Below are 54,544 nucleotides of genomic sequence, written 5' to 3' on the forward strand. Positions count from 1 at the left end.
CAGGAGACCGCGCGCCTGCCGCCACGACGGGAGAGGGCGCGCCTGCCGCCACGACGGGAGAGGGCGCGCCTGCCGCCACGACGGGAGACTACGCGCCTGCCGCCACGACGGGAGACTACGCGCCTGCCGCCACGACGGGAGACCGCGCGCCTGCCGCCACGACAGGAGACTACGCGCCTGCCGCCACGACGGGAGACCGCGCGCCTGCCGCCACGACGGGAGAGGGCGCGATAGCAGCGGCTCTTGGCGCTGCGGGCACGGCCTCTGCATCTGCCGGCGGCGCAATCATGCTAGCGGCGTTCGACACGACGGTTTGGCCTTACAAGCTCATAGCCGTGCGGGCGTCCATGGTCGGCGAGAATGGTATCGAACCAGGCAAGACCTATCGCCTGACTGTCGCAGGGGAATTTGAGGAGGTGCGCTAAGGGAATGGAACACCTCATTCTCCCCGAAGACGACGAACCGCCACACCAGTCGCACTCGCTGCGCAATGCGGCTATCGCCGCGGTGCTTATCGCGGTAGCCGTAGTCTTTTTCTATTACTTCCCGTGGGGCGCCTTGGGCTTCACCGCAGGCATCTTCACGGCCATGTGGTTTGCGGAATGACCGCACCAGATCCGCGGCCGTTGATGTTTTGGTGGTCAGCATTGGTGCTGGCCGCACTTATCGCAACATGGGTACTGCAATAGATGGCAATCCCTCTTAGCTCACTTAGGACGACTACCAAGCGTAAGCATCCACCGGTTATCGCCGTGTACGGCACTGGTGGTATTGGCAAGACGACGCTTGCAAGCGAGTTCCCTGACCCGCTGTACCTGTTCACGGAAGGCGAAGAGCCGCCGACCGACATTGAAATGCCGACACTGCAGAACGACGATGGTGAGCCGAAGGCCATTGGTTCATTCTCCGAACTGCTGGACGTTTTTGAGCAGTTGCTGACGGAGGAACACGGCTTCCGCACTGTGATCGTCGACAGCCTGGACGCCCTCGAAAAGCTCGTTTGGGCGCACACCTGCGGCCGCATGGGATGGGACACCATCGACAGCAACGACAAAGGGTCGCCGACAGCGTTCGGCAAAGGCTACCTCGAGGCCGACAACGATTGGAACGACTTCGTGTTGGCTGTCCGCGCGCTGGCCAAGAGAGGCCTGCATGTTGTGCTTATCCTGCATAGCGAGGTGAAGGCGCACAATGATCCGATTGTGGACTCTTACGATCGCTACCGCCCGAAGCTTCAGCGGCGGGCAGCGGACATCATCATGGAGAAAAGCGACGCGCTGCTGTTCATGAACAAGCGGGCATCAATCAAGCAGGTGTCAAAGGCGTTCAGCAAGGAGAAGGAGTCCAAGCCGGAAGGCATGTCTGGCGCCGAGCGTGTCATCTACACGGATGAGCGGGCGGGCTTTTTGGCCAAGAACCGCATGAACATGCCCGCATCCATTCCGTACAAGAAGGGCAAGGGATTCGAGGAACTGTCGAAGTATTTTTATGCCGATGGTCCGAAGGAGGCTGCGTGATGGAAGTGGTCTATGAACTACGTGCTCGCTTCGGCGATGAATGCGAAGACATCGTTGCATCGGAGCACGATGACGATCGGCTGCAGTTAGAGCAAGGCGGCGAGGTGCTCGTCATACCCAAGGCGCACGCTGCCGTATTCATGGAGCGGCTCGCAACATGGGTATCCACTGGTGGGAGGGTCGCGTGATGTGCGTCGTGAGCATGGTTAGTGACCACTACGCCGAGAAGTGGCGCAGGCTGCCTTGGTCCGAGCCTTTCCCTGTAATTGACTGGCCGCACAGCCCGCAGGCACCGCTCGCCGTCACCCGTGAGGAATTCGACGCCCTCAAGCGGGACGTCGAGGGAATGAAGGCACTGCTTAAGCGCGCCAAGGAATACGACGAGCGCAACGGCGAGCCGGATTGTGAGGTCGACGAGAAGATGGACCTGATCCGGCGTGTTGCCGCAGCGGTTGGTGTCGACCTGGACGACGTGATTGGCGCAGCCAAGAAGTAATCAACGAGAGGAACACGATCTATGGCTAAACTTGGAACTACCATTCGCCCGCACGATCACGACACAGAGCAGCAGGACTTCGAACTGCTGCCGGACGGCATCTATCGCCTGGAGGTATCTGCCAGCGACGTCAAGAAGGACGATGATGGCAATACGGTCGCGAACTTCACGATCGAAGTGGTTGAGCCGGAGGATTTTGCGAAGCGAAGGTTCTTCACTTGGGTCGACATCGAGCATCGGGAGGCGGAAAAGCAGGCACGCGGACAGCGGGAAATCTCCAAAATGTCCCGCGCCATGTTTGGTGCTGATGCGCCGGAAAACATCGACGACTCCGAGGAGCTGCACTTCCGAACGTTCACTGCGCGGGTGAAGAGAAACGAGGCGGGCGTTAGCAAGGCTGGCCGCCCGTACAAGGCCAAGAACAGCATCTCGAAATATTTCTACTCGGACGAGGGAGAACTTCCGGAGCCTGAAATCTTCGCCACTCAGCCGGCAACCACCCGCACCGCACCCGCGAACGACAACCGTCAGGCGCCCGCCAATGACAATCGGGCTGCTGCGCGGCCGGCGGCAGCTGCGGCTGGCTCGAAGCCGTGGAGGAAGTGATGGGAAAGCTCAAAATAGCAGCGGCAGCCCTGGCTCTGGCGGCTCTGGCGGGTTGCGCGGCTGACGCCGATGTCGCCTCCAGCAACCTGTCCAAGGCTGCCGACATGTTCCAGATCAACCGCAGGGTTGTCTTCTACAACGGCATTACGGACAGCTACATGCTAACTATCGAGGGTCGTTGCTCCCTCGGCAACAACGACGACCCGAAGGAACTTACGGTCACCTGCAAGACGGGCGCCAACGAGTTCAAAAAGCACTTTCTCGGGCTGTCCGACAACGTGACCTATTTCGTTGAACAGATCGACGGAGCGAACGTCAGCACCTACCACTACAAGGTTATTTTCAAGCCGCAGACGATCATTCCCGACGTAGACCTTAGCGTCGGCTAACCCGCAAGGTGGTGAGCTGCGGCGGCGCGAATGCCGCCGGTTTTTCCAACTGAATGGAGTGTGCAATGGCTTATAAAGCCGAACGCAAGCAGATTTTCGTAGCGGGCGGAGCGGTGACCAGCGTCTTTACGGGCGCAAAAATCAACGACGTTGACGTGTACTTCAAGAGCCGCCGCGCGTTTGAGACTGGCGTTTATCAGTCATACGAAGACGGGCTGTGGTGCGTGGCTGCTAGCAAGCGCGCGGTCACCTTCGCAGACCAAGGCGGCAACATTGCTCAGTTGATGCACTTTGACTATTTCCCAACCGCGCACGACATCTTCAAGGCGTTCGATTACACCATATGCATGGGTGCGCTGGATCTGGATGCCGGGCCGAAAACCGTGTACAATCCGGGCAATCTCCAGTTCGTGACGATTGGCGACGAGCACCCGGAGTCTGGCTTTGTCTTTCACCCGGATTTTCTGAAGCACAACAGCCAGCGATTCCTGAAGTTCAATGCAGGCACCCGCTATCCATTGGCGTCGGCGGGCCGCGTTCTGAAATACCAGCAGCGCGGGTACACCATTGGCAAGGGCGATATCATGAAGATCGCGCTCGCCGTGCGTGGTATCGACATCAATTCATGGGACGACCTCAAGGACCAAATTGGCGGAGCCTACGGCGACAAGGTTGTATTCGAAAAGGAAGACACGCCGTTCACACTTGAGGCGGCGATCGAGGCACTGACTGTGGAGGACGCAGAAAGTGAACCTTGGGCACAGCCGGCAAACGACAACATGCCCGGCGATGCGGAGGCGCTGCTTCGGCACATTGCCGATTTAAATGGAACTGAATTCGTGGCGCCGGAACTCGATGAGGACGGCTGGCCAAAGAAGTTAGCGGCGTAGCCTTTCCGCCGCCTGGCCGTGGGTGCTACCAACAGCCACGGCCACCCCATCCAACCCCACAACCCGGAGCATCCAATGCGCCTTAGCATCGAGCGCAATGACCTTCTGCGTCTGCTCACCAGCACGACCAAGGTCGTCGAGGCACGCAATACCATCCCGATCCTGTCCACGGTGCGCCTGGTTGCGGACGGCAACAAGCTCACCGCCACCGCGACTGACCTTGACATTGAAATCACCGCGTCGACGCCGGTCATGGCTGAGGCGGGCGGCGGTGTGTGTGTTGAGGCGCGGCTGTTGGAGAACATCGTCAAGAAGCTGCCTGCGAGCGCCAACGTGCTGCTTTCCGTCGAGGACAAGAACCTTGTCGTCAAGGCCGGCCGCTCGCGGTTCGTTCTGCAGTTCCTGCCCGTGTCCGACTTCCCCGACATGAGCGCCGGCAAGTTTGCGTCCGAGTTCAAGACAAACTTGGCCGCGCTTCTGGCGCCCGTCAAGTTCGCGATGTCGAACGAAGAGACGCGTTACTATCTGTGCGGCGTGTTTCTGCATGTCAATGGCGGCCAGCTTGTAGCAGTAGCCACGGACGGCCATAGGCTTTCGATCAACAAGACAGAGAGTGTTGGCGACATCCCACCAGTCATCCTGCCGAGCAAGTTCATCGGGCTTGTCCCTGATGGCCAGGTGGATGTGTCTCTGTCCGACACCAAGGTGCGCATCACTACCGCCGATGCGGTAATTACGTCCAAACTGATTGACGGCACATACCCCGACTACCAGCGCGTTGTCCCGACCAGCATCGAGCGTGTCGTGGCCGTCGATGGGCAGGCGCTCGCCGCTGCTGCTGACCGTGCTTCTGTCGTGTCTGACATGCGGACGCCTACTGCAAAGTTGTCCGTGTCGACCAACTCCATCGAAGTGTTTGTGCGCGGCGATAACACCGCAGAAGACACCGTAGAGGCTGAGTACGATGGCGAGCCGTTCTCGGTAGGCTACAACGCCCGATACATGGCCGAAGCCTTGGCTGCGCTACCCGCTGGCTACGTGCGGTTTGCGATGGACCCAACGGGGCCGGCGCTTATCAAGAGCGATGCCGCTCCAGACCAGCTTGTCGTTCTTATGCCGCAGCGTGTTTGAGGACCAACAACGACATGGACAAAGACGTTGAAACGCTTGTGCGGCTTGCAATCGAGCAACTGCGCGACGGCAGGCCGGAAGACGCGCTGCTTACGCTGGAGCGGACGGCGGATCCGAAGTGGCAGGAGCGGGAAGAATGCGAGATAGCGCTGTTGTGGGCCAAATCGTGACACCAGCAACCCAACTCGAGATAGCCGCGCAGTGGCTGCGTGAAGGCGCCATAGCGCTGCGCGGCAAGGCGCCTGCCGCAGATTGAACCGTGTTGCGGACGATTGCGAACGGGCGGCAGGCGTTGAGCCGAAGGGCGATGATTGGTTGAAGGATAGGAGGAAGCGGTGATGAAAATAATTGGCGTTGACAATTTTGCTCGTGAGACTGTCGCCGATCTGCTTGTCTGCGAAAACGTCGCCAACGACTACGTGGGGGGTATAATGGTTGGCGCGCTAAACGACAAACTTGGTGGCGAACATGCAAGCCGCTATTTCAAACTAGTGCCTGCCGGCCACAAGTTATGGCGCGGTATGGAGGAGCTTGTTTAATTGGCCCCCCTCCCACGCCCAACGCCATCAACCGTCCGCGCCATCTACGCTGCTTATGAGGCTGCAAACGAGCATTACGACTCGCTCGGCATCAGCGTTGGCATAGCGAACACGGAATGCGATCGCGCTTTGTGGTACGCCTTCCGGTGGGCTAGCCAGCCGGAACAGATTGACGGCCGCAAGCTGTCAATCTTCCGAACGGGTGACCGATGGGAAGAGGTTCTTGTCTCGGACCTCGAACGCATTGGCGTCGAGGTTTACGGGCAGCAGGATCGCATCCGCCTGGTTGGCGGGCACGTCCGCGGCAAGTGTGACGGCAAGGGGATTGGCCTGCCGGAGGCACCTAAGACGGAGCACCTTTTCGAGTTCAAGTCGTCCAACGACAAGAACTTTAAGGAGATCGCGAAGAAGGGCTGCAGGGAAGCGAAGCCGCTTCACTATGGTCAGTGCCAGCTTGGCATGCACATGTTCGGCTTGACGCGTGCGGGGTATCTCGTCGTGAACAAGAACGATGACGGGCGGTATTTCGAGCGCATCGAGTACGACGCTGTATGGACCTTGCGGCTGCTGGCGCGGCTTGAACGCATAATCAATGCGCCGGAGCCGCCAAGCCGCATGAGCGAAGACCCGGAGTTTTTCAAGTGTCGGTTCTGCGACCACAAGGCGGTATGCCACGAAGGCGCCTGGCCGCGAGTGACTTGCCGGTCCTGTCTGCACTCCACGCCTGAAATGGGTGGTGACGCCCACTGGTCATGCGCTCGATGGGCAAAACCTCTTGGCGTCGAGGAGCAGAAGGTTGCTTGCCCCGCTCACCTCCACATTCCAGCGCTGGTGCCAGGCGAGTTGATTGATAGCGATGAGGCTGCGGAGACGGTCACTTATGCCCTACATAACGGCAAAACATGGACGGATGGTGCAAGTGATCAAGCGCAAAACGCCGGCTGACGTTAACATCGCAGACCGACCCGCAGAGTTTGATAAGCGGGTGGTCGCCCATATCCCGATGCTGCGCAAGTTAGCCGAGCGCTACTGCCATCGGAACGAATGGGATGAAGTCGTGCAAGAGACTGTCGAGTCCGCGCTTATGGCTTGGGAGAAATTCCGGCCTGAGGGGAGTTTCCATAGGTGGCTATATTGGCGCTTTCGCGGTGTTACGCGCCAACGCGGTTCCGATGACGGCAAGCGGCGCGCGCTGATCAGGGAAGACCCGGAAGGACTTGCCGCAGCGCGCGCCTCAACGCCGGCTAGACAGGAGGAAATCGTCTTCACGACCGAAGTGCTGCGTAAGCTGTCGCGCAGCCGTGAGGGGCGTATGCTTGTTCGCGCAGCCTCTGGCGAGACATACGGCGATATCGGCAGAAAGCGCGGCATTGGCGGTGAGCGCGTCAGGCAACTGTGCGAGCGTGCGCGCGAGAAGATTAGCAAAGTGGCGGCTTAACCATGCCCCTCAGATACTACCAGCGAGAGGCGGTAGACGCGATCTTTGACTATTGGCGCGAGACGCCAGGCCACCCGCTTGTCGTGGCCGCCACAGGTACCGGCAAGTCGATCATGCAGGCATCATCGACTTGCGAACTGCTGGACGGCTGGAGCGACATGCGCATCATGAACACCACTCACGTTGTTGAGTTGGTGGAGGGCAACTTTAAGGAGCTTATTGGCCTTCGGCCGTTTGCGCCCGCCGGCATTGGGGCGTCTTCACTTGGACGTCAGGATTACCACGCGCAGGTATTATTCTCGCAACTGCAGACTGTCCACAGCAAGGCGCGCCAGATTGGCCATGTAGACGTGCTTCAGATTGATGAGGCGCATCTTGTGCCCTTCAAGCAAGCTACGATGTATCGCCGACTGATTGATGACCTTATGGCCATCAATCCGGACATGAAAATCAACGGCTTTACAGCCACGGATTACCGGCTTGACGGGGGGCGTCTAACCGAAGGCGACGGCAAGTTGTTCGATGCTGTTGTTTACGACTATGGCATCCGCCGCGGCATCGACGATGGCTATCTGACGCCGATCACCAGCAAGCCAGTTGACACAAACTACGACATAACCGGCGTAGGTCGGTCTATGGGCGAGTATAAGGCGAGCGATTACCGTGCCGCCGTAGACACGGACGAACTCAACCGTCGTGTTGTGCAAGAGGTTTTAGATACGGAGGGCCATCGCAAGAAGGCACTCATTTTCTGCCGAGGAATCGAGCATGCCGCGCGCGTTCGGGACGAATTCAAGCGGCAAGGACGAGCGGTTGAATTGGTCCATGGCGGGACGCCATCAGGCGAGCGCAGGAGGCTAATCGAGGATCTGAAAAGCGGCAAACTGTGGGGGTTGGTCAACGATAACATCCTCTCGACAGGCACCAATATCGTTGGCGTTGATTTGATTGTTGACCTGTATCGAACGATGTCCGCAGGCCGCTACGTCCAGCGCGTCGGGAGAATGACCCGCGTTGTCTATCCGCCTGGCTTTGACCCTGAGTCGGTTGATGCCGCTGCGCGACGGGCGGCCATTGCATCATATCTGAAGCCGAATGGCCGATATATGGATTTTGCCGGCAACATATCCGAACACGGGCCGGTTGACATGGTGCAGCCAAGAAAGCCGGGAAGCGGCAGCGGCGAGGCGCCAATTAAGTTGTGCCCGAACTGCGAGGAGCAGTGCCACGCTTCAGCGCGCATCTGTCATTGCTGCGACCATGAATTCGTCTTTGAGGAAAAGCCAAAGTTTGCAGAGAGGCCGACCGACGCTCCGATCCTGTCGACAGAAACTGCGGCCTGGCGCCCGGTCACCAGCCGATCGTTCCGCTTTCATGAGGGGAAGGGCGAAAACCCGCCAAGCGTGAAGGTCACGTACATGTGCGGGCTGACAACGATCAACGAGTGGCTTTGTCCCCAACACCATGAGCACCCAAACCCGAAGAGCCGCGGCTATCCGACATCCAAGGCTCAAAGATATTGGGCGCAGCACGGCGGGCAGAGGCCGTTCCCGCGCACCGTTTTGGAGTGGCTTGAGCGTCAGAACGAACTGCTTGTTACGGATGAAATCCAAGTCGAGCCGGACGGCAAGTATTGGAAGCCGCGAGACTACAAACCCGGCACCGAACGGCAGTTTGCGGCCGATAACGACAATGGGCGGCCGGCGGATAATGATAACGATTGGAGGCATGAGTTAGATGACGACATCCCCTTCTGAGATTATCGCGAACGAACTGCGGGGTAGCCTTAATGGTTACGCATCCGCTCCGTCGTTGGCTGCACAAGTCGTAGCAGGACTGAACACCGCAGGCTACATCATCGTAGAGAAGGGCAGTATTGGACGCGCGCAACGCGAGGCTGTTGCCGCATATAGGGAGGACCGCCCGCGGCATTATGACCGCCATGGCTACTGTGACAATCCGGCGCGGGGGTACTGAGATATGACCAAACCACAATTCCTAGCCGCGGATGTGGCCAACCTTGAAGCCCACATCCATGCCCTCATGCAGGCATACCCCGACCTTGCCGAGGACGAAGACCTTCGTCGCGACTGCATAGAGGGCGAAACCGATGCGTTCTCCGTTCTCTCCCGCCTCGTCGACATCGAGCGCGAAGCGGACAGCATGTCGCGCGCGATAAAGCAGCGCCAGGACGAGCTTGCCGCCCGCAAAAACATGGCAGACCGTCGCAAGGAAGCCATGCGCACCCTGATGCTGCGCGTCATGAAGGCGGCCGGCATCCAGAAGGCGCCGCTTGTGGAGGCTACCGTTAGCGTAACGAAGGGCCGGCAGTCGGTGGAAATCATCGACGAAACGCTGCTGCCCAAGTGGGCCATCCGCATCAGGACAGAGCCGGACAAGCGGCTGATACTGGAAAGGCTTGCCGCCAACAAGAATGTCAAGGGCGCGCGGCTTAAGGATGGGGACGAGACGATCAGCGTAAGGGTGGCGTGATGAGCACGGTGACCGAAGTAGCCAAAATATGGGGCGTTGCAACGGAACTTCCGGAACATAGCCTCGGCAAGTTCTTGGACGAACTTGATCACGTATATTACAGCATCCCATCCGACTGCCGCGCGTCGGCAGAAATTGATTTTGACCCCTACATTGATTGTGCGGGCGATAGCTATCCGCAAGTGCGCATAACTTATGAGCGCCCGGAGACTCCGGCCGAAAAGGCTAAGAGAACTGGCGACGAGCGTGCACATTGGATGGAGCAACTAGAAAATGCGCGTGAGCGTGTCGACTATTGCACCAAGCAGTTGGACAGCCTGCCGGTTAATCGGAGGACTTGATGAACACCTACGAATACACGGTCGATAAAGACGAAGCCAGATACGAGTTCAAAAGCAAGTTCGTTCCGGAATCCTATTGGGTTTTCGAAGACGCGGCCGAAGACTTCTACCATGAACATGATGGATGGGAGTGCGGGTGGCCCATGCGCTTCGACGTCTATAACGAAGGCAGGTGGCTTGGCGCTAGGGATGTCCATATGGAGATGGAGCCGAACTTTACGGCGTTTGACATTGTGTCCGCCACTTGCACAGCGGTGGCCGCATGATGGAGTACGCGTACGAATACCCCGACAACTTATGGGCCGTCTCCATCGACACAGTCGCCATCACGCGTGTCAATTGCTCGCCGCTGGACCATGGTCCTGACTGCCCACGCTACATCCGCGCCGACATCGTGACCAAACTCCTGTCCGAAGCATGTAGCATAATTCGGAAAGGGCAGGCCGCAGCATCGGCAAGCTATCATCAGGCTTATGCCGAATGGCAGCGGCATGACATCACGGCCAGCAAGCACGGCTCCGTTGTGCAAGACTTCCGCGACGCGGCGTGGCGGTTCTTGTTGGTGTATGAGGAGAAGGCGTGATGGGCAGTTACGCCAACGAAATGCACCGTGCAGAGCGGCTAGCTCAAGAGCGCGGCAGGCGACTTGCCACGGAACGGCGCCCCGTTGTTTTTGCGCAACAACCCGCGCGGCTGCGTGATGACCAAATGCTCTGCCCGGAATGCGGCGACATAGCCGAAAGCGATAGCGTTGACGTCGGGGTTGGCCTCTACATCCGTGGCAACTACGAATGCCGCTGCGGCTGGGAATACGAAGCGGACGGGCGCATGAATGTCGCGTCTTATGACGATTATTTTTACAGCCAGGTGTCGCCATGTATTCCATAGGCCTGGCTATCCGCCCCGCACGAATACGAACCTGACTACGAAGCATATTGGCGCGACCTGGAGTCGCTAGAGGAAGCCATGGCTGACGTGGCGGCTTATGAAGATTGGTTTGTTGAACATGATGAATAGCGAACCGCAGTACACCAAATCTGAACACCTCGACGGGCGCGTGACGCTCTACGGCGGCGATAACCGCGATGTTTTGCGGGACTTGCCCGACTGCTCGATAGACAGCATCGTGACTGACCCGCCCTATGCGCTCGTGTCCATCCAGAAGCGGTTCGGCAAGCCGGGCAGCGCGCCCACCAAAGACGGCGACGTCTACAGCCGCGCTAGTGCCGGATTCATGGGCAAGCAATGGGATACCGGCGAGGTTGCCTTTAGCGAAGTGTTTTGGGCCGAATGCCTCCGCGTGCTGAAGCCTGGCGGGCACGTTGTGGCGTTCTCCGGCACGCGCACTTACCACCGCATGGCTGTGGCGATCGAGGATGCGGGCTTTGAAATCCGCGATCAGTTGGCTTGGTGCTATTTCAGCGGATTCCCCAAAAGCCACAATGTGGGGAAATCGATCGACAAACACCTCGGTGCCGAACGCGAGAAAGTGCGCGTCGATAACCCGCGCATTGCGAACATGCCGACCGCCAATACTGGCGCTGGTCGTCCGTGGCTGGATGCCGCAATTGAGCGAGGATACCATGAGAAGGCCGGCGACGAACCGGCCACGCCGCAGGCTGCGGCGTGGAACTCGTGGGGGACGGCTCTCAAGCCGGCGTGGGAGCCTATCGCATTAGCTAGAAAGCCGCTCATTGGAACGGTTGCGCTTAACGTCCTTGAACACGGTACGGGGGTGCTGAACATCGACGGTTGTCGAGTCGGCGACGAGCTTAAAGTGGTTACGGCCAGCAACGGGATCCGAATTTCAGAAAACGGAAGCATGGCCGGCGGCAACTCTGCCATAGTTGCCGCCGGTATCAAGGTTGGTGCTTGGCCGGCGAACATCCTTACGGACGGCAGCGATGAAGTTTTTGCTGTGTGCGGAGATGCCGCCGAGAACGTCTCGCGCCTATACTTCTCAGCAAAAGCCGACAAACTCGACCGCATCGGCAGCAAGCATCCAACCGTGAAGCCGGTCGACCTGATGCAATGGCTTGTGCGGCTGGTCACGCCGAAAGGCGGACTGGTGCTGGATCCATTCGCCGGCAGCGGCTCAACGGGCGAGGCGGCATGGCGCGAGGGTACGCGCTGCATACTAATTGAGCGCGAGGAAGAATACCAGGCCGATATTGCCGAGCGGCTGCGTTTAGCAGACGCCGGGCCGGCTACCCGTAAGGCACGCGCCGTTAAGCAGGCGGCGAATGACAATGACTTGCCGTTGTTTGGCGGCACTGGCACGGGGGGGGTATCGGGGTGAAGGAAGGCAAATCTACGGCCACTTCGCAGATCAAAACGGACGGCGGAATCATGGCGGGTAAGGGTGGCTTTGGATTCCGTATTCGCGAACATAAGGAACGGGCCGCATGAGCCAGCACGACCCAGCCGACTGCTTTTTCTGCGGCCAACGCGCAATCGGCATAGGCATTGGCTTTACCACGTCCCGCGACAACGACCCAAGGTGGCTTTGCATGTCCTGTGTTCCACTAGCCAACGACATCAGGCGCCTCAAGCGGCCCGACGCCTACAAACTCAAGGCACGCGAGGGGGGCATGGAGGCGGCCGGTCCGCTGGTGGATGAGTTCGGCACAGACCTTGGTGAATGGTCGGAGGAGCAGGTTCTCATGTTTGTCGGAGCCATATGGGATGGCTGCTCGAGGCGGTTGAGGGAATTGGTGAGAAACGACAGTGCTCCATTTTGACGGACCAAGCGTCCTAGACCTGTTTAGCGCGGCGGCGGGCGGGTGGTCGTTGGGCATGCATCGCGCGGGCTATCACACCATAGCCGCATGCGAAGTCGTCCCGTGGCGGCGCGCGCTTTACTTGCAGAATAACCCCGGAGTTCCCGTCTATGACGATGTCACCACACTCACCGCAGACCGACTTGTTCGGGACGGTATTGGACTTCCCGACGTCATCGTCGGCTCGCCGCCGTGCCAGGACATCAGCAGCGCCAACACCAAAGGCAAGGGCGTCGACGGAGAGCGAAGCGGCCTCTACTTCGAGGCTGTCCGACTTATCGACGAATGCCGGCCTCGTTGGTTCGCTCTTGAAAATAGCGCTAATCTCCGAACTAGAGGCGCTGACCGGATCATCGATGCGCTGGCGGCAATCGGCTACACCTGCTGGCCATTCGTGGTTAGTGCTGGAGACATCGGCGCTAACCACGAACGAAAGCGAAGCTGGCTCATCGGCTTCAATGCTCGCGACACCGCGCAAGACGGATGCCGATCGGGGCGGGCGTGGGGACGTGCTTTCACAGTTGCGCGGCTATCCGAGCAAGCATGCGGGGATGCCGACGCCACGAGCATCGGACGCGCATCATGGGGCGGAAGTGGCGAAGGCGCATGCGGAGAAGGCGACTGGCGTGTCACTGGTGACTGCGCTGCACATGGGCGCCAAGGAAATGTTCCACAAGCCGACAGCGAAGGCCAACTTTGCGTCCGCGAGCATGCAGAAGTGGGAATCGTGCCGGCCGTGGAATGTAATGTTCGAGACTTTGCCAACGCCAACGAAGCGAGACAAGCGGCTGGACTCCAAGAGTCCAGCCCACGATTGTCGCCACAGTCCGGCGCTGGATGCGGTGGTGAGCGGTGCGATGACGGGCAAGGCGTCGGACAAGTGGATTGGCGCGAGGCTGCTGGCACAACTCCTGCAGAGCCGTGGGCTGACTGGAACGGCGGCCTTGCCGGTCACCTACGGGTGGATGATGGGCTATCCACCTGGGTGGCTGAGTCGCGCATTGCGGTCGGCGGTCCACGCGGAACAGTTGCGGCTAGTCTCATCGTTGAAGCCTTCGGGGACGCGGTCTGCCCGCAAATCCCGGAAGCCATCGGCCACGCCATCCTCCGAGTAGAGGCTGCCCTGGCCGCCCTTTACGCACCCGCAAACGACAACACGAACAAGGACGCCAGGCCCTTGCAGCCTCAAGCCTTGCAGCAGCCTAGCACGCCACTAGACCTCGCCCTTTCCTACATCGCTCGCGGATGGCCAAAATGATCTACAACATCAAAGCAATACCAACGACATATGCCGGCGTGAACTTCCGCTCACGACTGGAGGCGCGGTGGGCCGCATTCTTCGATCTATGTGGGTGGAAATGGGATTATGAGCCTTTTGATTTGGATGGTTGGACTCCGGATTTTCTGATAAAAACTCGTATTGCTGATGTCCTGGTTGAGGTTAAGCCGCTTCACATTGAGCGTGTTATAGGTCATCCAGATATTCTTGAATTTGAAAAAGCTTGTAAGCATAGAGACGCGCACCAAATACTCCTCATCGGGCTGTCTCCGGTGGAGCGATCATTAGTGCCGGGCTCTCTGCTACTAGCGGGTCACGCTATTTGTGGGACGACATAGCAGTGGAGTTGCAGCCGCCTCAAATCGACTGGGCAACTGGCGAATACATCGAGCCAGATTCGCGGTGGCGCGAAGCTGGCAACCGCGTCCAGTGGGGCACATCATCGGCAGAGCCTCATCAATCAGCGCTTGAGCTTGTCAGCAGAGCAGCAAGGAAAGCAGCGTGACAGAACTTGACCTAGCCCTTTCCTACGCCGAAGCCGGCGTTCCCGTTTTCCCTTGTCGCGCCGCCGATGAGGATACCGGCCAACACGATCCTGACACCGGAGAAGTGATAATCCTCAAAGCAAAGACGCCTCTGGTCAGTAACGGCTTTAAGGGTGCCACGAAGAACATTCCTCTCATCAAGCGCATGTGGCCGCGCTTCCCCGGCGCAATGGTCGGGATTCCCACGGGAGAGCAGTTAGGCGCGTGGGTGCTTGACATCGACGTTCACAGGGATGACGATGGCAAAATCATCAACGGCTTTGAAACACTAGCCGCGCTCGAGGATGTTCACGGCCCGCTTCCACGCACCGCCGTCGCCAGAACAGCTGGTGGCGGCGAGCATCACTATTTCGAATACGCCCCTGGCGTTCGTAACCGAGGGCGCCTCGGCGCCGGTCTGGACGTTCGAGGTTCGGGTGGCTATGTGATCGCCCCTGGCAGCAAGACTGCGGATGGCCGCGATTATCTGTGGGTGGACTTTGATGGCCTCGGCCTTCCTCCGTTGCCGGCCGCGCCCGATTGGTTGCTTGAGCTTGTCCTACCAAAGGCGCCAGTGCAACACGGCGGTGATTATTCGTACGGTGGAGGCGACAATTCAGCGTATGTCGAGCGTGCCGTTTCTGATGAATTGCGGATGCTGGCAACTGCCCCACAAGGCTCGCGTGGTGAGGCGGTCAACCGTAGTGCATTCAACCTTGGAACAATGGTCGGAGCCGGCGCCCTGTCTCGATCAGAGGCCGAAGCCGGGTTGCTTGACGCTGCCTACGCCAACGGCGTGGTGGCGAAAGATGGCGAGAAAGAGATAAGGGCCAAAATCCGCCGCGGTCTGGATGCTGGCATAAAGCAACCGCGCCAGATACGGGAGCCCGATTATTGGAGCGACGGGACACGCCCGGTTAAGCTCGACGGCATGATTGCGAAGGGTCTAGTGAAAAAGGCGCCTGCCCCCACAGCGGCGGCGCCCGCTGTCGTGTCCGAAGTTTGTATACATTCTTCGGACAGCGCGCAGACCGAGCACGAGGACGATGTGCCTGATTACAAGCTCGAGGCCGTGGCCGACCTTGAGTCACTGACCTATCCTGGCGGACTGGTAGAAGACCTTATTGATTGGATAGTGTCGTCGGCGGAGTATCCTTCGCGAACGCTTGCAATGGCTGCCGTCCTGCCCATGGTCGCGGCATTATGTGGCGCCCGCTATTCAACCGGCAGTCGCGATACCAGGACCAACATCTACACGGTGGCGTTGGCAGAATCCGGCTTCGGCAAGGAACATGCCCGCAGCCAGATAAAACGCATCCTGATGAATGACCGCGGTGTATTTAGCGACTATAGCGGCCCGGCCCGTATTATGTCTGCGTCTGCGCTTCGTGAGGTGCTGGAAAAGAACTCGTCCGTCAACTGTCAAATCGATGAGTTCGGTGGCTTTGTTCGGGAAATTACCGATCGCAAGGCGGGCAGCCACCAACGTGCAATCTCAACGGACATGCGCGATTACTACTCGGCATCGTCTACGTTTTTTGAGGGCGCTGCGTACCGCGGTACGCCCCCGAAACGCATCTATAATCCGTGCCTATGCATCCACGGGACGTCAACGCCAGAGCAATTCTGGACGGCCCTTTCGTCCGCCAGCGCCGAAGATGGACTTTTGCCACGACTGATACTGTTTCACGTCAAGGGCGAAAAGCCAGCGGCTGTTAAGCCGAAGCGTGATGTTAGAGACGTTTCGCACATCCTAATGGAGCGGATGGCCGGGGTTGCGGGCATTGACGTCGCCAAGAAGCGCGGAAACTTAGCCGAAAAGGGTATAAAGGTTAAGGCCGATTGGGCGGAGAACAAGCCTTATATCGTGCCGTGGACGCCAGATGCAGAAGGCGTTTTCATGGCCGTAAAGGAGACCATTGATGCGAGGGAGGGGCAAGTTGCGGTGGAGGAGCGGCCTTTCGTTCGGCGCATTGTGGAGAACGCTATCAAGCTGGCGCTTATCGTTGCAGTCGGGAAGGATCCGTCCGAGCCAATTATAACCGAGGCGGACTTTGAATGGGCCGCTGCTGTAGCGTGGACATGCGCCGCAGGCATGCTGGCCGAGGTGGGAGACCGCCTGGCCGACAATCAGCGTGAGGCAAACTACAAGAAGATTGCCGGCCTCATACGAAAGGCTGGCAAGAAGGGTATCACAGAGGGTCGTATGTTCGACCGATGCAAGGCGATCGACGGATGGCAGAAGAAGGAAATTCTCGAAGAACTTTTCAAGACCGGAAGCGTCGTTGTGGCCGCCAACGACAATAAATCCGGGCGCCCCGCGAAGCGGCTTGTGTGGGCCGAATAACGTCCATCCACGCCTGACTTTCGTCCATGGATGAAAGTGGACTTTCGTCCATTTGTCCGACTTTCATCCACTCGCAGAATGGACGAAAGTCAGGCCAAAAAACACAATGAAAACAACGACGTATATACTATATATATAGTTTCATCCATTTATCCATAACGTTATGTATATGTACCATTTTCTATCATTTTCATAGGTCTGTGTAATATATAGAGGAGAAATGGACGAAATGTCAGACGCTGCGGTCGCATCTACCCAAACCATCCATTCTGCTGCGAGTAGCGAGCAGCGACAAATCGTCATCGACACCGAGACCACCGGGATCGACTTCGCGACTGACCGCATCGTCGAGATTGGTGCGGTAGAGTTGGACGGCCTGACGCCCACGGGCCGCACCTACCACGCCTACCATAACCCCGGCATACCGGTGCCTGCGGAAGCCACAGCCATCCACGGTCTGACCAACGAGTTCCTTGCCGGCTTCCCGGCGTTCCAGCCCGAGCCGCTTCTGGCGTTTATAGGTGACGCCCCGCTTGTGGCCCACAACGCCGGCTTCGATATCGGCATGCTTAACGCCGAACTGCGGCGGTGCCGCTGTCCTGCGCTGGCCAACCCTGTGGTCGACACGCTTGCCATGGCGCGTATCAAGCATCCGGGCGCCTCGTGCAACATGGACGCCCTATGCAAGCGCTACGGCGTGTCCACGGCCCGCAGAACGAAGCACGGCGCGCTTCTGGATGCGGAACTGCTTGCAGCGGTCTATTACGCCCTTGCGGCTGAGCAACAGACACTAGATTTAGTGGCATCAGAGCATTCTATCCCCTATATTATGGTTGTGGGGCGGCAGACGCCGTTGGTGGGGCGAGTAACGGAAGCCGAGATGGCCGCGCATGCGGCGTTCGTGGCGGAACTGGAAGCGGCGAGTGGGAGGCGTTTGTGGGCGTGACAAAACACGAGTCAGTGTTGCGGGCTGTCCTGCGTTGGGCTGAGCAGCGCTGTCCTTGCCATAACGAGGAACCAAACCCCTGTCCGCTTTGTGGCGCCTCGGTTGAAAACCTTGAAGCGTGCAAGTCGGCTGAGAACACCATCCCGCTGCGGTTGCTCCGCGATATCAGGGTCGCTTTGGTATGACCAGCACCCGGCAGACCATCCGCCTGAACGGTAAGCGCACCATCCTAACCACCCGCAACGGCAAGGTCACGGCTAAGCCTGCACTGCCCCAAGAGTGGGAGTTGCAGGCCCACCAAGTCAAAGCCCTGCGCGCCATGCCGGAATACGCCAAGACGGCGCGCGATGTCCGCCCCGGCATGTTTACGTTGGCCGGCGATCAGAATGCAGCCCGCCGCGGTCCAAAGGCGCGCATGCAGGCTCTTGCTGCGGGACTGACGGCCGGCGAACATGACGTTCGTATCTACATGTATGGCGGGCGGCTAGGGCTTATCGAAAACAAGGTCGGCCGCGCGAAACTCGAGCCGAGCCAGGAAGCGCGTCATCCGCTTCTGGTGGCACTAGGCTTCACCATGCAGGCGGTCATCCGGGCGACGACGGAAGAAGACGCAGCTGCGCAGGCAGTGCGCCTAGTGCGCCAGTGGTTGGCCGCGAATGATAATCAAGCGCAGAGGGCGGTGGCATGAAGAGGATTGCTCGTATAGTGGCCAGCGACGGCTCGGAACTGCCGGCGCGGATGCCGTACGGCACCGAACGGGACGCAGTGCATGCCGAGAAGCGGCGTCTTGCGGCACGCGCTTCCTACGGCAAGGATTGGGATGGCAAGGCTGATAATGACAACGCGGTGAATTGGCCGCTTGCCCGGGCACTTGTTCGGGAGGGCAATATCGAACTGCTCAAGGTGGCGATTTCCTATCGCAAGATATATGAGCTGGCCAAATCAGAAGCCATGCTTGGAGGTAAGGCTGCGCCGATCGGCGACGGCATGAATTTTGACCAGTATGTGAAGACGCTTGAAAGCGGAGACGTCGAGTACAAAGGCGCGCGCAAATCCAAAGCTGCTGCAGTCGACATACCTGCAAGAATGAAGATACCGGCAGGCAGCCTGTCGAGCACGAACCAAACCAACGTCCCGAAGCCGTGGAATGGCGACAAGCCCGTAAACGACATGATTGATGCCAAGGCCAAGTTGTCGGCACTGCAGCTTCGACTTGGCTACCTGTGTGAGCCGTTTGAGATGGCGTGTATTGATGGCGCGACATTGCAGGAAGTCGGAAACAGTGTTGGTGTGTCCAACAGGACTGGTGCGCAGGCCGCCGGCCGTGCTGTGGTGCACATGGCTTTGATAACCGTTAGGGATATCCTGCGCAGGTAGCGCATGCGCAAATCCCCGTCGCGGAGCGGGTAGGGTAGAGGCATACGGCCTCACGAAACATGTAGTTTCGGCGTAGGTCTACCCGACGAGCCGCAAGAGTCCATAGTGACCGGCCAACGGACGGGAGTGCGCCGAATGCCATCGCCACCTGGCGCCGTCCTCCTCCGGCGACTCGTGGCTTTCTGCTTAGGCGTTTAAGCGGAGCGCGAAAATGCGCAGGACGCCCGACACCGTGCAAGGCGGTGACCAATACGTGCCGGGTGTAGAGACCGGCTTATTGGGTCGGCACCGGACCAGCGTGGCAAAGCGTGGTGCGAGTATTTGCGGTGTTGCTTGCTGACAAATGCCCCGAGGCATTTCTACGGATAGGCAAGACGAGGCGATTTGGCCCGCCGCCTTTTATTCGCGTAGCTTAACGGTAAAGCAGCGGTCTCCAAAACCGCCGATGTTTGGTTCGACTCCCGCCGCGTTTGCCAATCACCCCACGCACTGCTTAGCGGTGCGTCCGCACCAGCGCCGCAATGATAAGGCGGTTTTGCTGGTGCCTTTTTTCGGAGGTTCGCAATGGACGAAGATCGACCGCGACCCGCTACACAGGGTGTAGCGCAGTTGGTAGCGTGCCCGCCTTGGAAGCGGGAGGTCGCCAGTTCGAACCTGGCCACCCTGACCAATTCGCCCAAAGGGCGACAGCAAGGTTAGTTATCCCGCTTCGTCTAACGGTAGGATAACGGACTTTGAATCCGCAGATTGTGGTTCGAATCCACAGGCGGGAACCAACATAAATAGGGCTGCGCTCAGGGTAAGCGCGCGATCCTTGCAAGATTGCTTGAGTTCGGTTCGAGTCCGAAGCGGTCCACCAGATATGCGGATATAGCTCAGAGGCAGAGCAGTAGGCTTCCACCCTATGCGCGGGATTTCGATATTCCCTATCCGCTCCATTACGCTGGCGTAGCTCAGTAGGTAGAGCGCGGCTCTTGTAAGGCCGATGTCGCAGGTTCGATCCCGTGCCGTCAGCACCATATATGTGAGGAGGACACACATGCACAAGCAAGCTCTACTCGCCTATTGCGACACGGTGCTGGCATGCAAAGCCTGCACAGGAACAACACGCATGTTCTGGCAGATGCTGCGTGACAAAGTGCAGCCATCGCTTGGGAGTATATTCAGGTGATCACGGCCCTACTCATAGCCGCAGCCGTAGTGGTTGCTATATTGGTTGCCACCGTGCTTGGCGTTGGCGCCTATCTCGCTTTCATGGGAGCGAACTTTAGGTAATGCGTAGGCCAGACCTGCGCACCGACACAACCAAGGCATATCGAAGGCTTTATAAGACTGCACGTTGGCAGCGCTTGCGCGAGTGGCAACTAGGTCGCGACCCACTATGCCGCATGTGTCTTCAGGTGGAGGACGTCACCGCAGCAGATACGGTCGACCATGTTAGACCACACAAAGGCGATGAGGTGTTGTTCTTCGATGGCAACAATCTGCAATCGCTATGCGCATCATGCCACAACAGACACAAGCAGCGCGAGGAGCGCGGCAACGCTAGACCGGCCATTGGCATTGATGGCTACCCATTGGGGTAGAGGGGGTGTCGGCGGCTCTGGTGGCGTCTGCCGCAGGACCGGCGTGGCAGGATGGCTTTAGCGCTAATACAGTTTTTCCTATGAGGACGCACGATGGCGAAGCGCAAGGCGCGCATTGATAGTGCGTCCGAAGCGGTGCGAGTGATGGCGAAGGCGGTTAGTGATGTCGCGCCGCCGGACAACGTTCCGCTCGATCCAGAGGATCTGCCGTTCTTTCGGAACGTCATCGCGGAATACGCGCGATCGGAGTGGTCATCTCACCAGCTCGAGATCGCGGCCATGTTGGCGCGCACGATGGCCGACCTGACCCGCGAGCAGAAACTCTTGCGTGACGAAGGCGGCGTCTCCTACTCGGAAAAGGGCACGCCTGTGGCCAATCCGCGCAAGTCGATTGTGCAGATGCACGCCAGTTCAATCCTGTCCTTCCGCCGTTCGTTGTCGCTTCACGCGCGCGCGCAAGCGGGCGAGGCTAGGGACGTTGCCAAGCGGAGGGCGGGCGCCAAGGCCATCGAGAGCGACAACCCTTTAGAGGATGATTTGCTGGCTCGGCCCGAATAAGACTTCATGGCGAAAAAGCCACTGACGCGCGGCGAGCGCGTCGTTGCGTTCATTGAAAAATACTGCATCGTCCCCGAGGGCAACCTGCTCGGCAAGCCGATACGGCTTTTGGACTTTCAGAAGAAGTTCATTCTCGAGGTATACGACAACCCGAGCGGCACGTCACGCGCCTATCTTTCCATCGCGCGAAAGAATGGCAAGACAGGCTTGATTGCCTGTCTTTTGCTGGCCCACATTGTCGGGCCGGAGGCATACCAGAACAGCCGCATTACCAGCGGCGCGCGCACTCGAAAGCAGGCTGCGGAGGTTTTCAACTACGCCTCCAAGATGGTCTGGATGTCCCCGGCGCTGAGCAAATTGGCGCGAGTGGTTCCTTCTGGCAAGAAGATCATCGGCCTCGCACGAAACGTCGAGTATGAGGCGATATCCGCTGAGGCGGCCGGGGCGCATGGCGGCTCGCCCATCCTCGCAATTCTGGATGAAGTCGGGCAGGTAAAGGGACCGAACGACGCTTTTGTAGAGGCGATCATAACGTCTCAGGGTGCGTATGAGGGGAAGGCGATGCTATTCGCCATCTCGACGCAGGCGGCCACCGATAACGACCTATTCTCGCGCTGGATAGACGACGCCGAGACGTCGAAAGACCCGCGCATCGTAAGCCACGTCTACACGGCGCCGGAAGACTGCGACATGCAGGATCCGAATGCTTGGGCCGCGGCCAATCCGGCGCTGGGTGTCTTCCGTTCGCTTAGCGACGTGCGGGACTCGGCGGCGATAGCTTCGCGTATGCCAACAGAGGAAGCCAGTTTCCGCTGGCTGTTCCTGAATCAGCGCATCGACGCATCGGCGCCACTGTTTGCGCCAAGCACATGGAAGGCGTGCGATGGCCCTGTTCAGGATTTTGGTGATCTGCCTGTATTTGGCGGACTCGATCTCTCCGAGGTCGACGACCTTACAGCCTTGGTGCTTATGGCGCCTCTAGCGACGGGCGCCGGCACCATATGGCACGTAAAGCCAACGTTCTGGTTGCCTGGCGATAGTCTGCGCGAGCGAGCAAGGGCTGACCGCGTCCCTTACGATATTTGGGCGAAGCCCAACGACAATGGAGACGTGTTTCTGCAGACGACGCCAGGACCGACGGTCGATTACGAGTTCATCGCTGCGCATTTGTGGAATTTGTCGCAGACGCTGAACATTCAGAAGATCGCCTTCGATATGTGGAACTGGCGGCACCTGAAGCCGTGGCTGTTGAAGGCTGGATTTTCCGAAGACCAGTGCGACGAGAAGAACGATGACGCGCTCTTCGTGCCGTTCGGGCAGGGATACCGATCGATGTCGCCAGCGTTGCGGGATTTGGCGACGTTGGTCCTGAATAAGAGGTTGGCGCATGCCGACCATCCGGTCTTGAACATGTGCATTTCCAACGCCGTGGTGAAGCCGGACCCGGCCGGCAACAAGAAACTGGACAAGTCGAAGGCGCGCGGACGCATCGACGGAGCTGTGGCGCTGACTATGGCGACGTCGGTTGCCGGAACGCACATTGACGCAACCCCCGCTCCTTCTCCGTGGGACGATCCAACCTATTCGGTGATCGCATGAACGACTTCTACGTTTACGCGTGGTTAAAACCCTGCGGGTCACCATTTTACATTGGCAAGGGAGCTGGGGACCGAGACGCCAGACTAGCGGGCGGTAGTCGTAACTCAATGTTTATGAGAACGGTTGCTAAGATACGCCGCGAAGGTGGCGAGCCGAGGATAGTGCGGTGGCACGACGGTTTAACTGAGGCCGACGCCTTTATGTTGGAGCGCGCCTACATAAAGCTGTTCGGTCGCCGCAATATCGGGACCGGCATTCTTGCCAACATGACTGATGGTGGCGAGGGCTGTGTTGGCCTTAAGCACACAGATGCGACGAAGGCCAAGATGTCGATTGCCAAGACGGGGATTAAACTTAGTCCGGCAAGCGCGGAGAGAAAGCGCAGGTCATCCATCGCGAATAAGGGTCGCCGCCGTACAGAGGATGCAGTCAGGCAAAATCGCGCGGCGCAGCACTCGGTTGGCGTGCGAAAGAACAATAAGTCTGGCTTTTGCGGTGTCAGTTATCATTCGGACAGAAATAAGTGGGGCGCCAGAATAAAGATTGCTGGGCGTGAACACAACCTTGGTCGGTTTGATACAGCAGAGGAAGCAGCGAAAGTACGAGACAAGGCGGCCATTGCTGCCTTCGGTGCCGGGCATTGCTTTCTAAATTTCCCGTTAGAGGCGGCATAAATGGCACTTTTTGACAGATTCCGCCGCCAAACGGCACCAGAGCAGCGCAATTCGATCGAAAACCCGACAGTGCCCGTAAGCTCCGAAAGCTTCTTGGCGTTCTTTGGAGTGCAGGCGGCAAATTTGCCGAATGTCACCATTGATCGAGCGTTGGCTGTCCCTGCGGTGTGGGCTGCTGTTGCGTTCCTTTCGCGGACGCTTGCCGCTTTGCCGAGACACGCCTACCGGACCACGAAAGAGGGGCCGAAGCGCCTCGGCGGTAAGCTTGAGACGGTAATCCACGATGCACCTAACGACGAAATCAACGCCTTCAAGTTCTGGCAGTATTTTTGGCAGCAGGTTTTTACGGGCGGCCGTGGGCTGGCCTGGATTGAGCGCACCCCGCAGGGTGTCGAGGCACTGTGGCAGATGGATCCGACCAAGACCGTAGTCAAGCGTGTCGGCGGCAGGACTGTTTATCAATACAACGACACAAAGAGAGGGCAGGCGAAGGAATATCCTGCCGCCGACGTAATCGATGTGCCCTTCATGCTGAAAGCGGATGGGCTGGGGCACTATGGCCCTATTGCGATGGCCGCAAAGGCAATCCAACTCGCGCTAGCAATGAACGACTACGGCAGTAACTTCTTTGCGGGAGGAGGCGTCCCGCCGCTTTCACTTGAAGGACCGTTACCTGCCGGAGACGCGGCTATAAAGCGGGCGCAGGCCGATATCAAGCGATCCGTGGACGCCGCAAAGCAGGCGAATGAACCTGTATTCCCCATTCCGGCAGGTTACAAACTGAACCCGGTCGGACTTGATCCCGCCAAGGGTCAGATGATTGAGGCCCGGCGTTTTCAGGTCGAGGAAATTGCCAGGGCATACCAATTGCCGCCAATCTTTTTGCAAGACTTATCCCGCGCGACGTTCACGAACGCGGAACAGCAAGATTTGCACCTCGTCAAGCACCTTATCGGGCAATGGGCAGAGGCGCTTGAGGGCGAACTGAACCTGAAGATGTTCGGGCGCGGCAATAACGGACGATACGTTGAGCACAACCTTGATGGACTCTTGCGCGGCGACTTCAAGACGCGAATGGACGGCATGGGTCAGGCGGTACAGAACGGCCTGTTGACGCCCAACGAGGGTCGCGCGCTGGACAATCGCCCTGCCATGCCAGAGGGCGACAAACTCTACATTCAGGGCGCAACAATCCCGCTGGGAAGTCAGCCAGTCACGCCCGCCGCGCCGGCAGTAGCGGCCAACGACAATGATGAAGACGAGGCGGAAGAAGCCGCATGACGAACATTGAAAAACGCGGCGGAAGCCTAGGCGTTGAGACCCGCGCCGCAGATGGTAAGCGTACTCTTTTGGGGTATGCTGCCGTTTGGAATAGCGACACAACGATTGGCGACTATTTTGTCGAGCGCATAGCGCCTGGCGCCTTTAGCAAGGCAATCGGTGGCGATATCCTTGCACTTTACGATCACGACATGGGGCGGGTGCTTGGCCGCACTAAATCCAGGACCTTGCGCCTCTCTGAAGATGACCACGGCCTCAAGTTTGAGATCGATGTTCCCGACACGTCGGACGGCAACGATCTTTGGACTCTGGTCGAGCGCGGCGATGTCGCCGGCATGAGTTTCGCCTTCCGCGCCACTAAACAGGAGTGGGATGAGTCAGGCGATTTGCCGCACAGGACTATCATCGAGGCCGAGTTGTACGAGGTTACCGCTACAGCCAGCCCCGCCTATCCGGACACGACACTAGCAGCACGCTCGCTTGAGGATGCGCGCTCGGAAGCCGAGAGGCTGGCGGCGGAGCGAGCGAAGAAGGAGGCAGACGCCGCGGCAGCCAGGCGTCGAATTGCCGAGCGCCAAGCGGCGCAGGAACAAAGAATTCGGGGTATCCGGCAGGGATAACCCGTAGTCACCCGGCAATGCCGGAGGGCACGGCGAAGAGCCTGCCATTCAACCCCAAAGTAGCTCGCTGATGCGGGCTTTTTATTGCCTAAAAGGAACTACTATGACTCTGAAAGAGTTGAACGAAAGGCGCGGCGTACTCGTCACGCAGGCTCGCGAGGCGCTGGCCGAAATCAAGAAGAACACCGACGAATCCCGCGCCGCGGAACTCGATGCCCGCCATGACGCCATTATGGCTGACTTCGACAAGATCGAGGCCACCATTGCCCGTGAGCAGCGCGTTGCCGCTGCCGAGGCGCGCATTGCTGCGGCTGCCGATGAAGAGCGCAAGGCGAAGCGTCCCGGTAGCGATGACGGCGAAGTCCGCGGCCAGCATGATGGCGACAAGCCAGAGTATCGCGAGGTGTTCTACAAGTTTCTCGCTGGGGGCGCGTCCTTCGACGAACTGTCGCCCGAAGAGCGCGGAATTCTGAAGGCTGGTGCCGTCAATCCTGACAAGGAAAAGCGTGTACAGACGGTGGGCACCACGACCGCTGGTGGTTTCACTGTGCCGGTTGAACTCGCCAACATGCTCGTCAAGTCGATGAAGGCTTGGGGACCCATGTATGACGAGGATATCTGCACGGTCATCACGACTTCGCAGGGCAACTCGATCAAAATCCCGACGATCGACGACACGGCTGTGACGGCCGAGAAGAAGCTGGGCGAAGGTACGGCCCTCACTGATGATGGCGGCAAGGATGCCACCTTCGGTCAGAAGTCGCTTGACTCTTACGGCTACGACACCGAATTCGTGCGTTTCTCGCTCGAGCTGGCCCGTGACTCGATCTTCAACATGGAGTCGCTGCTTGGCGAGCTGCTTGGTGAACGTCTCGGTCGTATCGCGAACAGCGAATTGACGACTGCGGACGGCACTGGCGACCCGAATGGCATTGTAACGGCTTCGGCGCTGGGCAAGACGGCCGCCGCGGTGGCGGCTGTGACGTACGATGAGATCATCGACCTGGTTCACTCGGTCGACCCGGCTTACCGCCAGTCGCCGAAGGTGCGTTTCATGTTCAACGACCTTACCCTTGCGGCTCTCCGCAAGCTGAAGGACGGCGACGGCCGCTACATCTGGACCATGGGCGACGTGCAGAACGGCGTTCCTGGCAATATCCTCGGCTACCGCTACTCGATCAACCAGGCGATGGCAAACCTCGCGACCGGCAACAAAACGATGCTGTTCGGCGATTTCGGTAAGTACTTCGTCCGCAAGGTCGGATCTCCGATGATTGGCGTTCTGCGTGAGCGTTTCTGGCCGGACCTTGGCATTGCCGGTCTGATCTACTTCGACGGCGAACTTTCTGACACTGCGGCGGTCAAGCACCTGGTGCAGGCCTAGTCATAACGGGGCGCTCTTGCGAGCGCCCCTCCAAACCTTTGGAGGTGGCTATGAGCTACAATCAAACTGGCTATCGCAATAGCGATAGCATCGACGTGGTTGGCGGCCAGACAGCCGTCACTCAGATCACGAGCATCACCACTGGCGTCACCTGTAACGCTTATTCCGGCGTCATCACGACTGTCAGTCAGACGGTTGCGGCCGGTGCTGAGGCTGAATTTACGGTGACCAATTCGAAAGTTGCCGCAACCGACGTAGTGGTTGCCTGCATCAAGACGCACACCTCGGCAGGGACCTTTGCTGTGGATGTGTCGGCCGTAGCTGCGGGCAGTTTTAAGCTTCGCCTAACGAATCTTGATGCCGCAGCCGCTGGCAATAACGTGCTGGTCATCAACTTCATCGTTCTCAAGGCTGCGGCGTAAAAGTGCTTGTCCGTATGCTCGTCGGCTTGTCGGGCAACCAGTATTCACTTGGTCCGAACGACGAGCGCGACTTCCCGCAGGATGAGGCCTTGCGCCTTATTTCTGCGGGCTATGCCGTACCGGTGACAACCAATACAAAGATTGAGCGGGCCATAACTGCCCCATCTCCAGAGCGGCGCGCAATGTCATCCATTCGCGGCAAGCGAGGCAAGAATGTGGTATCAGCCGACTGAGACGGTAGAGCCGGGCAGTGAGCCTGTTTCTTTGCAGGAAGCAAAGATGCAGGCGCGCGCAACGGATTTCGTCGATGACGACGCTTATCTGCGATTGCTTATTTCTGCCGCACGCAGTCATGTCGAAGGTTATTGCTCCGCCAAGTTCGCGTCGCGCACGATTGAAGCAGAGTGCACGTCTTTTGCCGACTTTTGCTATTTGCCAGTTGCCCCCGTCAACTCTGTGACGTCCATTTCGTATGTCGATACGGCGGGTGCGACGCAGACGCTGGCGGATACCGTATATGAATTGCGGGGCGATTCCATCGTCCTGAAATATGGCCAGAATTGGCCGGCGACACAGCCTCAGTCATTGATCGCCATCGTTGTACAGGCTGGTTTTGCGACATGTCCGTCATCTGTTAAGCACGCGATGCTTCTCTGGATTAGCGAGGCATATTTGAACCGAGAAAGCGCCGAGTTGGCCAGTTGGACAACGCTCGATGCGCTGCTTTGCAACCATCGATATTATCCATAGGAGGCTGCCATAGCTGACTTGAGCATTACCGCGGCGAACGTCGTGGTTTCCACTGGCGCGCAGATTGAGCACGGCACGGCCGGAGCTACGATTACTGCCGGCCAGGTGGTCTACAAGAACTCGACTACCGGGCGCTATGCGCTCGCCGATGCGGATGGCGCTACCGCCGAATCCAAGGTGCCGCTGGGCATTGCGCTGAACGGCGCGTCCAACGGCCAGCCTTTAGCTATCCAGAAGGGCGGGGATATCACCATTGGTGCCACCCTGACGGCGGGCACTGCGTATTACCTGTCTCCGACGCCGGGAGGCATTGCGCCGCTGGCTGACGTGCTGACTGGCGACAATGTCGTGCTGATCGGACTGGCGAAGTCGACGAGTGTGCTGACGATCGACATCCAGGCTCCGGGGGTTACTCTCTAATGCTGGCCGGGCGCCTTGACATGCGATTGCAATTCCAGGCGCCCTACGAGATCGACAACGGCGCCGGCACACTGACGCAGGGACACGCGCCGCAGTTTGAGATCGCTGCTTCCGTAAAATATCTGCGGGGCGGCGAGACCGTGCTTTCCAGTAGACTGGAGCAAATCGCGCCAGTCATCATCACGGTGCGTGCCTGCAACGATACTCGCCAGATTGCCGGTGAGTGGAGGGCGGTGGATTTGCGAACTGGCACGGTGTTCCAGATCAAGGAGCTGCCGCGGGTGAGTGAAAACCGCGGCTTTTTCGAGATGCTGGCGGTGAGTGGGGTGGCGGGCTGATGGCGGTCAAGGGTATTGGCGGCCTCAAGCGCAAACTGGCGGCACTTCCTGCGTTGGTGGAAAAGCGCGGCCGTGAGGCCATGGAAAAGTCTGCCGACGAGATCGTCGCCATGATGAAGCGGCTTGTGCCGGTTGACGATGGGGATTTACGGGACAGCATAGCATGGACGTGGGGTGAAGCGCCAAAGGGCGCGGTGGTGATAGCCCAAAGCGAACCACGGCCTGGCAATGTGCGCCTGACCATCTATGCCGGCAATGCCAAGGCGTATTACGCCCGATGGACAGAGTTCGGCACCGTCAAGATGTCGGCCCAACCGTTTTTCTTCCCCTCCTACCGCTCCCTGCGCGCACGAACGCGTCGCCGCATCATGACTGCCACCCGTAAGGCGCTCAAGGAAGTCGCCGCTATGCCAGATGGAGGTTAGTCGTGCTGATCGGCGAAGAACTGCACCGGCTGTACTACAGCGCGCTGAAGGCTGACGCCGGGATAGCCGCCATCACAAGCCGCGTGTTCGACAAAGTGCCAGCGGGCGCGGTGTTTCCGTATATCTCTTTCGGCCCAGTGGATGCGGCGGACGACGGCGCGGACTGCATCGACGGGCTTGAGATCACGCAGCAGTTGGACATCTGGTCGCGCAAAGACAACTCGCTCGAGTGCAAGAACCTCGTGGAGTTGGTTCGCAAGGCGCTGCATGAGCGCGAGCTTGAACTAACCGACAACGCAATGGTTGAAACACGCGTGTTCCTTACACGTGTTTTCCGCGATCCTGACGGCGTTACGTGGCGCGGCGTTGTACAGGTGACGGCTCACGTTGAGGTGACTTAGTGGCGTGGATGCTGGTGCACAAGGAATGCAGCTGGCGACGTCCCAACTCCAAATTCTCATTCAATGCGAAGCCGGGCGGGCCACAAAGGTGGCCACGCGCGTTCGTTGACTACTGTGTTTCGAAGGGTGCTGCCGCTGAGGTTGCGCCACTAAACAAGGCACAAGCCGCCCTCCTGCTGAGGGCAAACAAGAAATCATTGTAGCCGCTTCGCGCGGCTTTTATTGCCCGAAAGGCTACATTACGATGGCATATGCCTCAACTGGTACGTTTTCCAAACTGGTGGTCGAGGTCGAGTGGACCGCAGGCTCCGGCGTTTACAGCAAGTGGTGCGGCCTGACGTCCCGCGGCGTCAATCGTCAGCACAACATGACCACAACTCCCGTCCCTGAATGCGACGAAGAAGACAAGCCGGCACAAATCGAACGCGCTGTCGAGTCGTCCGAAGTGACCATTTCCGGCAGCGGTGTATGGGCGTCCGAAAGTCACGGCAACGCCATGGACTGGTGGTACTCCGGCCAGACCAAGAACGTCCGCGTGCAGCACGTCAACGCGCCCAATGGCACAACTGAATATGAGACCGGCCCGGCATACTTGGTCCAGTTGAACAACACGGTAGAGCGCGGCCAGAAGATCCAGGCTGAAATCTCGATCGAGTTCGACGGCCTCCCGACCAGGACGGCAGCTAGCTAATGCGCCATGCAGAGGAGATAGTATGGGCGGGAGGTGAACACCCCTTTCGCCTCGGTATTGGTGAGCTTCGCGCACTCGAGCAGAAGTGCGATGCCGGATGCTCGGTCGTGATGATGCGCCTTTTGGCCGGCGGATGGAAAATCGACGATGTCGTCGCTACCCTTCGTGTCGGCCTGGTTGGTGGCGGAATGACCGAGAAAGAAGCGCAGGCGACGGTCGAGAAGGCGTTTGACGTCGCCAGTTCCTACACCCTTGCGGTCGTGGCCGCGGATATTCTCCGGCGCTTTCTGCTTTGGGACGGAGAAGATCAGCCGGGGGAAGCCGAGGCGGGGGAGGCGAAGGCCGACCCCCGCTAAAGAATGGCCGCACGCGCTGGTCTACGTACTATGGCGCTGGTGCGGTTCTTGGCTACGCTCCCGCACAGGTGGACGAAATGACCACTTGGGAATTTGCTTGCGCTGTCGAGGGCTATCGCGAAGCGCACAAGGTCGAGGAGGCTACGCCTCCGCCCATGGGTGATGATGAATTGGCCAAATACGGCATTGAGGGGTTTTAGTCGCCCATCAATTTTGTGACGAATTTCTCAATGGGAGCGTTACTCGCGGCCGTCTGCATAGGCGGTCGCCGCGAAAACTCGCCGTAAAGATATGTTCCGCTTGCGCATACAACCATAACGCATGTCGCGGCAACCAGCGCCTTAAGCATAAGTCATCCTCCTTTAACCTGCCTACATAGCACAGGAATATTATGGCTGCAACGTCGGAAGACTTGGCACGCCTGCTTGTGCAGGTGGAACTTAGCCAGGCGAAAGTTGAGAAACAGGCTGCGGCTATTGCAAAGGCCGCCGAGCGCAGCGCGAAGCAAATTGAAGGCGGGTATAGGGCGGCCAATACAAACGTCGCGAGCGGCTTTGCGCGCACGAGTGGCCAGGTAACGCTATCGCTCAATCAGCAGCGGGCGGCGGCCACAAACCTATCGTTTCAGCTGAACGACCTTGTAACGCAGATAAGTGGCGGCACTTCGCCAATGCGCGCCTTTGCGCAGCAGGCCGGTCAGATTACTCAGGTGCTCAACGGACTCGGTAGCCGTCGAGCGGTCTTCGGCGCGCTTGGGGGCGCAATTGGCAGTCTCCTCAACCCGGTCGGTCTCGCGACTTTGGCAATCGGCGGTCTTACGGCGGCGGCCATTGATTACTTCACCAGCACGGAAAGCGGGGGCGACGAGGCTAACAAGGTGCTGGAGGAGCACCGGACTGCCATTCGAGACGCGCTGAAGGAGTGGGAGGGTGCGCCCGCGGTTCTTGTTGAGTATCTTAAACAACTCGATGAGATTGCAATCCGGAACGAGCGCCTCGGAGCGCTTACGGGCGCGCGCGACAACATTCTTGGTCCGTTGCGGGATCAACTGCCGGAAATCTCGATCGGTATTGCGGACGTTACCCAGCGCCTTATGGAACTCGGCGCTTCGCACGACCAAATTCGTGAATTGCAGTCGGCTTTTGCGGACGTTGAGCAAAAGCTTGTGGATGGCCAGGCGCCGACAGACGAACTGGCGCGACTGACCAAATTACTCACGCAGGCAACAGACCAATACGGCAATACCCTAGCCGCCGCCGTAGCCGGCAATCTTGCCGCGTTTACTGAACTGCTCAAGGAAGCCGCCCCCGCCGCCGAGCGACTGAATAACGCCATTGCTGACCAGACGATCCGGTCATCTACGGGCGGCCGGCCGCGGTACCAGCCTGGTTTTCTACATCTACCAAACACAGCTCCCACGCCAGAACACAGGATTGATCCCTATTTCGCCGACGGTCCGGCGCCACGCGCATCAGCGGCAGACTCCGCGGCAACTCGCCTGGCGGAACGTACGGCGAAGGAGGCTGCGGAACGGCTTACCGCTGCCATCGCTACACAGTCTGCGACGGCGGTGGATGCTGCGGCCCTACTTCTCAATAAGCATGAGGGGCGGAACACAGGTGACATCAACGCCTTCCTTAAGGCTGGCGGCGTCGACCTGAACGCAGCAACGACCGCGTGGTGCGCGGCATTCGTCAACAGCGCCCTGGCCCAAGTGGGCATTCAGGGCAGCGGCAGCAACGTCGCGACCGACTTTTTGAACTGGGGCAACAAGGTCGACCCGTCGCAAATCCAGCGCGGTGACGTGCTGGTGCAGGATCGTGGTCTTGGCGCTGGCCAGGTGGGCGGCCATGTTGGTTTTGCTACCGGCCTGGTGCGCTTCCAAGAGGGCATCATGCAACTGCAGATGCTTTCCGGGAATGCGTCCAACAAAGTCCAAGAGGACTGGGTCAACGCTGCGGACGTCGTGGCGCGCAGGTCGGCGGATGCATTTCAGGTGCCTGCAGATGCCCTGAAGCACATCGGCCAGCAGAGCGAGACCGCGAAGCAAGCGGCGGAGGCCCACGCGGCGGCAGTAAAGCAGCAAGAAGCGGCATATCAGCAACTTGGCAATATCGCTTCCGGCGCCTTGAACGGCATAGCCAACGCATTGGCGGACGGCAAACTCGAGGGCGAGGAGCTGCTGCAAATCGTCCTGCAAATCGCGCAGCAACTGCTGACGATGCCGCAAGGCGCCGGCGGTCTTGGAGGCTTGCTTGGTGGGGGAGGTGGCGGCCTTCTTGGCGGATTGCTGTCGCTTTTCGGCTTCGACAACGGCGGATACACGGGCGCCGGTCCAAAGCGCAAACCCGCTGGCATCGTCCACAAAGGCGAAGTCGTCTTTAGCCAGGACGATGTTCGACGATCTGGCGGTGTTGCTGCTGTCGAGCGGCTGCGCAAGCGCGGCTATATGGACGGCGGTGCCGTGGGCGTCTCCCCGGTCCCGGCCTATGTGCCGACGCCGCGCGTTCCTGTGGCCGGTGGCGGACAGCAGGCCGTGCATGTGACCGTGGGCGTTTCCGCAGATGGCAATGGCAATCTTATGCCGTTCGTGGAGTCGGTAAGCCAACGCACGGCGGCACAAACGACACGCGCAGGCATCGCGCAGTATGACAAGCAACTTGACCGCACTATGGGCGGCAAGATGGCGCGGGCACAGACCCGGCAATTGTAAGCCGAAGGACCAGCAATGACCATTATGTGGCCCATGGCGGTCCTTCGGCCGACCTCGGTTTCGTTCGATATTGCCCCACGTTCACTTGCCGGTCCGGCATCCGTTTCAGGCTTCGGACAGGTCGTTTCATCTGATGCGGGGATTTGGAAGGCGACACTAGGTGGCGTTCTGATTAAGAACAAACAACATGTCCTAGCGTTCCGCGCCATCGCGAACCTCTTGGAGGGACGCCTTAATCCCATAATTGTGCCGTTGTGCCGAATGTTCCAGCCCGTGCCGGACGGCGCTGTGAAGGAAGGCCTTTACGAGCCAATCCCGCATAGCGACGACGCACCACACAGCGACGGCACGGGCTATGTTGGCCAGGTCATTGACGTGGTCGCGGCGGCGGATGCCCCACTGCGTGCCGTCAGTATGACTGTGGCAGTCAACTACGCGGGCGAGATACAGGCCGGCCAGCACTTTAGCATCGGCGACGGGCGACTGTATCGCGTCAGGACATTCGATGCCGATACGGGCGCGCTAACGTTTCGGCCACCGCTGCGGGAGGCTGTGACAGCGGGCGAACAACTGGAGTTTGATAACCCTGTGCTGCGTTGCAGATTGGCGACGGACGGGGAAATGGACCTCGAGTTGCGCGGGCGCAAGTTCGCTAATCCGACAGTGAACTTCATCGAGGATTTATAACGGCGCTAGCGCCCCTTAAGGCGGTATAATGGCCGAATTTTTTACTGCCGACCAGTTGTCGCTGTTGTCGGCCACGACCGTTCGCTGCGACCTTGTATGCAAATTCGAATTTGCGAGTTCCACGGAGTGGGCATGGAACGGCAATACTGACCTTATAGTTGGCGGCAATACGTACAAGCCCATGCGCGGCTACGGTCGCATCGATGGCCTCGGGCTCGCAGCAGGAACGCTTTCCGAAGTCGTCACTATGACGTTGGATGGCTTGCCGGACATGCCGCTGGACTTTCTGGCCAAGGCGCTTGCCGACACAGAGGAAGTTGATCAGCGGATTGTCACAATAGGCCTGCAGTTGTTCAACAACGAGTGGCAGCCCGTGGGATCGCCGATACCACTGTTTCGCGGTTTCACGCAGCCCCCCGTCATCTCGCGAACACCGATGGAAGGCGCGGAGGGCGCTACGCAGACCGTCACGATTACAGCAGAGAATGTATTCTATGGCCGTTCACGCCCACCGCATGGGCGAAATACGGACAGGGACCAGCAAGCGCGCTCGCCGGGCGACAAGTTCTTCGGTTTCGTTGCGTCGCTGCTGTCCAAGGTCATCAGGTATCCGGATTTTTAGTTGTGACAGCGCTGGCGGAATTCATCGCGGCAGAATCCAAGAAGCCGTTTGACTGGCACGACACGAACTGTGGAGCAACGGCCAATCGGTGGATGACCGCCGTGTTGGGTTACGCGCCGTTTGATCGGTATGGCTTTGTGCTTGAGGGCACCAACGCGGATTGGGATGGCTTGCGCATAGCGGTCACGGTTAATCGCGTTATGCGCGCCTGCGGATTGCGCCGGACGGAGGAGCCGCAGCCAGGCGATGTTGGCCTTGTGCTGCATAAGCAGGATTTGTGCATTGGCATACATGCTGGCGCCGTGTGGTTCTCGCGTAACGCGGGCGGGCTGATTGGCGCACCGCTGGATGCGGTTTGGAAGGCTTGGTCCGTCCCCTGCGGGGCCGTTACGGCACGCGCCTAGAATAAGGTCACGAAATGCCCGGTGTTATTGAAGCCATCACCTTCCTGGTGATCTCGGCGCAAGCCGGTGCGCTTGGTGCCGGTCTTACGGCGGTGCTGGGAACGTTCGGTACTGGCCTTATTGGCGCTGCTGTTTCGGTAGGCATATCGCTGTTGTCGGCCGGCCTGTTCCAGCCGAAGCAACCGAAGCCGGAAGACGTGCAGACGTCGGTCAAGAACCCTACCGCACCTCGGCAGCGGCACTATGGTCGCGTCAAGACTAGCGGACCGTGGGTGTTTGCCGAAACCAAGAGCAGCACCCTGTATAAGGTCATCGCGCTCGGCACGGGACTTCTGGATGCAATCGAAGAGTTCTGGATTGACGACAATATAGCCACAATCGACGGCAGCGGCTGGGTCACAAGCGATCCTTACGAGAATGATGGCGACTCACGCGTTCGCTTGCAGCATCGACTTGGGGCGGCCAGCCAAACGCACTACAGCGACCTGACTGCTGCGTTCCCGGAGTGGGACTCCACGCACAAGGGCAATGGCGTATCCTCTCTGTTCATCACGCAGTTAGGCGCTGACCCCGAGGATATCAACGACTTTTTTCCTAACTTGGCGAATACGCAATACCGTGTCGTGGCGCGCGGCTCGCGCGTGTTCAATCCGTCAACCGGAACCACGGTCTGGAGCGACAACGGCGCCGCGGTCATCCGCGATTACATGACACATGCGGACGGCATGCGTCTGCCCGCATCGCTGTTTACGACCACGCAGGCTGCGGCCGGTTGGCTGGCGGCTTATGAGCGTGCTGCAGTGGCCGTGGAAAAGAAGGCAGGCGGCACAGAGGATGCTTACCGCCTGTGGGGCAGTTACGCCTTTGATGAGCGCCCCGCCGATGTTCTTGGCCGCATGCTGGCGTGCTGTGACGGTCGCGTTGTTCCGACGCCCGATGGCGGCATAACGCTCGATATCGGAACATGGGAAGAACCGTCTGTCACGATCGACGCTGACTCGATTGTCGGCTTTTCCGAGCTTTCGCGCGGACGCGATATCCAAAGCACCGCGAATACCATCCGAGCCACGTACCTATCGCCCACGCACGACTACCAGGCGACGGATGCTGACCCGTGGGTGGATGAAGACGACATTTCGGCGCGCGGGGAGATTGCGGCCGACAAGTCATTCAACATGTCGCCGTCGCATGGGCAAGCCCGGCGCCTCATGAAGCTCGAGGCGTATCGCGCCACGCCCAAGTGGGTCGGAACGTTCCAGTGTAATCTCAAGGCGCTGGCGGCCTTCGGCAAGCGGTTTGTGCGCATCGAATATCCGCTGTTCGGCATCGACGATGTCTTTGAGATCATCGACTTCCGCTTCAACATCGGCGAGGGCGGCATTCTGCTGGGCGTGACACTGACGGGCTACACTATGCCTGCGGAGGCTTACGAATGGGATGCCGCGACCGAAGAGGGCACGGAGCCTATTTCGGAAGACGTTGTTGTTGACCGGACTATCCCACTGCCGCAGAACTTTGCGTTCGTTGTTGATCGAATCCAAATCGGAAGCCAACTCGTTCCTTTCGGCGTTATATCATTTGATGAGCCGCCATCCCCGTCGTTGATAATTGAGGGGCGCTATCGAAAAGTAGGCGCAGCGTCTTGGCAGGTCGTTGCCGTAGACGATGATTCCACAAGTGCGCAGACTGGCGCCCTTGAGGACGGCGAAGATTATGAGGCGCAGGTTCGGCACATAACCGTGACCGGCCGCGTTGGTGACTGGACGCCGAGCGAAACGGTAAGCGTTGTTGCTGATACTACCGCACCAGGACCCGTAAGTGACGTTCTGGGGACGGGCGGCGTAGGCGAAGTGGACCTTTCCTGGCGAGCGCCAAACAGTGCCAACTTTGTTGCCGTCAACATCTATCGTAACACGGTGAACAATGTCGGCACTGCTGTCTTGGTGCACACCGAATACGGACCAGCTTCGAACTCTGACGCTTACACCGATAGCGCGCTTTCCGCAGGCACCTACTACTACTGGCTAGCGGCCCGCAATGGGTCCGGCATCGAAGCGGCCAAAGTGGCTACCGGCGCGGTCACAGTGACGTAGCCGCGGCTCTGCCGCCATCCCTGAATTCTAGCATTTTTGGAGCGAACCAGAGATGGTGCAGCTTGCCGAGACTATTTGGCGTGACTTTGTTACGGATGGCGTTCCGTCGACAGGAGCGAATGAGCCGCGTAAGCGCGATATCCGCGAGTGGGGCACGTGGATTGAAGGCGTGGCTGCCGGCGCTTTTGCCGGCGCTGTGGTGTTTCCGTCCAAGGAAACAGCTGACATCAATCTAGACCATGCGGCAAATACCATGGCATGGGTCGTTCTGGATTCGACCCCCGGCGACAATGGTGTTTATAGAAAGATTGGTGCGTCCGGAACTGGATCCTGGGCGCGTATAGCAGACCTCCCCTACAGCTATATCAAGGCGTCTGATAACGGCGCTGGCACGCCAAACGCCATTCAGGCGACGACAAGCATTCCAGTGCCTGCCGCTGACGGTTATGCCCTGATTGCGCTTAACATATTTGAGGCGAATACCGGCTCGCCCGTGACGGTTAGCTTCAACGGCGACACCGCACTTGCGATCAAGACCACGACGGGACAAGATATTGCAGCCGGGGGTCTCTCCGCTGGGATGATCGTGGCTGGATACAAGTCTGGTGCCACGTTCCGATTGCTGACGCATCTTCACGGATGGTCGCCTGTAGAGGCAGTCGAAATTGACTCCTCTGTTAGCCCTTCAAGGCGCGTACGACGTCTTGTCGATTGGGCAGGCGGAGAGGGTGCCAAACCTGGCAATATCGGCAAGTACATAGGACCCGGTGGCTACGTCGACACTATCGCGGAAGCTACCGACGTCCGCGGCCCCGCTGGTCCTTCTGGGCCTGGTACCGGCGACATGCTGACGTCGGTTTACGATCCAGAGGATATCGCAGAGCCGATTTTTGATGCCATCAACCGCGCGGCACTAGTTTCGCGTGTGTCTGGTGGGTTTGTCCCGACGCACGGTCGCGTCTATCGCGCCGGGGATTTGTCCTACATCGGGTCTGCTGGCGCGACGGCTATTCCTGACCTTCCGGGGCTTTTGCCGCTAGGCAATATCTTCGTTCAGCATTTCGGTGTTATTGCCGACATGACGTACGAAGAGCAGCAGATTCGCGATGCGACCGGCACGCTTATTAGTGAGTACGGATGGGTCAGAACTGGCGGAACCGATTGGCGTTCCCTTATCGTGCTGGCCGATGCCTACGCCGCATCTGTTGATAGACCGCTGTGGTTTAAGGACGGTGGCTACTATTGGTTCACCGAACTAGCGCAAACGGCCCGCTGGCTGGCGGAAACTGACTTTGGTGTCACCCTTTGGGCGAACTTTGCCAAAGTTTCGGTTGCGGGATTGGATGTCGCGCAATCCGGCCTGTCATGCAAGACGGCCAGCGCGGGGCTAGGGGTGCCCGGTGATCATGGTTTTCTGATCGTTGGTCAGTTTTCCTCGACGACGCTTAAGGAAACCGGCCAAGGCGATTTGGGCTCGGCGTACCGCATCAACAACTTTTACACACCGGAGCAACAGCAGGTCGTTTCCGGCCTTCATGTGCGCGCGAAATTTAATCGCGCCGCACTGCAACGGAACGCCAGTGGAGTTATCACGCAGCGCTCGATTGGATCCATCCTTGTTACGGCTATGGGTGGAATCGAGTACTCGCACTTCGAAATAGGTGTCTTTGGTCGGACGAACGTTTCATCTTCGCACCTGATCCTGTGTCACTGGCAGGCGTACTACGATGCCACGTCGATCAAGTTCGCTGGCGCCACTGTGGCTACTGGTGGTACCGGCTATGCCTCAGACTTCTATGTGACCGTGACTGGCGGCGGTGGTGGAGTCACTGTGACGCCTGTTGTCAAGGCGATCGTCAGTGGCGGCGCAGTCGTAAGTTATGACGTGGAGGATTGGGGTGAGGGCCTTACCGAGGCGCCCGTCTTCGACCATACGCCAGGTGGCGGCACGGGGGCGACGGCGAACGTGCGCTTTGGTGACGCATCGACGGGTGACAAGACGATGGCCACCATTGTCGAGTCCTACCACTTCATTAAGAACCAAATCGACTTCATCACACCGATTGACAATGCGGATGGCCACAAGATGGACATCCCATTTGACATCGCGTCGGGTGGTCATGTGCAAGTCCGTGGTGTCAAAACGTTCGGTCTCAACGGCACAACGTTTGGCGGAGCGCTTGGGTCTGTTTCTTGTGGCGATGTGATAAACCAATACACCGTTGCAAGTCAAAAGGAGTATGTGGGCAAGGCAATTCACATCATCGGTCCAGTAGCGCGCGACGTGCTTGCCGTCACCTCTGGCGAAGAGATGTTTTACGTCAAGGGAATGGGTACGTCCAAGGCGAATGGCGACTTTGAGCCTGGTACACGTAAGTTCAGGCAACGCCAATTGCCAATGGATGTGACCATTGAGAACGCGCAGTGCTATTACCATGCCAGCCAAGACCCTACACTTCCGCAGACAGTGTTCCTCGACCGCGTCTTTGGGCAGGTTAGGTTCCCCGGCCTGATTTCGGTTGGCGCCCACAAGGCACTGGAAATCGAGTATTGCCGCGGCAAATTCACCGGCACAGTTGGCGGTGATGGCGCCGTGGTGAATAATTTCTCGTCTGACGTCGAGTGGGACCTTATCAGCAGCGACAGGCGTAACGAGCAGAACAGTGGTAATGCGTCTGCTTATGCTTATGGTTGGGGCAGCACCAACTCCCGCGCTGTTGAAGTGACTGGCGGAACGGTGTCGCTTGGCAACTCGAGTGCCGATTTCACGTTGGGGTCTGGAACAATTTCCCTGGCTACTCCGCTGGCCACCAACGTTCATCGTGGCGATCCTGTTCTTATCGGGACCGAACGCGTCATCGCAGCGGACATGCACTGCTTGGGCGCCACGCAACTCAGAGTGTCGCCGGCTATGTCCACCGTTGCGAGTGGTGCGGCGATCACACTGGACCGACGTGCGCGGGTATCCAAACTGCGAGCCGCATTCGCGTCCTCCTTTAACGGCATTAGGGTGCTCAATGCCGATGTATACGGCATTGATCTAAGCGGAATCCGCTACACCGGCCGCTTCGCCATCTTGGCGAGTGGCGATAGCATCGTGGAGGTTGTCGGCGGTGAACTGCCATTCGTTGGCCGAGCTGGCGGCACATTGTCCAATATTCGTACAATTCGAATGGAGGATACTTCCCACCTGATCCTGAAGGGTGTGCGGGCCAGAGATAACGCTAGCGTTGCCTCTCACGTCCAGTTGGCAAATTCGTCTACAGCGCTGATCGAGGCATGCCTGATTGAGGATGTCGCGAACTTTATTGTTTCGGCGCTGGATTCGGCTGGGCAAGTTGAGTGGGTCGGAAACTTTGACTTCAGTCGCGTTCCTCTCTCGCACCCTGGCCGCCGCGGATCGAACGCCAATGGCGAGTGGGTAAAGCATCCTGACGGTACACTGCAGTGCTGGTTACGCGGTGCTGCCTTGCTGTCGGGCGGCACAACGTGGACGTTCCCGGCAACCTTTCATGCAGCGTCCACGACGTTTGTTACGGGTCAGCCCACATCCACATCTGCGGCACGTGCCATTGGTGCGACGAACGGGAGTGCGGCAAGCGCCACGATCCAAATGTGGGATTTGACTGTGGCTCCGCCTGTCGCGGTGGGTGGCGGGGCCAGCCTGATGGCAATAGGTAGGTGGCGCGCATAGTGCCGCCTACCGCTGCGGGACACGCTCCCGCAGCCAATGGTCATTCGGGGTGCCGTAGGAAAACCAGTCGGCACCCTTGGTGATCTCGACGATCAGGAGCCGGTCATCGCCCTCTATGAGGCTGGACAGGTCCATGAACAGTTGCGGGGCTGTTCTGTCGGTCTCGACATACTGAGCCCCTGTCATCGGTGACCGGCAAGCCATGCCTTTTAATTTGTCGTAGAAGGCGGCATAGGCTTTGCGGTCCTGCTTCAGCTCGTAGGAGATCAGGTAGACCGGCATCGCTCAGATATAGTTCTGCATGAACCTGGCTCCGCGCATTGCCGCATACTTGCGGACAAGGGCGGTCGTTTTCTCAAGCGTGCCGCTCGTACGGGTCTGCGCCAACTCAACCTTGTGCTCGATCTGCTTTATGGGCTTGCCGAACAGCGAGTTGGTGAACTGTACCTGCGCCATGATCCGATAGCGGTTTTCGGGATGCGCGCCCTTGTGATAGGCGGACGTATCCACAAAGAACACCGTGCCGGCCGGGCCTGTGATGTTGACCTCGTTGTCCATGACGCCGAACTCGCGCATCTGGGCGTCGGAGTAGCGATCGTCGATCCACAGCGGGTCGGGCCGGCGCTTGTGGGTGCCCTTCACCATGGTATGCGGGCCGGAGCCTTGATCCACATCGGTCAGGTAGATGAACATCTTGACGAACTTCAGCCGGTGCATGTCGTAGTGGTAGCGCTGGCCGGTGCCGTTCATTTGCTTCTCGTGCTTGGTCTTCACCGGACCGGACAGCACCGCGACGGGCGTGTTGAAGATCGGCGGGAGCCCAAGGTACTTCTGCGCAACGGAGTAGATGAACGGATCGGCGGCGAGCTGGTACATCTCCTCAAAGGTGCAGGCTTGATTGGTGTTGACCCAATGGGCGAGCGCGGCGCCTTCCTTGCCGGCGATCGTGGCGTCAACCGCCTCCTGGTTCTGCGCAAGCTGCTTATCGACCTTGGATTTGAGGCTGGCAACCAAAGGGGCAGGCGCGAGCACGGGGCATTTCCAATAGCCGTAAGCCTCGATGTGCCGATGGGCGCCGTCGATGGCATTCTCCCATAGGTTTTTGGAAACCGCCGCGTCATCCTCTCCGTTGAGGTGAACCGATGCGCCGGCCTTGGCTTTCAGGATGCCGCTGAACAGGCTGCCCGCCATATCGACGGTCTGCGCCGGGGAGTGGTCTGCCAGCACCCACGAAAAGACGCGATTGCTCTGGAGGCGGGTTTCCTCGCAGGCATAGCGGAAATTGTAGTATTGCGGGTCGGTATTGTAGCCCCCGCTTTTCGCAAAGCCCTCAAGATGATCGATCATCTTTCGGGAACGATAGTTCGGCGGCAAATAACCGTCGATGTGTTTGCGAAGCTCCTTAACGGCGGCGAGCTCAATCTTGAAAGTATCGTCGCGGGCCTTGAGTAGGTCGCGGTCGCCGGGCTTGGCGGCGTTCTGCGGCATGATTTTGTTGACGACGTTCATTCCAGACCTCTCCCTTGGAAAGAAGCGGCGACAATAGGCAACCTGCCTCGAAAGTACAACTCCGAAGATCAATGCGCGGGCAATCTGGCGCGCTAACGTAGGCAAATCTCAAATGAAAATCACGTTTGACGTGGCGCGTCACCGCGCCGCGAGCGAGGCCGCGCATGGATAGGGCCAAATTCTTCGCCGCCATCCGTAGCGGCAAACTGGTCACATCGTTGACCGGGGATCAAGTCCAGCGGATTGAGGCGGTCATTGACGGTCTGCAGGCGCGCTCGGTCTCCATCAAGCGCGCCGCCTACATTCTGGCGACCGCGTTCCATGAGAGCGATCGTTTTCGCACCCTGACCGAATATGCGTCTGGCGCCGCCTACGAGGGGCGCAAGGATTTGGGCAATACGCAAGCCGGTGACGGTAAGCGGTTCAAGGGCAGGGGCCTGGTGCAGATTACTGGCAGGCGCAATTATACCGATTGGTCGAAGCGGCTGGGTGTGGACATCGTCGCCAAGCCGGAATTGGCCGCCACGCTGAAATATGCCGTGCCGATCCTTATTGACGGCATGCTGCTGGGCACGTTCACTGGCAAAAAGCTCGGCGACTACGTCGACCCGCTGATGGATTTCAAGGGTGCGCGCCGCGTCGTCAACGGTACGGATAGGGCATCTCTGATCGCCGACTATGCCGGAAAGTTTCTGGCTTCGCTCAAAGAGGCCGATTACGGTTCGGCAACAGTGCCGGTCCCGCCCGCCGCTCCTGCACAGCCCACCCCCACCAAAACGCCTGCCCTGCAGTATCTCGTCGACTTGCTGGTGGCGTGGCTCCGCAGGTTCATCGAAAGGACAGCCAAATGATCCTGACCAGCATCCTGTTGGACCTGGCCGGCGAAGTCGCGGCGCCTTTCGTCAAGAAGGTGTTGGGCGACAAATTGGGTGACGCTGGCGGCAAACTCGCCGGAAGTGTCGTCGACGTGATCGCCGGCAAGCTCGGCGTTCCGGCTAGCAAGATCCCCGACCAGCCGCGCGAGGTGGTGCAGGCCGCGATTGTTGCGGCCGAGCCGGAAGTTGCTGAACTGGTACTGGCGCATGTCGAGCAGCAGCGGGCAGCCAACGAACTGCAGATGGCCGAAATGGACAAAGGCCCGCTCTGGACGTGGGCCTGGCGTCCGGTGTGGATGTGGCTTCTCGGATTCCTGTGGGTGTGGCAGTTGGTGGTCGTCCATATCACCAATGCGGCTTTTGGCACGGCCATTCCTGTCGCGAGCACGGGCGATCTTTTCAATCTGACCGGCGCCTATCTGGCTCTGTATTTGGGCGGACACACCGCCAAGAACATTTGGGGACAAAAGTGAGCGGCGCCGAAATCATGGGCGCCGTCGCCTTCGGGCTTTTGGTCTTCGGGGCGATTTCCGGCGCCTTCTGGCGCATGTGGGGATTGATCAAGGAGGCAGGCGGCAAGGGTGAAAAGGCCCAAACCGACCTTGCCGCCTACAAGACGCACGTGGCCGAGACCTACACGACCAAGACCGGCATGCAGGAGCAGACAGCCCAACTCATGAAGGCGATCGAAGGCGTCGGTTCCCGGCTCGACTCCCGCCTTGATGGTGTAAACGAACGACTGGACCGACTTTACGAGGCGCCGCCGCGGCGCACCTGACTTTTCAATCACCTATCTCTTTCCACCCGACCCCGTTGCCCTGACCGGCAGCGGGGTCTTTTTTTGTTTTAAGGCGAAACCGCCTAAATCGAATTGACAACCTAGGCGAAAACGCCTAACGTAACACCAAGGAGAAAGACTCACTCAAACCCCATTGGGAGACCAACATGCGCGCATTGCTTGCCGCCACCCTTATGCTTGGGACTGCGCTTAGCGCGTGCTCCGGGGTTGATCCGATCGAGACCGGGAGTAGCCGGGCGGGGGCGGACGTGCGGATTGAGCGCGACGTTAAGGTGGGCGGTCAGACTAAGCAGTCAGTCGGCTCCGGCGTCTACATCGGCAATGGCATCATCCTTACGGCAGCGCATGTCGTCGACGGTGCGAAGGAAGTGCGCGTCAAGTCCGATGCTGGAGACATTCAGACGGCGACCGTGCTGTGGACGAACGCGGCTTATGACTTGGCCGCCATTCGTCCCACCAACAGCCGACGCTTCAAGGAAGCGCGGCTTGCGTGCGTAGAGCCGCACGAGGGTGATGAAGTCAAGGCTGCGGGCAATCCGGCCGGCATCGAATTCGTCACCATGCACGGCTATGTGTCGGGTAAGTCTCGCAAGATGGCGCCAGATTGGGAGGCCGTGTTTCTTACCGACATGACCACCATCGGCGGCATGAGCGGCGGCGGGGTCTACAATCGCGAAGGCTACGTTGTCGGCATTACGGTCGGCACTCTTGGCTATAACGCGCCCGCCGGCGGACTTGGATTTGCCGTACCGGGAAAGGTCGCCTGCCAGATGTTGGGGAGGGCGGCCTAACAATGACCCTCCTCCCGCGCCTTATCATCTTCAATATCACGGCCGCCGCGTTCGTTGTGTGGGCTTGGCTGCTGGGGTATCCGCAGGCCGCCCTTGCGGCGGACACGTCCGGCATTTCTTATGCTATCCTGGCGCTGTTCGGCCTTGGTATCGCGGCGTCGTTTTGGCGGGCCATGAAGGTTGGCGCGATCCCCGCAATGCCACTGCGGATGCGCCGCAGGATTGCCGCTAAGGCGCCGGCGCAGAACAACCACTTGAGCGAAATCGCGAAGTGGCTGGCGATGCTGGGTATGTTCGGGACTGTGGTCGGCCTTATCCAGATGGCATTATCCCTCAAGGGGAGCCTTGGCGGCGCGGACAATCTTGCCGCAGCGATTGCCATGGCCTTCGAAGGTTATGGCGTGGCGCTTGTGACAACCGCGGTGGGTATCGTTACCGGCGCGTGGATTGAAGTCAATGCGCTGCTTATCGGTACGGCTACTGACGGGCTGGTTAAGGACACGGGAGAGGTGTGATGTGGTTCCGACGCCAGACACGCCCATTCAGGGTATCTGTTCACCTTGACGGAAGACACCCCTACTTGACCACCAATGAACTCGACGTGGCGACGCGCGACGTAGTTCTCACTGTACCGGCCCGTGACTGGAACCACGCGGCTGAGCAGGCCATGCGCGCGGCAATGCCGCTGAGGGCATGGAAGTATTGGGTCACGTCCATCGAGGACGCAACATGATCAACATCGCCGCCCGCGACCTGTTTTTGAACGCGCTTGCGTTCTGCCTTCTGGTGTTGATCATCATCATTCCGTGGATCAACCCCACGCCGACCAATGCGCATGACGCGCCGCCACCCGGCAACCTCGCCGTAAGCATCGCATGGCCGGAAGGCCCTTATGACGTGGATGTATGGGTACTGGCACCTGGCGAGCAGAAGGCGGTCGGATATAGCAACCGCGCCGGCAGGGTGTTCAACTTGCTGCGTGATGACCTTGGCCTAAGCGGCGATGACGGCCCATTCAATCGGGAAGATGCGTTCAGCCGCGGCCTGCCCGCCGGCGAGTACGTGGTGAACATCCACGGCTATTCGGTCGCACAGGAATTGCCTGTCGAAGTCGAGATAAGACGCGCGGATGGCAACGGCAGTGCGCTTCTTGTGCGCGAGACCATGACCATTCGCCAAGCGCAAGAGCGTACCGTTGTGCGGTTCCGGTTGGATGCGTCCGGCAATGTTGTGCCTGGTTCGATGAACCGTGTTTACAAGCCTTTGAGGAGCGCTACGAAATGAGCAAGTTCAAGGTTGGGGATAGGGTGCGGGTCGTCAAGGACGGCGAGCGCTATGGCGGTTCGTGGCACAAGGTGCCAATCGGACACGTCGTGCAAGTCGTCAGAATAAGCGGCTATGAGATCGATACAGATTCCGGATGGTTCTTCCACGAGGACGAAATCGAACTTGTCACGGCGACAGTCACGCCGCCCGCATCCCCCGTCCGCACCGTAACTCGCCGCGAGATTGTTGATGGCAATTACAACGGTGTTGAAATCAGTGTCGGAGGAGTGCCTTGGGGCAAGAAGCGCGTCCGCTTCGATGCGACGGCCGATGCGCAATCCCTTCGCGAGGCAGCCCGCATCTTCAACGAAATCGCCGACGTGCTCGACGAGGAGAAGGAGGACGTGTGATGATGTTCCCTGTTCGGTGGTTCTTGTTCGTGCCTGCGGCAGTTAATGCGCTGGCAGCCGCAGGTATTGGCAATAATTTCGGTGAGGCCGTTTGGACTGGTGACGTGGCGCGGGCCGCAGTGGCTTGCCGGCATGGTTATTTGGTTCGCATCTAGCGCCATTGGCTGCTTGCTAGCAGCAACAGACAAGCGGGAGGCCGCGTGATGTTTGGCCACGGCCTGGAAATAGCACTTGCTGCGGCCCTTGATGCCTACCGCGCCGCAGGCTGGCAAGAATGGCACGGCGGCAAGTGCCCCGTGGAGCCGGGCACGACGGTCGAGGTGGCCTATGGCGACGGCCTGCTGAAGGAAGCCGAAGCGCAGTTCCTCGACTGGGTCGCACCAGTGCGAGGAAACAGACATCACGGCCTATCGGGTCCGGTCCAAGGATGGGGTGACGTCGTGACCTGGTTTACGCCCGAAGGCATGGCCCTCGCCGCTATCGCGGTTGCACTGGCAGTGGCGCTTATGATTGCGGTTGATATCGCTGGAGGCGGCAATGGCGAAGAATGACGGTGGGCCGGCGCACCCTGTCTATACAGGCAACCCAGAGCATTGGCAGAACGGCATGGCGCTGCGCGATTGGTTCGCGGGGCAGGCACTTCCAACCGTAGCGGCTTACGACAGCAACCCCGATGTGTTTGAAGCGGAATGGATAGCGTCTCGCGCCTATTCCATCGCCGACGCCATGCTTGCGGAACGCGACAAATGAGCGCCGCCCTGCACGAATTCATGTGGGCGCATCCTGACCTGTTCACGGTGCTGCTGTTCATGTCTGCGACCGGCATCAGCGCAGGCATGATTGCGCTTTGCTACTGGCTTCATGGGAATGACGATGAGTGACCGGCAGACGCTGATTTATATTGCCGTCTTCTTGGTCGGCTGTTTTTGGGGAGGCTTTGCGGGTGGCCTCTTTCGGTGGGTACTATCATGATCCTAGCCGCCTCCACATGGGCCGCCTACGTCATCCTGTTCGCTGCGCTAGCGCTCCTCTCGCATCGGGCAATAGCCGCAGCAGTGTTCGCGCTTGCTGTGTTCGCATCGTTGCCGGCCGCAGTCCTGCCGCTTGGCAACTGCGCGCCGTGGCTTCCAGCCGCTGGCAGCTACACAGTGCTCGGCGCGCGCATTGACGTGCCGGACGCATATAGTGCTGGTGCTATCTACGCCATGCTGGATGACGGCAACGGGGAGCCTCAGTGTTACCGCCTGCCGTACTCCACGAGCCAGGCCAACGCGTTGCAGGGCGCAATGGACGGCGAGGGCGGCGTTGGCGCCAAGGTGGATGGCGAAGGTGGCGTCGCTTACGAGGGCGAGCCGCCCGTAACGGCGGACTCGGCTAAGCAGGCCGATAGGCCGCAATTTCAGCTTGGAGGGTGAGGCCTATGGATAGGCACGTTGGTAATACGACAAAGCCTGAACTCTCGGCAGGAGATTGCTGGCTATCCGGCTTTGGTACTGGGCTCGTTCTTTCGGTGATAATCGCAGGGGTGATTGTGTGGTTCTTCGACCCTGGCAACGCGGAAGCCCTCTACGAATGCCGCAGGGCGCATGACGTTTTCGCGTGCGAGCTTATCGCCACGCCCGTCGTCGATCCAGGCAAGCCGGAGTAGTAGGAAGCTATGATGAAAATCGCACTATTAGTTGCCGGATATGGTCTGTGTGCCGGGTCAGGCGCAATCATTATGGACCAGCCTCTGCTGGGCATCCCGCTGTTAATTTCCGGGCTGGCGCATGTTGTAGCCGGCAGCATCATAAACGCGGAATCCGCACATTGACCCCACCCGTTTCAGACTACGATATTGCCCGCACCGTTGAAGTGCGCGCCCGCCACAAAGACAACGTTTCGGCCGCCGCAGAGCTTGGCGTGAACGAAAGCACGGTACGCCGCCGCATGGCAGTTGCTGCCGAGCGCGGAATGCTCTCATTGGATCCGGTCATGCCGGGTTTTGCCATCAAGAGCGTCGCCAGCAAGACGGTCGACGGCAAGTGGGTGAAGCAGGTCAAGGCGGCCGGCGATGTCCATGAAATCCCGGAGGGCTTCACGCTCAAGCGAGATTCGGCCTACACGGACGGCGAGGGACGCCGCATCGGCGGATGGCGTATCAGCGAGCCGTCCAAGGAACAGCAGCTTGCTGCAATGCGGGCGGTCGCGGACGCCTTGAAGGAGGAGTTGCCTCGTCTGCCCGCCTCTCCGGCGCCTGCGCACGTACGGGAAGACCTTCTCAACCAGTTCGTGATTACAGATAGCCACTTCGGGATGCTTGCCTGGCATGAAGAGACCGGGGCGTCCTACGACCTGCGGATTGCCGAGCAACTGCTGCTTGACTGGTTTTCCGTGGCGATCGAGTTGGCGCCGCCCGCCCACACCGCCGTTTTCGCTCAGCTCGGCGACTTCATGCATCACGACGCGCTGGAATCCGTGACGCCCGCTCACAAGCACGTGCTCGATGCGGACAGCCGCCTGCAGAAGATTATCCGGGTGGTCATCCGCACCACGCGCCGCGTCATAGACATGCTCTTGCGCAAGCATCAGCACGTCCACATCGTCATGGCGGCCGGCAACCACGACCCGGCCTCGAGCGCATGGCTGCGTGAGATGCTGGCGGCCATGTACGAAAACGAACCGCGCATCACTGTCGATAACAGCCCGTCGCTGTACTACGCCTACGAATGGGGCGGAACGATGCTGGCCTATCATCACGGTCACAAGCGTGGCGTGAAGGACGTTGACGCCGTTGTGGCGGCAATCTTCCGTGAGATGTACGGCCGCAGCTCTACCGCGTACGTGCATGTCGGGCACCGCCACAGCGACGAAGGCAAGAAGACGCGCCTTATGTACGTTGAGCAGCACGAGACGCTTGCCGCCAAGGACGCGTTCAATGCTGGTGGCGGGTGGCCGGGCGGGCGCTCGGCAAAGGTAATCACCTATTCGAAGACCGGCGGCGAGGTTATCCGACTGACGCTTCGGCCGGAGATGGTCGCGGGCGCTGCCAAGTTGCAGTCCGCAAACGACAACAGCGAATGGAGGGCTGCGGCGTGAGTGACGGGGACGCAAAGGAACTGCGCATTGAGGCAAAAGACAACCGGGCACTGGCGCAGTGCTATCGAGATCAAGCTGCAGATTGCATTAAAAAAGCCGAGGACAAAGAGCGCCGCGCCGCCAGGCTAGAGCGCGCCGCGGACGCGTCTGGATGCGCTTAGCCAATGACCCACATCGAAGCCATCGCGCTATGGCTGTTTGGCGCCCTCATTGTGCTTGGCATGTGCAACTGGATTTTTCAGGAGGTTTTGTGATGCTGCTATACGACCCGCCAAGCGGCTGGCGCTTCGGATTCCCCAAGCCTTATCGTCCCATGGCGGACGAAGCTCTTGAGGACACGCTTGTCCGTGACGGCTACCCGAAAAGCAGCGCTGAGTTCGGCGCGAAGCACTGCCGGTTCATCGGCACCGCAGAAGGAGTTGCAGTAGGTGGCATGACCGCGCAAACCAAACAGTGGGACCGCGTTGCGCGCATGTACGTGGAGGGCTGTCCGGACGACACGCAGGCGGCCGAGACGTTTGGGGAGTTGCTGTGCAACTACGGCAGCGACTTGTGCGTCTGCCCGCCAGCCGCCAACGACAACATGCGCCAGGTTGCGGCACCCGCAACGGAGCGCAACGGCAATGAGCGAGTCGGCCACTACATATCGACGCTGACCGGCAGGTTCTGGCCGTTCGACCCGCGACCTGAAGACGTCGACATCAACCACATTGCGCACAGCCTAGCGATGTCGTGCCGGTACACTGGTGCGTGCCGTCGCTTCTATTCAACCGCAGAGCATTCGGTGCATATCGCGCAGTGGCTGACCGCGCGTGGCTTTCATCCGATCGTCGCTCTAGCCGGGCTTCTACACGACGCGCCAGAAACCCTATCTGGCTTCGGCGATACGGCGCGCCCGTCCAAGGTCAAAGCGCCAATCATCAAGGAAACCGAGGAGCGCATTTGGGATTTGGCAGTTGCGCCAGCATTTGGCCTTGCTGATGGCGGACTGCCCATTGCCGTTCACGAGGCGGACAGCCGCATCATCGCCGACGAGATGCAGCAGAACATGCACGAGGTGGATCCAAACTACACCAACCCACTCGGCATCCAACTGAAGTACTGGTCTCCAGACGTCGCAGAACTGCACTTCCTCCACACGTTCAACCAACTGCAAGATGAGCGCGCGAGGGCTGAAAAGATGGGGGTAGCGGCGTGAAGATTATAACTGATAGCGATACGGTCGGTCTGGCGCATTTTTGCATGATGTTGCTTGCATCATATGAATTAGCCAACTCTGAAAGAGATATTACTGAAGACGAAATAGAGGAGTGGCTTATCGATACGATTGATTCCCTTAAGGGCATCGTAGCAAACAAGCTTGGCCGCAAGTTGGACTTGTCAGCATGAACCAAGAATCCCGCCACGACCTATATCCCGGCGCGCAGGTCATCTGCGTGGACGACAAGGTGCCGCTTGAGAACGGCGCAACCGTCAAGGACGCCAACATCACGGAAGGCGAGACATATACCGTCAGGTGGGTGGGCATGGCCTCGCATTATGTGTTCGGCTCGTACTTGGGCGTCAAACTTGAGGGCATTGACAGCAAGTTCGGCGAAGCTTGGGGCCTGTCGGATGCGCCGTACGCAGCCAAGAGGTTTAGGCCGCTCGTGAAGGATCCCCTGGCTTGGGCGCGGCAGATCGCGGCTGATCCCAATGGTTACAAGGTGGGTGGTCCGGAAGGGCCGCTGCGCGAAGGTGCGCCGCGAAAGAGGGAGGAGGTTTGATGACACCCAAGCAGAAATATGATGAGCGCAAACGGCTGCGTGCAGAGCGCCTGCTGCGCGAAGAGCCAGCGTGCCAAGGATGCAAGAAACCGCAACGACGACATGGAAGAGCGGATGAACCAGCTCATGATCGCGATCGAGCGGATTGCCGATGTCGCGGAACTTTGGGCCGACAAACAGGTGGACGCAATCCAATGACCGCCACCATCTACACACCTTGGGGAAACCAGTCAGTCGACCACCCGAACGAGGACACGTTCATGCCCACGGCAACCGCACCGACCGCAACCGTTCCTGATTCCTTCTGTGACCGCGTACTCGGCCAGCCGGCGCCCGATGTCAAGGCGACGATTGCCGACGAGGCCAAGCGCATTGTGACCGGCGCTCGCCGCTCCGCCTACGGCAAACCTGAAGACAATTTTGAACGCATTGCCCGCTTTTGGCAGGCATACTTTGAAAACACTGGTCGCGATGTGGAAATCACAGCGGCTGACGTGTCGCCCCTGATGCGCCTGATGAAGGAGGCTCGTCTGTGCGAAACTCCCGACCACCGCGACAGTTTCGTTGACCTGGTGGGGTATACGCTTACCGGTGCCGAGATTAACGGCGTGGCGGCGTGACCCCCGTCATCCACGCACAATCAGCTGTACCGGGCCGCGGTTCAATCTGCGGCAAGCGCGGCGCCGCAACGGCGCCCAAGCCAACCTGCCGGCGCTGCATTGGTCTGCTGGCCGGCATGAACACGCATAACGTGGCGAGGCGGGTGGTGTGGAGGGCGGGTAGCCCGAGGTTGCGGACGCTAACAAGAGGAATTTGAAACGTGACTGAGATGATTCCAGACGACATCATGAGGCAGGCGAAGGCCTTGCTGTTTGACCTTGAGACGCTGGGTGTGGACGACCTAGAGGAAGAAGGATATTAACAAAGACATTTCTCTAATCGCCCACTCCATCCTTGCCGAGCGCATAAAGCAAGCCGAATACGACGCCAAACTGCTTGAAGACTGGTTGCGCGTTGATGGCGAAATGCTCCCATCCGCAGTGCGCAGTTGGGGGAGCAAAATGGCAGCATACATTCGGAGCCCCGGAGCGAGAGATCAGAACGGGAGCAAGATGGTGGACGATGGCGTCAATCTCATTGGTGGAGGAATGCTCCTTACCAGCAAGGAGGGAAAGACAGCCGTTGCAGCGATGGACATAGCGTGGGCCATAAGCCAATTGGAGGCCATGCTAGGTGACCTACGCGCCTCGTGGCGCCCTTTTCTTTTTATAACTCGCCCGCCGCCTTGGCCGCTTTGCTGGGCACCAGGTTGCCATTGGCGTCCCGTACACGGCGCCTGCGCTTCGGCGCATCACCACTCGCAACCCGCGCCTGGCGCACGTCGTCAGCCCGCGGCGCTCGCAGGTAGGTTGCCGGGTTGAACTGGCCGTCAGCCCGCGTAAACGACTCCGTGACCTTGCCGGACAGGAATCCATTGTCATGCAGCCACTTCAAGCCGGTAACAACGGTCTCAACGTGCGTAGCGGCCTCGGCCACAACTGCAGCGCGGCGCTCTGCTTCTTCCTTCTCCGCCTTAGCGCGGATGGCCAACTGGATCTCATTTGCGCGCCGCTCGAGTTCCGCAACGCTTAGGTCAAGCAGCTCGGGCCGCAGCTTCTCAATGTCGGTAACAGGCATAGACATGAATATGGCTCCGTTTAATAGCGGAGCCATACCCTATCGCCGTAATGCTGTCTAGGCTGTGCCGCCTATGTGGCGGTGGCCTCCGCCGTGCCAGGACACATACCCGTATTAAACAGCAAGCATGCGTCGCACGGTTCAGTGCCGGGCACGACGTTGCGCAGGCATTCCCCTAAGATAATCCGATCGCGTTGCGCGTCGGTGAACGCAAACGACCTTACGCCGTAGATTTCCGCGCCGCGCCTTGAGCGAACACGCATCATCACAAGGGACGGGAGCGGCTGGTCCTTGTGGGTTACACACTGACCCTCTTTGAACGCCCAACCAGTGGCCGCTGTTACTACGGCCTCAGTACAACCCACCTCTTCCATTTCGTTCTAACTATCTTCCTTGGCCTCGTGGCCATCGCGGGTGATCTTCGCGCTAAAAGCCTGCGCAAGTGGGACGACATGTGTGCTTGCACTCAGCGCTGCACTGGCGCCGAGCCGGGGGTTCGTAAGAGATCGCGAAGACCTCCCGATGGCTTTTAGCTTTCGCCTGGACATGGCGCACCGCCCCCGGCCGAAGCCAGGTTTGATGCGACGCCGCCAAGCGTCGGCATCCATTCAACGTGCCCGTATGTGCGTGCGTCCCTCTCACGCATGGGTACGTCTATTCGCGATCCGGGTTACGAAGCCCACGGCGACACTAGCGTAAGTGGTATACAACGCAAGGGTAAATCTGGTCCTACCAGTTATGTGACAAAAATGTGAACGGAAAATGTAGTACATTGTGGTGCCGTGCACGGAGGCGCAGCCTGTGGTAGGGTAAGCCATGAGTTTCAGACTGCCCGAACTGACCTATCCGTTCGCCGTCGACACGATCGGCAAGATGCTGGCGGCCGGCTTTGAAATGACGGTCCACTGCTACGCCACCGGCTGCAATCATCACGGCCGCGTCAACCTGGTGGCTTTGGGGCGACGTCTCGGCATGGACCACGGATGTCTCGACGCGGCTATCCGGAATGCGTTCTACTGCCCTCGATGTCGAGAGGCGGGACGTCGGGACAGGGACTTTGGATTTCGGGTGACGCCACCGACCGAGTTCTGCGACATCGCCGACCGAAACAAGCCGCTCAACAACTATATGCGCGCCAAGGGGATCTGATGCCGGAAGTCGGAGCGGGATGGACCGGAACAGTCAACGTCGAGGTGACAGGCGCCGAAGGCGACGAAGGCTATCTGGTGGTGCGCATAAAAGGAGAGCGCACCGGAACGCCTGTCCAGGTGCGCGAGGAAGATGTGGTCGGATTACGCCCGCCGAAGATGGTGCGGCGGGATGTGCGGAGTTAGGCACAGTAGCCTAGTAACCAAGCCAAGCCAGTGCCGCGGCCCAACAGAAGCGATGACCAGCCACAGGCTTAGGCTACCTTGGCCGTAGTAGATACCCATTCCGACCAGTACGGCAGCAAAGCCGAGCATGGGCGAGAAAAGCGCGGCCTTATGTAGCAAGAGCACCAAACTAACCGCTACCGCGCCCTAGCGGGTTCCCATAAAATCCGGGAATGCCGATCCAAGCTT

Annotated in this window: 70 protein-coding genes and 5 tRNA genes; 72 read left to right on the top strand and 3 right to left on the bottom strand. The window is 59.2% G+C overall.

All coding sequences use genetic code 11. The annotated features are described in order from the left end of the window. Positions 1-429 precede the first annotated feature (429 nt). From AC5JDC_RS15660 to AC5JDC_RS15915, 52 genes are all read left to right on the top strand, one after another. Positions 430-606, top strand: coding sequence for a hypothetical protein (locus AC5JDC_RS15660; RefSeq protein ID WP_495842502.1), 177 nt, complete (start codon positions 430-432; stop codon positions 604-606). A 146-nt stretch (positions 607-752) separates the two neighbouring features. After that, positions 753-1,517, top strand: coding sequence for an ATP-binding protein (locus AC5JDC_RS15665; protein ID WP_495842504.1), 765 nt, complete (start codon positions 753-755; stop codon positions 1,515-1,517). Then, positions 1,517-1,705: a hypothetical protein gene (locus AC5JDC_RS15670; RefSeq protein WP_495842506.1), complete on the top strand. Its 189-nt coding sequence runs from the start codon at positions 1,517-1,519 to the stop codon at positions 1,703-1,705. Before AC5JDC_RS15665 ends, AC5JDC_RS15670 begins: the two co-directional genes overlap by 1 nt. Then, positions 1,705-2,013, top strand: a complete 309-nt coding sequence (locus AC5JDC_RS15675) for a hypothetical protein (protein ID WP_495842508.1) — start codon at positions 1,705-1,707, stop codon at positions 2,011-2,013. The genes AC5JDC_RS15670 and AC5JDC_RS15675 overlap by 1 nt, the downstream gene beginning before the upstream one ends. A 21-nt stretch (positions 2,014-2,034) precedes the next feature. Beyond that, positions 2,035-2,619: a DUF669 domain-containing protein gene (locus AC5JDC_RS15680; RefSeq protein WP_495842510.1), complete on the top strand. Its 585-nt coding sequence runs from the start codon at positions 2,035-2,037 to the stop codon at positions 2,617-2,619. After that, positions 2,619-3,008, top strand: a complete 390-nt coding sequence (locus AC5JDC_RS15685) for a beta-sandwich lipoprotein (protein ID WP_495842512.1) — start codon at positions 2,619-2,621, stop codon at positions 3,006-3,008. The genes AC5JDC_RS15680 and AC5JDC_RS15685 overlap by 1 nt, the downstream gene beginning before the upstream one ends. 65 nt (positions 3,009-3,073) lie before the next feature. Next, complete coding sequence (locus AC5JDC_RS15690; RefSeq protein ID WP_495842514.1) at positions 3,074-3,898, top strand: Gabija anti-defense Gad2 family protein; 825 nt, start codon at positions 3,074-3,076, stop codon at positions 3,896-3,898. Positions 3,899-3,973: 75 nt separating this feature from the next. Then, on the top strand, positions 3,974-5,029 hold the full coding sequence (gene dnaN / locus AC5JDC_RS15695) for a DNA polymerase III subunit beta (protein ID WP_495842516.1): 1,056 nt from the start codon (positions 3,974-3,976) through the stop codon (positions 5,027-5,029). Between the two features lie 14 nt (positions 5,030-5,043). Further along, positions 5,044-5,199, top strand: coding sequence for a hypothetical protein (locus tag AC5JDC_RS15700; RefSeq protein ID WP_495842518.1), 156 nt, complete (start codon positions 5,044-5,046; stop codon positions 5,197-5,199). A gap of 168 nt (positions 5,200-5,367) precedes the next feature. Next, positions 5,368-5,568, top strand: coding sequence for a hypothetical protein (locus tag AC5JDC_RS15705; protein ID WP_495842520.1), 201 nt, complete (start codon positions 5,368-5,370; stop codon positions 5,566-5,568). After that, the gene (locus AC5JDC_RS15710) at positions 5,569-6,513 is read left to right on the top strand and encodes an oxidoreductase (RefSeq protein WP_495842522.1); all 945 of its coding nucleotides are present in this window, start codon (positions 5,569-5,571) and stop codon (positions 6,511-6,513) included. Next, the gene (locus AC5JDC_RS15715) at positions 6,488-7,006 is read left to right on the top strand and encodes a sigma-70 family RNA polymerase sigma factor (protein ID WP_495842524.1); all 519 of its coding nucleotides are present in this window, start codon (positions 6,488-6,490) and stop codon (positions 7,004-7,006) included. The genes AC5JDC_RS15710 and AC5JDC_RS15715 overlap by 26 nt, the downstream gene beginning before the upstream one ends. 2 nt (positions 7,007-7,008) lie before the next feature. Continuing rightward, positions 7,009-8,763, top strand: a complete 1,755-nt coding sequence (locus tag AC5JDC_RS15720; protein ID WP_495842526.1) for a DEAD/DEAH box helicase — start codon at positions 7,009-7,011, stop codon at positions 8,761-8,763. A gap of 223 nt (positions 8,764-8,986) precedes the next feature. Continuing rightward, positions 8,987-9,499: a siphovirus Gp157 family protein gene (locus AC5JDC_RS15725; protein WP_495842527.1), complete on the top strand. Its 513-nt coding sequence runs from the start codon at positions 8,987-8,989 to the stop codon at positions 9,497-9,499. Further along, a complete protein-coding gene (locus AC5JDC_RS15730) occupies positions 9,499-9,840 on the top strand; it encodes a hypothetical protein (protein ID WP_495842529.1) in 342 nt (113 codons plus the stop codon). Before AC5JDC_RS15725 ends, AC5JDC_RS15730 begins: the two co-directional genes overlap by 1 nt. Then, the gene (locus AC5JDC_RS15735) at positions 9,840-10,106 is read left to right on the top strand and encodes a hypothetical protein (protein WP_495842531.1); all 267 of its coding nucleotides are present in this window, start codon (positions 9,840-9,842) and stop codon (positions 10,104-10,106) included. The genes AC5JDC_RS15730 and AC5JDC_RS15735 overlap by 1 nt, the downstream gene beginning before the upstream one ends. Further along, positions 10,103-10,423 (top strand): hypothetical protein, encoded by a 321-nt coding sequence (locus tag AC5JDC_RS15740; protein ID WP_495842533.1) that lies wholly within the window; start codon positions 10,103-10,105, stop codon positions 10,421-10,423. Before AC5JDC_RS15735 ends, AC5JDC_RS15740 begins: the two co-directional genes overlap by 4 nt. Then, entirely contained in the window at positions 10,423-10,728 is a 306-nt protein-coding gene (locus AC5JDC_RS15745; RefSeq protein WP_495842535.1) for a hypothetical protein, read from the top strand. The genes AC5JDC_RS15740 and AC5JDC_RS15745 overlap by 1 nt, the downstream gene beginning before the upstream one ends. 97 nt (positions 10,729-10,825) lie before the next feature. Beyond that, the gene (locus AC5JDC_RS15750) at positions 10,826-12,139 is read left to right on the top strand and encodes a DNA-methyltransferase (protein ID WP_495842537.1); all 1,314 of its coding nucleotides are present in this window, start codon (positions 10,826-10,828) and stop codon (positions 12,137-12,139) included. A gap of 106 nt (positions 12,140-12,245) precedes the next feature. Then, positions 12,246-12,581 carry a DUF6511 domain-containing protein gene (locus AC5JDC_RS15755; protein WP_495842539.1) on the top strand — a complete coding sequence of 112 codons (336 nt, stop codon included), beginning with the start codon at positions 12,246-12,248 and terminating at the stop codon, positions 12,579-12,581. Then, positions 12,568-13,878: a DNA cytosine methyltransferase gene (locus tag AC5JDC_RS15760; protein WP_495842541.1), complete on the top strand. Its 1,311-nt coding sequence runs from the start codon at positions 12,568-12,570 to the stop codon at positions 13,876-13,878. The genes AC5JDC_RS15755 and AC5JDC_RS15760 overlap by 14 nt, the downstream gene beginning before the upstream one ends. After that, entirely contained in the window at positions 13,875-14,237 is a 363-nt protein-coding gene (locus AC5JDC_RS15765; RefSeq protein WP_495842543.1) for a PDDEXK family nuclease, read from the top strand. Before AC5JDC_RS15760 ends, AC5JDC_RS15765 begins: the two co-directional genes overlap by 4 nt. Before the next feature lie 163 nt (positions 14,238-14,400). After that, positions 14,401-16,770, top strand: a complete 2,370-nt coding sequence (locus tag AC5JDC_RS15770) for a bifunctional DNA primase/polymerase (RefSeq protein ID WP_495842545.1) — start codon at positions 14,401-14,403, stop codon at positions 16,768-16,770. Between the two features lie 229 nt (positions 16,771-16,999). Beyond that, complete coding sequence (gene dnaQ / locus AC5JDC_RS15775) at positions 17,000-17,716, top strand: DNA polymerase III subunit epsilon (RefSeq protein WP_495842632.1); 717 nt, start codon at positions 17,000-17,002, stop codon at positions 17,714-17,716. A 181-nt stretch (positions 17,717-17,897) separates the two neighbouring features. After that, on the top strand, positions 17,898-18,404 hold the full coding sequence (locus AC5JDC_RS15780) for a VRR-NUC domain-containing protein (RefSeq protein WP_495842547.1): 507 nt from the start codon (positions 17,898-17,900) through the stop codon (positions 18,402-18,404). A gap of 17 nt (positions 18,405-18,421) precedes the next feature. Further along, entirely contained in the window at positions 18,422-19,093 is a 672-nt protein-coding gene (locus AC5JDC_RS15785) for a hypothetical protein (RefSeq protein ID WP_495842549.1), read from the top strand. 594 nt (positions 19,094-19,687) lie between these two features. Continuing rightward, positions 19,688-19,763 (top strand) — tRNA-Pro (locus AC5JDC_RS15790). Positions 19,764-19,795: 32 nt separating this feature from the next. Then, a tRNA-Gln gene (locus AC5JDC_RS15795) sits at positions 19,796-19,869 on the top strand. Positions 19,870-19,878: 9 nt separating this feature from the next. After that, a tRNA-Ala gene (locus tag AC5JDC_RS15800) sits at positions 19,879-19,952 on the top strand. Between the two features lie 5 nt (positions 19,953-19,957). Beyond that, positions 19,958-20,031 (top strand) — tRNA-Gly (locus tag AC5JDC_RS15805). A 4-nt stretch (positions 20,032-20,035) separates the two neighbouring features. Then, positions 20,036-20,112: transfer RNA gene (locus tag AC5JDC_RS15810), tRNA-Thr, on the top strand. A 369-nt stretch (positions 20,113-20,481) separates the two neighbouring features. Next, the gene (locus AC5JDC_RS15815) at positions 20,482-20,679 is read left to right on the top strand and encodes an HNH endonuclease (protein WP_495842634.1); all 198 of its coding nucleotides are present in this window, start codon (positions 20,482-20,484) and stop codon (positions 20,677-20,679) included. Between the two features lie 93 nt (positions 20,680-20,772). Further along, a complete protein-coding gene (locus tag AC5JDC_RS15820; RefSeq protein WP_495842551.1) occupies positions 20,773-21,237 on the top strand; it encodes a terminase small subunit in 465 nt (154 codons plus the stop codon). A gap of 6 nt (positions 21,238-21,243) precedes the next feature. Continuing rightward, a complete protein-coding gene (locus AC5JDC_RS15825) occupies positions 21,244-22,836 on the top strand; it encodes a terminase large subunit (protein ID WP_495842553.1) in 1,593 nt (530 codons plus the stop codon). After that, a complete protein-coding gene (locus AC5JDC_RS15830; protein ID WP_495842555.1) occupies positions 22,833-23,510 on the top strand; it encodes a hypothetical protein in 678 nt (225 codons plus the stop codon). The genes AC5JDC_RS15825 and AC5JDC_RS15830 overlap by 4 nt, the downstream gene beginning before the upstream one ends. Beyond that, the gene (locus AC5JDC_RS15835; RefSeq protein WP_495842557.1) at positions 23,511-24,791 is read left to right on the top strand and encodes a phage portal protein; all 1,281 of its coding nucleotides are present in this window, start codon (positions 23,511-23,513) and stop codon (positions 24,789-24,791) included. After that, positions 24,788-25,411: an HK97 family phage prohead protease gene (locus tag AC5JDC_RS15840; protein WP_495842559.1), complete on the top strand. Its 624-nt coding sequence runs from the start codon at positions 24,788-24,790 to the stop codon at positions 25,409-25,411. The genes AC5JDC_RS15835 and AC5JDC_RS15840 overlap by 4 nt, the downstream gene beginning before the upstream one ends. 103 nt (positions 25,412-25,514) lie before the next feature. Further along, on the top strand, positions 25,515-26,795 hold the full coding sequence (locus AC5JDC_RS15845) for a phage major capsid protein (protein WP_495842561.1): 1,281 nt from the start codon (positions 25,515-25,517) through the stop codon (positions 26,793-26,795). Positions 26,796-26,845: 50 nt separating this feature from the next. Then, on the top strand, positions 26,846-27,217 hold the full coding sequence (locus AC5JDC_RS15850) for a hypothetical protein (protein ID WP_495842563.1): 372 nt from the start codon (positions 26,846-26,848) through the stop codon (positions 27,215-27,217). A gap of 213 nt (positions 27,218-27,430) precedes the next feature. Beyond that, complete coding sequence (locus AC5JDC_RS15855; protein ID WP_495842565.1) at positions 27,431-27,967, top strand: head-tail connector protein; 537 nt, start codon at positions 27,431-27,433, stop codon at positions 27,965-27,967. 18 nt (positions 27,968-27,985) lie between these two features. After that, a complete protein-coding gene (locus tag AC5JDC_RS15860; RefSeq protein ID WP_495842567.1) occupies positions 27,986-28,387 on the top strand; it encodes a hypothetical protein in 402 nt (133 codons plus the stop codon). After that, entirely contained in the window at positions 28,387-28,725 is a 339-nt protein-coding gene (locus AC5JDC_RS15865) for a head-tail adaptor protein (RefSeq protein ID WP_495842569.1), read from the top strand. Before AC5JDC_RS15860 ends, AC5JDC_RS15865 begins: the two co-directional genes overlap by 1 nt. Next, positions 28,725-29,150, top strand: a complete 426-nt coding sequence (locus AC5JDC_RS15870) for an HK97-gp10 family putative phage morphogenesis protein (protein WP_495842571.1) — start codon at positions 28,725-28,727, stop codon at positions 29,148-29,150. Before AC5JDC_RS15865 ends, AC5JDC_RS15870 begins: the two co-directional genes overlap by 1 nt. A 2-nt stretch (positions 29,151-29,152) precedes the next feature. Next, the gene (locus tag AC5JDC_RS15875; protein WP_495842573.1) at positions 29,153-29,551 is read left to right on the top strand and encodes a DUF3168 domain-containing protein; all 399 of its coding nucleotides are present in this window, start codon (positions 29,153-29,155) and stop codon (positions 29,549-29,551) included. A 244-nt stretch (positions 29,552-29,795) separates the two neighbouring features. Beyond that, on the top strand, positions 29,796-30,242 hold the full coding sequence (locus AC5JDC_RS15880) for a phage tail tube protein (RefSeq protein WP_495842575.1): 447 nt from the start codon (positions 29,796-29,798) through the stop codon (positions 30,240-30,242). Beyond that, a complete protein-coding gene (locus tag AC5JDC_RS15885; RefSeq protein ID WP_495842577.1) occupies positions 30,242-30,598 on the top strand; it encodes a gene transfer agent family protein in 357 nt (118 codons plus the stop codon). The genes AC5JDC_RS15880 and AC5JDC_RS15885 overlap by 1 nt, the downstream gene beginning before the upstream one ends. Before the next feature lie 391 nt (positions 30,599-30,989). Next, positions 30,990-33,311 (top strand): phage tail length tape measure family protein, encoded by a 2,322-nt coding sequence (locus AC5JDC_RS15890; protein WP_495842578.1) that lies wholly within the window; start codon positions 30,990-30,992, stop codon positions 33,309-33,311. Between the two features lie 15 nt (positions 33,312-33,326). Further along, positions 33,327-33,998 carry a hypothetical protein gene (locus tag AC5JDC_RS15895; protein ID WP_495842580.1) on the top strand — a complete coding sequence of 224 codons (672 nt, stop codon included), beginning with the start codon at positions 33,327-33,329 and terminating at the stop codon, positions 33,996-33,998. Positions 33,999-34,026: 28 nt separating this feature from the next. After that, on the top strand, positions 34,027-34,620 hold the full coding sequence (locus AC5JDC_RS15900; protein WP_495842581.1) for a hypothetical protein: 594 nt from the start codon (positions 34,027-34,029) through the stop codon (positions 34,618-34,620). 2 nt (positions 34,621-34,622) lie between these two features. Then, positions 34,623-35,024 (top strand): DUF6950 family protein, encoded by a 402-nt coding sequence (locus AC5JDC_RS15905; RefSeq protein WP_495842583.1) that lies wholly within the window; start codon positions 34,623-34,625, stop codon positions 35,022-35,024. A gap of 14 nt (positions 35,025-35,038) precedes the next feature. Then, positions 35,039-37,117: a phage tail protein gene (locus AC5JDC_RS15910; protein ID WP_495842585.1), complete on the top strand. Its 2,079-nt coding sequence runs from the start codon at positions 35,039-35,041 to the stop codon at positions 37,115-37,117. Positions 37,118-37,169: 52 nt separating this feature from the next. Continuing rightward, positions 37,170-40,811 (top strand): hypothetical protein, encoded by a 3,642-nt coding sequence (locus AC5JDC_RS15915; RefSeq protein WP_495842587.1) that lies wholly within the window; start codon positions 37,170-37,172, stop codon positions 40,809-40,811. A gap of 6 nt (positions 40,812-40,817) precedes the next feature. Here the strand turns inward: AC5JDC_RS15915 and AC5JDC_RS15920 are convergent, their stop codons facing one another. Both AC5JDC_RS15920 and AC5JDC_RS15925 read right to left on the bottom strand, forming a co-directional pair. After that, complete coding sequence (locus tag AC5JDC_RS15920) at positions 40,818-41,093, bottom strand: hypothetical protein (protein ID WP_495842589.1); 276 nt, start codon at positions 41,091-41,093, stop codon at positions 40,818-40,820. A gap of 3 nt (positions 41,094-41,096) precedes the next feature. Then, positions 41,097-42,320, bottom strand: coding sequence for a phytanoyl-CoA dioxygenase family protein (locus tag AC5JDC_RS15925; RefSeq protein ID WP_495842591.1), 1,224 nt, complete (start codon positions 42,318-42,320; stop codon positions 41,097-41,099). Between the two features lie 164 nt (positions 42,321-42,484). On the opposite strand from AC5JDC_RS15925, the gene AC5JDC_RS15930 reads away from it, so the two are divergent. From AC5JDC_RS15930 to AC5JDC_RS16015, 18 genes are all read left to right on the top strand, one after another. Further along, positions 42,485-43,171, top strand: a complete 687-nt coding sequence (locus AC5JDC_RS15930; RefSeq protein ID WP_495842592.1) for a hypothetical protein — start codon at positions 42,485-42,487, stop codon at positions 43,169-43,171. After that, entirely contained in the window at positions 43,168-43,668 is a 501-nt protein-coding gene (locus AC5JDC_RS15935) for a 3TM-type holin (RefSeq protein WP_495842594.1), read from the top strand. Before AC5JDC_RS15930 ends, AC5JDC_RS15935 begins: the two co-directional genes overlap by 4 nt. After that, positions 43,665-43,973 carry a hypothetical protein gene (locus tag AC5JDC_RS15940; protein WP_495842596.1) on the top strand — a complete coding sequence of 103 codons (309 nt, stop codon included), beginning with the start codon at positions 43,665-43,667 and terminating at the stop codon, positions 43,971-43,973. The genes AC5JDC_RS15935 and AC5JDC_RS15940 overlap by 4 nt, the downstream gene beginning before the upstream one ends. A gap of 167 nt (positions 43,974-44,140) precedes the next feature. Then, positions 44,141-44,785 carry a S1 family peptidase gene (locus AC5JDC_RS15945; protein WP_495842597.1) on the top strand — a complete coding sequence of 215 codons (645 nt, stop codon included), beginning with the start codon at positions 44,141-44,143 and terminating at the stop codon, positions 44,783-44,785. Between the two features lie 2 nt (positions 44,786-44,787). After that, positions 44,788-45,300 (top strand): MotA/TolQ/ExbB proton channel family protein, encoded by a 513-nt coding sequence (locus tag AC5JDC_RS15950; protein WP_495842599.1) that lies wholly within the window; start codon positions 44,788-44,790, stop codon positions 45,298-45,300. Between the two features lie 214 nt (positions 45,301-45,514). Beyond that, positions 45,515-46,069 carry a hypothetical protein gene (locus AC5JDC_RS15955; RefSeq protein ID WP_495842601.1) on the top strand — a complete coding sequence of 185 codons (555 nt, stop codon included), beginning with the start codon at positions 45,515-45,517 and terminating at the stop codon, positions 46,067-46,069. Then, positions 46,066-46,461: a hypothetical protein gene (locus AC5JDC_RS15960; RefSeq protein ID WP_495842604.1), complete on the top strand. Its 396-nt coding sequence runs from the start codon at positions 46,066-46,068 to the stop codon at positions 46,459-46,461. Before AC5JDC_RS15955 ends, AC5JDC_RS15960 begins: the two co-directional genes overlap by 4 nt. Positions 46,462-46,664: 203 nt before the next feature. Then, positions 46,665-47,012, top strand: a complete 348-nt coding sequence (locus AC5JDC_RS15965) for a hypothetical protein (protein ID WP_495842606.1) — start codon at positions 46,665-46,667, stop codon at positions 47,010-47,012. Then, a complete protein-coding gene (locus AC5JDC_RS15970) occupies positions 46,999-47,211 on the top strand; it encodes a hypothetical protein (RefSeq protein ID WP_495842608.1) in 213 nt (70 codons plus the stop codon). Before AC5JDC_RS15965 ends, AC5JDC_RS15970 begins: the two co-directional genes overlap by 14 nt. After that, positions 47,208-47,342, top strand: coding sequence for a hypothetical protein (locus AC5JDC_RS15975; RefSeq protein ID WP_495842610.1), 135 nt, complete (start codon positions 47,208-47,210; stop codon positions 47,340-47,342). The genes AC5JDC_RS15970 and AC5JDC_RS15975 overlap by 4 nt, the downstream gene beginning before the upstream one ends. An 87-nt stretch (positions 47,343-47,429) precedes the next feature. After that, the gene (locus AC5JDC_RS15980) at positions 47,430-47,876 is read left to right on the top strand and encodes a hypothetical protein (RefSeq protein WP_495842612.1); all 447 of its coding nucleotides are present in this window, start codon (positions 47,430-47,432) and stop codon (positions 47,874-47,876) included. 245 nt (positions 47,877-48,121) lie between these two features. After that, entirely contained in the window at positions 48,122-48,274 is a 153-nt protein-coding gene (locus AC5JDC_RS15985; RefSeq protein WP_495842614.1) for a hypothetical protein, read from the top strand. Further along, positions 48,271-49,539, top strand: coding sequence for an oxidoreductase (locus AC5JDC_RS15990; RefSeq protein ID WP_495842616.1), 1,269 nt, complete (start codon positions 48,271-48,273; stop codon positions 49,537-49,539). The genes AC5JDC_RS15985 and AC5JDC_RS15990 overlap by 4 nt, the downstream gene beginning before the upstream one ends. Positions 49,540-49,792: 253 nt before the next feature. After that, a complete protein-coding gene (locus AC5JDC_RS15995; RefSeq protein WP_495842618.1) occupies positions 49,793-50,737 on the top strand; it encodes a hypothetical protein in 945 nt (314 codons plus the stop codon). Then, complete coding sequence (locus AC5JDC_RS16000; protein ID WP_495842620.1) at positions 50,734-50,928, top strand: hypothetical protein; 195 nt, start codon at positions 50,734-50,736, stop codon at positions 50,926-50,928. Before AC5JDC_RS15995 ends, AC5JDC_RS16000 begins: the two co-directional genes overlap by 4 nt. Beyond that, positions 50,925-51,305, top strand: coding sequence for a CAP-Gly domain protein (locus tag AC5JDC_RS16005; RefSeq protein ID WP_495842621.1), 381 nt, complete (start codon positions 50,925-50,927; stop codon positions 51,303-51,305). Before AC5JDC_RS16000 ends, AC5JDC_RS16005 begins: the two co-directional genes overlap by 4 nt. 21 nt (positions 51,306-51,326) lie before the next feature. Continuing rightward, positions 51,327-51,503 (top strand): hypothetical protein, encoded by a 177-nt coding sequence (locus AC5JDC_RS16010; protein ID WP_495842623.1) that lies wholly within the window; start codon positions 51,327-51,329, stop codon positions 51,501-51,503. Beyond that, complete coding sequence (locus AC5JDC_RS16015; RefSeq protein ID WP_495842625.1) at positions 51,500-51,925, top strand: DUF6378 domain-containing protein; 426 nt, start codon at positions 51,500-51,502, stop codon at positions 51,923-51,925. Before AC5JDC_RS16010 ends, AC5JDC_RS16015 begins: the two co-directional genes overlap by 4 nt. Positions 51,926-52,571: 646 nt before the next feature. Here the strand turns inward: AC5JDC_RS16015 and AC5JDC_RS16020 are convergent. Further along, positions 52,572-52,988, bottom strand: a complete 417-nt coding sequence (locus tag AC5JDC_RS16020) for a hypothetical protein (RefSeq protein WP_495842627.1) — start codon at positions 52,986-52,988, stop codon at positions 52,572-52,574. An 810-nt stretch (positions 52,989-53,798) separates the two neighbouring features. Between AC5JDC_RS16020 and AC5JDC_RS16025 the strand changes: the two genes are divergently transcribed. After that, positions 53,799-54,131 (top strand): hypothetical protein, encoded by a 333-nt coding sequence (locus AC5JDC_RS16025; RefSeq protein WP_495842628.1) that lies wholly within the window; start codon positions 53,799-53,801, stop codon positions 54,129-54,131. Further along, on the top strand, positions 54,131-54,316 hold the full coding sequence (locus tag AC5JDC_RS16030; protein ID WP_495842630.1) for a hypothetical protein: 186 nt from the start codon (positions 54,131-54,133) through the stop codon (positions 54,314-54,316). Before AC5JDC_RS16025 ends, AC5JDC_RS16030 begins: the two co-directional genes overlap by 1 nt. The last annotated feature ends 228 nt before the right edge of the window (positions 54,317-54,544 follow it).

Source organism: Kumtagia sp., assembly GCF_059502445.1.

Bases quoted from the DNA above. Each gene is read 5' to 3' on its own strand.
- AC5JDC_RS15825 (WP_495842553.1), top strand. From the start codon at position 21,244: ATGGCGAAAAAGCCACTGACGCGCGGCGAGCGCGTCGTTGCGTTCATT.
- AC5JDC_RS16010 (WP_495842623.1), top strand. From the start codon at position 51,327: ATGAGCGCAAACGGCTGCGTGCAGAGCGCCTGCTGCGCGAAGAGCCAG.
- AC5JDC_RS15725 (WP_495842527.1), top strand. From the start codon at position 8,987: ATGACCAAACCACAATTCCTAGCCGCGGATGTGGCCAACCTTGAAGCC.
- AC5JDC_RS15765 (WP_495842543.1), top strand. From the start codon at position 13,875: ATGATCTACAACATCAAAGCAATACCAACGACATATGCCGGCGTGAAC.
- AC5JDC_RS16025 (WP_495842628.1), top strand. From the start codon at position 53,799: ATGAGTTTCAGACTGCCCGAACTGACCTATCCGTTCGCCGTCGACACG.
- AC5JDC_RS15885 (WP_495842577.1), top strand. From the start codon at position 30,242: ATGCGCCATGCAGAGGAGATAGTATGGGCGGGAGGTGAACACCCCTTT.
- AC5JDC_RS15980 (WP_495842612.1), top strand. From the start codon at position 47,430: ATGATCCTAGCCGCCTCCACATGGGCCGCCTACGTCATCCTGTTCGCT.
- AC5JDC_RS15985 (WP_495842614.1), top strand. From the start codon at position 48,122: ATGAAAATCGCACTATTAGTTGCCGGATATGGTCTGTGTGCCGGGTCA.
- AC5JDC_RS15840 (WP_495842559.1), top strand. From the start codon at position 24,788: ATGACGAACATTGAAAAACGCGGCGGAAGCCTAGGCGTTGAGACCCGC.
- AC5JDC_RS15685 (WP_495842512.1), top strand. From the start codon at position 2,619: ATGGGAAAGCTCAAAATAGCAGCGGCAGCCCTGGCTCTGGCGGCTCTG.
- AC5JDC_RS15890 (WP_495842578.1), top strand. From the start codon at position 30,990: ATGGCTGCAACGTCGGAAGACTTGGCACGCCTGCTTGTGCAGGTGGAA.
- AC5JDC_RS15740 (WP_495842533.1), top strand. From the start codon at position 10,103: ATGATGGAGTACGCGTACGAATACCCCGACAACTTATGGGCCGTCTCC.
- AC5JDC_RS15900 (WP_495842581.1), top strand. From the start codon at position 34,027: ATGGCCGAATTTTTTACTGCCGACCAGTTGTCGCTGTTGTCGGCCACG.
- AC5JDC_RS15935 (WP_495842594.1), top strand. From the start codon at position 43,168: ATGATCCTGACCAGCATCCTGTTGGACCTGGCCGGCGAAGTCGCGGCG.
- AC5JDC_RS15755 (WP_495842539.1), top strand. From the start codon at position 12,246: ATGAGCCAGCACGACCCAGCCGACTGCTTTTTCTGCGGCCAACGCGCA.
- AC5JDC_RS15970 (WP_495842608.1), top strand. From the start codon at position 46,999: ATGGCGAAGAATGACGGTGGGCCGGCGCACCCTGTCTATACAGGCAAC.
- AC5JDC_RS15955 (WP_495842601.1), top strand. From the start codon at position 45,515: ATGATCAACATCGCCGCCCGCGACCTGTTTTTGAACGCGCTTGCGTTC.
- AC5JDC_RS15780 (WP_495842547.1), top strand. From the start codon at position 17,898: ATGACCAGCACCCGGCAGACCATCCGCCTGAACGGTAAGCGCACCATC.
- AC5JDC_RS15750 (WP_495842537.1), top strand. From the start codon at position 10,826: ATGAAGATTGGTTTGTTGAACATGATGAATAGCGAACCGCAGTACACC.
- AC5JDC_RS15930 (WP_495842592.1), top strand. From the start codon at position 42,485: ATGGATAGGGCCAAATTCTTCGCCGCCATCCGTAGCGGCAAACTGGTC.
- AC5JDC_RS15880 (WP_495842575.1), top strand. From the start codon at position 29,796: ATGGCATATGCCTCAACTGGTACGTTTTCCAAACTGGTGGTCGAGGTC.
- AC5JDC_RS15895 (WP_495842580.1), top strand. From the start codon at position 33,327: ATGACCATTATGTGGCCCATGGCGGTCCTTCGGCCGACCTCGGTTTCG.
- AC5JDC_RS15680 (WP_495842510.1), top strand. From the start codon at position 2,035: ATGGCTAAACTTGGAACTACCATTCGCCCGCACGATCACGACACAGAG.
- AC5JDC_RS15690 (WP_495842514.1), top strand. From the start codon at position 3,074: ATGGCTTATAAAGCCGAACGCAAGCAGATTTTCGTAGCGGGCGGAGCG.
- AC5JDC_RS15950 (WP_495842599.1), top strand. From the start codon at position 44,788: ATGACCCTCCTCCCGCGCCTTATCATCTTCAATATCACGGCCGCCGCG.
- AC5JDC_RS16005 (WP_495842621.1), top strand. From the start codon at position 50,925: ATGAACCAAGAATCCCGCCACGACCTATATCCCGGCGCGCAGGTCATC.
- AC5JDC_RS15705 (WP_495842520.1), top strand. From the start codon at position 5,368: ATGAAAATAATTGGCGTTGACAATTTTGCTCGTGAGACTGTCGCCGAT.
- AC5JDC_RS15720 (WP_495842526.1), top strand. From the start codon at position 7,009: ATGCCCCTCAGATACTACCAGCGAGAGGCGGTAGACGCGATCTTTGAC.
- AC5JDC_RS15745 (WP_495842535.1), top strand. From the start codon at position 10,423: ATGGGCAGTTACGCCAACGAAATGCACCGTGCAGAGCGGCTAGCTCAA.
- AC5JDC_RS15660 (WP_495842502.1), top strand. From the start codon at position 430: ATGGAACACCTCATTCTCCCCGAAGACGACGAACCGCCACACCAGTCG.
- AC5JDC_RS15675 (WP_495842508.1), top strand. From the start codon at position 1,705: ATGTGCGTCGTGAGCATGGTTAGTGACCACTACGCCGAGAAGTGGCGC.
- AC5JDC_RS15670 (WP_495842506.1), top strand. From the start codon at position 1,517: ATGGAAGTGGTCTATGAACTACGTGCTCGCTTCGGCGATGAATGCGAA.
- AC5JDC_RS15700 (WP_495842518.1), top strand. From the start codon at position 5,044: ATGGACAAAGACGTTGAAACGCTTGTGCGGCTTGCAATCGAGCAACTG.
- AC5JDC_RS15735 (WP_495842531.1), top strand. From the start codon at position 9,840: ATGAACACCTACGAATACACGGTCGATAAAGACGAAGCCAGATACGAG.
- AC5JDC_RS15820 (WP_495842551.1), top strand. From the start codon at position 20,773: ATGGCGAAGCGCAAGGCGCGCATTGATAGTGCGTCCGAAGCGGTGCGA.
- AC5JDC_RS15870 (WP_495842571.1), top strand. From the start codon at position 28,725: ATGGCGGTCAAGGGTATTGGCGGCCTCAAGCGCAAACTGGCGGCACTT.
- AC5JDC_RS15995 (WP_495842618.1), top strand. From the start codon at position 49,793: ATGCTGCTATACGACCCGCCAAGCGGCTGGCGCTTCGGATTCCCCAAG.
- AC5JDC_RS15830 (WP_495842555.1), top strand. From the start codon at position 22,833: ATGAACGACTTCTACGTTTACGCGTGGTTAAAACCCTGCGGGTCACCA.
- AC5JDC_RS15855 (WP_495842565.1), top strand. From the start codon at position 27,431: ATGTGGTATCAGCCGACTGAGACGGTAGAGCCGGGCAGTGAGCCTGTT.
- AC5JDC_RS15965 (WP_495842606.1), top strand. From the start codon at position 46,665: ATGTTTGGCCACGGCCTGGAAATAGCACTTGCTGCGGCCCTTGATGCC.
- AC5JDC_RS15865 (WP_495842569.1), top strand. From the start codon at position 28,387: ATGCTGGCCGGGCGCCTTGACATGCGATTGCAATTCCAGGCGCCCTAC.
- AC5JDC_RS16030 (WP_495842630.1), top strand. From the start codon at position 54,131: ATGCCGGAAGTCGGAGCGGGATGGACCGGAACAGTCAACGTCGAGGTG.
- AC5JDC_RS15850 (WP_495842563.1), top strand. From the start codon at position 26,846: ATGAGCTACAATCAAACTGGCTATCGCAATAGCGATAGCATCGACGTG.
- dnaN (WP_495842516.1), top strand. From the start codon at position 3,974: ATGCGCCTTAGCATCGAGCGCAATGACCTTCTGCGTCTGCTCACCAGC.
- AC5JDC_RS15910 (WP_495842585.1), top strand. From the start codon at position 35,039: ATGCCCGGTGTTATTGAAGCCATCACCTTCCTGGTGATCTCGGCGCAA.
- AC5JDC_RS15960 (WP_495842604.1), top strand. From the start codon at position 46,066: ATGAGCAAGTTCAAGGTTGGGGATAGGGTGCGGGTCGTCAAGGACGGC.
- AC5JDC_RS15730 (WP_495842529.1), top strand. From the start codon at position 9,499: ATGAGCACGGTGACCGAAGTAGCCAAAATATGGGGCGTTGCAACGGAA.
- AC5JDC_RS15915 (WP_495842587.1), top strand. From the start codon at position 37,170: ATGGTGCAGCTTGCCGAGACTATTTGGCGTGACTTTGTTACGGATGGC.
- AC5JDC_RS15815 (WP_495842634.1), top strand. From the start codon at position 20,482: ATGTGTCTTCAGGTGGAGGACGTCACCGCAGCAGATACGGTCGACCAT.
- AC5JDC_RS16020 (WP_495842627.1), bottom strand. From the start codon at position 52,988: ATGTCTATGCCTGTTACCGACATTGAGAAGCTGCGGCCCGAGCTGCTT.
- AC5JDC_RS16015 (WP_495842625.1), top strand. From the start codon at position 51,500: ATGACCGCCACCATCTACACACCTTGGGGAAACCAGTCAGTCGACCAC.
- AC5JDC_RS15925 (WP_495842591.1), bottom strand. From the start codon at position 42,320: ATGAACGTCGTCAACAAAATCATGCCGCAGAACGCCGCCAAGCCCGGC.
- dnaQ (WP_495842632.1), top strand. From the start codon at position 17,000: ATGTCAGACGCTGCGGTCGCATCTACCCAAACCATCCATTCTGCTGCG.
- AC5JDC_RS15975 (WP_495842610.1), top strand. From the start codon at position 47,208: ATGAGCGCCGCCCTGCACGAATTCATGTGGGCGCATCCTGACCTGTTC.
- AC5JDC_RS15945 (WP_495842597.1), top strand. From the start codon at position 44,141: ATGCGCGCATTGCTTGCCGCCACCCTTATGCTTGGGACTGCGCTTAGC.
- AC5JDC_RS15845 (WP_495842561.1), top strand. From the start codon at position 25,515: ATGACTCTGAAAGAGTTGAACGAAAGGCGCGGCGTACTCGTCACGCAG.
- AC5JDC_RS15920 (WP_495842589.1), bottom strand. From the start codon at position 41,093: ATGCCGGTCTACCTGATCTCCTACGAGCTGAAGCAGGACCGCAAAGCC.
- AC5JDC_RS15835 (WP_495842557.1), top strand. From the start codon at position 23,511: ATGGCACTTTTTGACAGATTCCGCCGCCAAACGGCACCAGAGCAGCGC.